This window comes from Pseudomonas capeferrum (assembly GCF_000731675.1).
In the GTDB taxonomy this organism is placed as follows: domain Bacteria; phylum Pseudomonadota; class Gammaproteobacteria; order Pseudomonadales; family Pseudomonadaceae; genus Aquipseudomonas; species Aquipseudomonas capeferrum.
This window is the reverse complement of sequence record NZ_JMIT01000006.1, coordinates 1-57148: the sequence shown is the minus strand read 5'-3', so window position 1 is coordinate 57148 and position 57148 is coordinate 1. Positions and strand designations below refer to the sequence as shown.

Genomic DNA, 57148 nt, shown 5'->3' with positions numbered 1-57148 from the left:
CTGTCTTCATCCAGCGGGCTGGTGGTGCGCAGGTCCAGCACTTCGCAGTCGATGCCCTGGCGGGCGAGGTTGTTGGCGGCCTCCAGGGCCACATGGACCATGCGCCCATAGGTCACCAGGGTCACATCGTCGCCGTCGCGCAGGAAGTTGGCTTCACCGAACGGCACCGTGTAGACCTCTTCCGGCACTTCGCCCTGCATGCTGTAGAGCAGTTTGTGCTCGCAGAAGATCACCGGGTCGTTGTCGCGTATCGCCTGAATCAGCAGGCCCTTGGCATCGTAGGGTGAAGAGGGGCAGACCACCTTCAGCCCGGGGATGTGCGTCCACAACGAGGTGAGCATCTGCGAGTGCTGGGCCGCCGCGCGCAGGCCGGCGCCGTACATGGTGCGCATCACCAGCGGGGTCACCGCCTTGCCACCGAACATGTAGCGAAACTTGGCGGCCTGGTTGAGGATCTGGTCCAGGCAGCAGCCGGCAAAATCCACGAACATCAGTTCGCACACCGGGCGCAGACCTTGAGTCGCGGCACCCACGGCGGCGCCGACATAGCCGATCTCGGACAGCGGCGCATCCAGTACCCGGCCTGGGAACTGGTGGTAGAGGCCTTTGGTCACGCCCAGCACGCCGCCCCAGGCATCCTCTTCGCCGGGGGCACCGGCACCGCCGGCGACGTCTTCACCGATGATGAACACGGTGCTGTCACGGCGCATTTCCTGGGCCAGGGCTTCGTTGATGGCCTGCTGGTAGCTGATCTTTCTTGCCATGGTGATTCTCCTCTTGTTCTTTTAATCCGCAGCTCAGGGGTAGCTGACGTAGACATCGCTGAGCAGGTCGGCGGGCTGTGGCTTGGGATCGGATTTGGCACGGCGCACGGCGTCTTCGATCAGGTCTTCGACACGGGCGTCGATGGCGTCCAGTTGCTCGGCACTGAGCAGGCCGGCGCGGGTGGTCTTGTTGCGGAACTGCATCAGGCAATCACGGGTTTCGCGCAGGTTCTTCACTTCATCCGGGGCGCGGTAGGTTTGCGCGTCACCCTCGAAGTGGCCGTAGTAGCGGCTGAGCTTGACCTCGATCAGCGAAGGCCCTTGCCCGCTACGCGCCCGTTCGATGGCGGCGCCGGCGGCCTCGTACACGGCGAAGAAATCGAAGCCGTCGATGGTCACACCCGGCATGCCGAACCCGGCGGCGCGGTCGGCAATGTGGTCGCAGGCCACCGACCAGTTCGAGGCCGTTGCCTCGGCGTAGCCGTTGTTTTCGGCGACGAAGATGCACGGCAGGTTCATGATCGCGGCCATGTTCATGGCTTCGAACACGGCGCCCTCGTTGGAGGCGCCGTCGCCGAAGAAGGCCACCGACACGTCATCGCGGCCCTTGAGCTTGGCGGCCAGAGCAGCACCGGCAACCAGCGGCGCACCGGCCCCGACGATGCCGTTGGCGCCGAGCATGCCCTTTTCCAGGTCGGCAATGTGCATGGAGCCGCCCTTGCCGCCGCATACGCCAGTTCTCTTGCCGTAGATCTCGGCCATCATGCCGTACACATCCACGCCCTTGGCGATGCAGTGGCCGTGCCCGCGGTGGGTCGAGGCAATGCAGTCGCTGTCGCGCAGGTGGGCCATGACCCCTGCAGCGGAGGCCTCCTCGCCAGCATAGAGGTGGACGAACCCGGGGATCTCGCCGGTGGCAAACTCCACGTGCAGACGCTCTTCGAATGCGCGAATGGTGCGCATCACTTCATAGGCATGCAGCAGTTGTTCGGTACTGAGTTGATTGGACATCTTGTTGTTCTCCAGGGTTGTCTCAACACGCGGTTGCAGGGTGTAGCCGGTGGCCGCGCGGGACGGCCAGCAGGTGATGGCAGGCGGCGTGGGCCAGTACGGCCTCGACGTCCACGGTCAGGGGGCCTTGGTGGTCCAGGGTGATGGTGGGGGTGTCGTGTTCGGCGAATTCGATCTCGCGTTCGCCGTCCAGGGCCAGCGTGCCGCTGGCCAGGCTCAGGCGATGGGCGACACCGGGCGTCAATGGGCCGCTGGCGGTGATGCCACAGCCTTGCAGCACACCGGGCGCCAGCGGTGCGAGCAGGGCCTGTTCAGCGCCAGGGTTCAGGCGTACCCAGGCGCCGTGAGCATCCAGGCGTGAAACCGGGCACCACAGGCCGCACAAGGCGGACAGGCCAATGGCGTGGGGTTCGGCGAAGCAGGCGAACACTTCGCTGAGGTCTTCGCTGCGGCTCAGGGCCCGGGCGCCGATGAAGCGCTGGAGCGACACGGCGACTTCCACCAGGGCCCATTCGGCCAACTGCTGCTCGGGCACCTTCACCAGCAGGCGCTTGTTGCGGCGCAAGCCGATGCTGGTAGGTACCCGGCCGCTGGCGAGCAGGCCGCCGGCCAGGCCGGCGCTGGTGGCTTCGCGCAATTCAGGGAAGGCATTGTTGGTGCCGGTGGACAACGTCAGCAGTGGCGTGTCGCCTGCCTCGGCAGCAACGGCTTTGTGGGTGCCATCGCCGCCGAGTACCGCGATCATCGTCACGCCTTGCTCGACCATGCGCCGGGTGGCCAGGCGGGTATCGGCAACGGTCTGGGTCAACGGCAGGTCGATGATCTCGAGGGTCGGCCAGTGCTGATCGCGAGCGCCCGGGCCTTGGCTGGCCTTGAGCACGGCGGCGGCGATGCCGGTCATGTCGGTGGGCAGCAGAACCTTGCCGATGCCGGTGGCACCGAAGGCGGCGAGCAGGCGCTGGATCGCCGAAGCCTTGTCGGTGCTCGAATAGAGCCCGGCACTGGCAGTCAGGCGGCGCAGGTCGCGGCCAGAGGCAGGGTTGGCAATGATCCCGACAGTTGGGGTGGGTTGCGGCATGGCGCACCTCATATTCTTGTTTGCCATGGGCAGAGCAAGGTGGGTGCCAGCTTTGCTCGGCAGGCCTGAAGTGGCCGCCTTAGAGCGGTTGCGGGATAGCACCAGGCATGTGCCGGGCGGCCCCTGCGAGACGCCGCGTGCCGCGCCGGGGCCGTGTTTGCCGAGACGCTGAGACGCAGCGTCTCAAGCCAACCGGTAATCACACAGTGCTTGTCGGGGCATGCCTGGAAGCGCTTAATGGCCGCACAACGACAAAAACAGCAACGAGAACCGGAGGGCCTGAATGCTTGCCGCGAACTCCCGAGCCCATGTCGACTGCGTCAGCCGGGTGCTGAAAAACGCCGATCGCCTGCCCCAGGCGCCGGTGCCGCCGCTGATCCTCGACTCCTGGCGCCGCTCCATGGACCTGTATCGCCTCGATCCAGGCTCGCAGCAGGGGCCACGTATCCTTTCCCAAAGCCTGCTCAACGAATGCCGCGAACGCGCCGAGCTGTTCTTGCGCATCGCCAGCGATGCGGTGGCGCGGCTGCATGAACGGGTGCGCGGCGCCGACTATTGCGTCCTGCTTACCGATGCCCAAGGGCAGACCATCGATTACCGGGTCGAGTCGGCCATCCGCAACGACTGCCGCAAGGCCGGGCTGTACCTCGGCACGTGCTGGTCGGAGGGCGAGGAGGGCACCTGTGGGGTGGCGGCGGTGCTGACCAGCAAGGCGCCGGTCACGGTGCACAAGCGCGATCACTTTCGCGCCGCCTTCATCGGCCTGACCTGCACCGCGGCGCCGGTGTTCGACCCGCTCGGCGAGCTGCTTGGCGTGGTGGATGTGTCCGCCTTGCAGTCCCCGGATGATCGCCGCAGCCAGCACCTGATCCGGCAGTTGGTCGAGCAGACTGCGCGCGAGATCGAAAACGCGTTTTTCATGCACAGCGCCCAGGGCCATTGGGTCATGCGTGCGCATGGCACACCGGGCTACGTCGAGAGCCAGCCGGATTACCTGTTGGCCTGGGATGCCGACGGCCGTCTGCGGGCGCTCAACAGCCTGGCCCGCCAGCGGCTGGTGGAGCGCCTGGGCCGCTTGCCCGAGCATATCGGCGAATTGTTCGACCCGGGCCAACTGCGCTGCATCAACGAGGCCTCGGCGCAACGCCTGCCTGGCTGGGGCGAGCTATATGGCCGGGTCAGCGCACCGCAACGGCGCCCGCAAACGCAGCGGTTGCGCCAGGCGCAGGATGCGCGCATCGAGCAGCACTTGCGCCTGGCTACGCGGGTCAAGGACTGCAACCTGGCGGTGCTGGTGCAGGGTGAGACAGGCGTCGGCAAAGAGGTTTTCGCCCGTCAGTTGCACCTGCAAAGCCTGCGGCGTGAAGGGCCCTTTGTCACGCTGAACTGCGCAGCCATCCCCGAGAGCCTGATCGAGAGCGAGCTTTTCGGTTATGTGGCCGGGGCATTCACCGGGGCTTCCAGCAAAGGCATGCAGGGGCTTTTGCAGCAGGCTGATGGCGGCACGTTGTTCCTCGACGAGATCGGCGACATGCCGCTGAATCTGCAGACCCGCCTTCTGCGTGTGCTGGCCGAGGGCGAGGTGGCGCCACTGGGAGCTGCGCGGCGTGAGCGGGTGGATATCCAGGTGATCTGCGCGACGCACCGGGATCTGGCGGCGATGGTGGCGGACGGGCGTTTTCGCGAGGACCTGTATTTCCGCCTGGCCAACGCCAGGTTCGAGTTACCGCCGCTGCGGGATCGGGAGGACCGGTTGGGGTTGGTTCATCAGTTGTTGGCCGAGGAAGCGGAGGCGTGCGGTGTCGAGGTGATGCTGGCGGATGATGCATTGCAGGCGCTGTTGCTGTATCGCTGGCCGGGCAACTTGCGCCAGCTTCGCCAGGTGTTGCGCTATGCCTGTGCGGTGAGTGAAGGCGGGTGGGTCAGGCTTGAGGATTTGCCGCAGGAGGTGCGTGGTGATGCGTTGCCCTCTGGCGACCGTAGCCTTTCCAGCCCGGCGCGGCAGCTGTTGCTCGATGCCTTGATCCGGCATCGCTGGAAGCCGGCAGATGCGGCGCGGGCGTTGGGGATTTCGCGGGCGACGTTGTATCGGCGGGTGCATGAGCATCGTATCGAGATGCCGCGGATGAAAGGGTGAGGATTGTTTGGGGGATTGTGCGGTGACGGCGCTCGATCTCATAGGCAACACACCCCTCAAGGCATGCACCTATCAGCATCACCAACTTCCTGCAGCCAATAAAAAACCCCGGCACAAGTCCGGGGTTTTCATCACATCACACTACACAATCACTCCTGGCTAGCCAGTTTGTGCTCGAGGTAATGAATGTTGACGCCGCCTTTGCAGAAACCTTCATCACGCACCAGGTCGCGGTGCAGTGGGATGTTGGTCTTGATGCCGTCGACGACGATCTCGTCCAGCGCATTGCGCATGCGCGCCATGGCTTCTTCGCGGTCCTTGCCGTAGGTGATCAGCTTGCCGATCAGCGAGTCGTAGTTCGGCGGAACCGAATAACCGCTGTACAGGTGCGAATCGACGCGAACGCCGTTGCCGCCCGGTGCGTGGAAGTGCTTGACCGTGCCTGGGCTCGGGATGAACTTCTTCGGGTCTTCGGCGTTGATCCGGCACTCCAGGGAGTGACCACGGATCACCACGTCTTCCTGGCGGAACGACAGCTTGTTGCCAGCGGCGATGCTCAGCATCTCCTTGACGATGTCGATGCCAGTGACCATTTCCGACACCGGATGCTCAACCTGTACGCGGGTGTTCATCTCGATGAAGTAGAAGTTGCCGTTCTCGTACAGGAACTCGAAAGTACCCGCACCGCGGTAGCCGATCTCGATGCACGCATCGACGCAACGCTTGAAGACTTCCTGACGGGCCTTCTCGTCGATGCCCGGTGCCGGCGCTTCTTCCAGTACCTTCTGGTGACGGCGCTGCAGCGAGCAGTCACGGTCGCCCAGGTGGATGGCGTTGCCCTGGCCGTCGGACAGTACCTGAACTTCCACGTGACGTGGGTTGGTCAGGAACTTCTCCAGGTAGACCATCGGGTTGCCAAACGCAGCACCGGCTTCGGTACGGGTCAGCTTGGCCGAGGAAATCAGGTCCTCTTCCTTGTGCACCACACGCATGCCGCGACCACCACCGCCACCGGCGGCCTTGATGATCACCGGGTAGCCGACGTCACGGGCGATTGCCAGGGCGACTTCTTCGTCTTCCGGCAGCGGGCCGTCAGAGCCCGGTACGGTCGGAACGCCCGACTTGATCATCGCGTCCTTGGCCGAAACCTTGTCGCCCATCAGGCGAATGGTGTCGGCTTTCGGGCCGATGAAGGCGAAACCGGATTTTTCTACCTGCTCGGCAAAGTCGGCGTTTTCAGCCAGGAAGCCGTAGCCCGGGTGGATCGCGGTGGCGCCAGTGACTTCGGCGGCAGCGATGATCGCCGGGATGTGCAGGTAGGAACCTTTGGAGGGCGCAGGACCGATGCAGACCGACTCGTCTGCAAGACCCAGGTGCATCAGTTCGCGGTCAGCCGTGGAGTGCACGGCGACGGTCTTGATGCCCAGCTCTTTGCAGGCACGCAGGATCCGCAGGGCAATTTCCCCGCGGTTGGCGATCAGGACTTTTTCGAGCTTCGCAGACATCGTTGGCTCTCCGCGGTTCAAACGATGGTGAACAGCGGCTGGTCAAACTCAACCGGCTGGCCGTCTTCTACCAGGATGGCGTCGATGACACCGCCGAACTCGGCTTCGATGTGGTTCATCATCTTCATGGCTTCGACGATGCACAGGGTGTCGCCCTTTTTCACCGACTGGCCAACTTCAGCGAAGTTCGGCGAGGTCGGCGATGGTTTGCGGTAGAAGGTACCAACCATCGGCGAACGCACCACGGTGCCTTTCAGGGCCGGGGCAGCGGCTTCGGCGACCGGGGCAGCAGCAGCGGCAGCGGCCGGGGCAGCTACAGGGGCGGCAGCCATCGGGGCCGGTGCGTAGAACTGTTGAGCTGCTGGGGTCTTGCTGTGACGGCTGATACGGACCGACTCTTCGCCTTCCTTGATCTCCAGTTCGTCGATGCCAGACTCTTCCAGCAGTTCGATCAGTTTCTTGACTTTACGGATATCCATTAATCATCAACTCCCAAGGTTCGGTCAGGGGGCGTAATTGAAAACGTGTCTAGAACGTTTCTCTCAAACCCCGGCCCACTTAGGCCAGGGTCTCTGTCATCAGGGCTGTGCGTTGGCAGCCAGTTGTTCCAGCGCGGACTCCAGGGCCATGCGATAACCGCTGGCGCCCAGGCCGCAAATCACCCCTACGGCCACATCGGAAAAGTAGGAGTGGTGGCGGAACGGTTCGCGTTTGTGCACGTTGGACAGGTGCACTTCGATGAATGGGATGCTCACCGCAAGCAATGCGTCACGTAATGCGACACTTGTGTGGGTGAAAGCAGCCGGATTGATCAGGATGAAGTCCACACCCTCGTTGCGTGCGGCGTGAATACGGTCGATCAGTTCGTATTCGGCATTGCTCTGCAGGTATTGCAGATGGTGGCCTGCGGCGCGGGCACGTTGCTCCAGGTCCTGGTTGATCTGGGCCAGGGTCACGGCGCCGTAGTGGCCCGGCTCGCGGGTACCGAGCAGGTTGAGGTTGGGGCCGTGAAGCACCAGTAGCGTAGCCATCTGCGGATTCCTTGGATTTGTAGGGCAATTCGACACAGCGCGGCGAGTGTGCCGCAAAGCGACGGCAAGTGTCCAGTTCCCGGCAATAGCCAGCACGATGTCCGAGATTCGCGCGAAGTATGTGACCGGATGATTAAATCCGGTCACTGTGCCGAGGATTTTCTGCGGCCCGCCGGAAGTTATAGACCGAGTTTGCCGCGCACGCGCGCCAGAACCTCGGCAAAATCGCCGGCGTTTATCTCGCCAATGACCCGATCGCTGGTCATTTCGCTGCCGTTCGCTGCAAAGAACAGCAGCGCGGGCGGGCCGAACAGTTGGTAGCGATCGAGCAGGGTGCGCTGCTCGGCGTTGCTTTCGGTGATGTCGAAGCGCAGCAGCTTGAACGCGCCCAGCTGCGCTTGGACCTGCGCGGCGTTGAGCACTTCGTGCTCGATCACCTTGCAGCTGATGCACCAGTCGGCGTACCAGTCGAGCAGCACCGGCTGGCCGGCGGCCTTGGCCTGGGCCAGGGCGGCGTCCAGCGCGGCGGGGGTAGTGATGGTCTGCCAGGCATCCGCGGGGGCGGTAGGGCCAGCACTGCCAGCAGCCACGCCGGGCGCAGGCAAGGGGCGCAGCGGGTCGCCCTGGCCATTGAGCGCCCCGTACCAGCAGGCCAGGGCGTACATCAGCAAGGCCAGGCCCAGCAGCTGTGCCAGGCGCTGGCGCGGGGTTTTGATAACGAACTCCACGGCGCCGAGGAACACCGCCACACCGCCGGCCAGGAAGCCGACCAGCAGCAAGGTCAGCGGCCCGGGCAGTACGCGGCTGAGCAGGCCGATGGCCAGGCCCAGCAGCAGCACACCGATGGCGTTTTTCACCGTGTTCAGCCACGGGCCGCTCTTCGGCAGCCAGGCCGCGCCGCCGGTGGCCACCAGCAGCAGCGGCGCACCCATGCCAAGGCCCAGGGCGAACAGCTTGAGCGCACCGCCCAAGGCATCACCACTGGCGCTGATATAGAGCAGGGCACCGGCCAGCGGTGCCGACACGCAGGGCGACACCAGCAGGCTGGAAAGTACGCCCAGCACCGCTGCGCCGAGCAACGAGCCACCCTTGGTGCGGCTGGCGACGTTGTCGAGGCGGTTGCTCAAGGCTTGCGGCAGCTTGAGCTCGAACAGGCCGAACATGGCCAGGGCGAACACCACGAAAAACAGCGCGAAGGGCACCAGCAACCAAGCCGACTGCAGGCGCGCCTGCAGGTTGAGGCCGGCACCGAACAGGCCCATCAGCGCGCCCAGTACCGCGAAGCTGACCGCCATCGGCAGGATGTACGCCACTGACAGCGCCAGCCCGCGCAGCCCACCGACCTGGCCGCGCAGGACCACGCCCGAGAGAATCGGCAGCATCGGCAGTACGCAGGGGGTGAAGGTCAGGCCGACGCCGGCGAGGAAGAACAGCAACAGCGATTTCCAGTTCCAGCCCTGTTCACCGGCCGCCGGCGCTACAGCGGCGGCACCGCCTTCGCCGTCGATGCTCAGGCGCTCGGTTTCCGGCGGGTAGCACAGGGCCTTGTCGGCGCAACCCTGGTAACCCACCAACAGGGTGAACGCGCGTGAGTCGGTGCGGGGTAGTTCGATGTCGAGCACACCGTGATACACCTCGACGTCACCGAAGAATTCGTCGTGCTTGGCTTCGCCCTTGGGGATGTTGGGCGTGCCCAGGGCCACGTCGGCCGGTTCCGTGCGGAACTGGAAACGGTGGCGGTAAAGGTAGTAGCCGTCGGTGGCGACGAAGCGCAGTTTGATGTGCTGGGCGTCGGCCTGGATCAGGCTGAGCTTGAAGGCTTCGTGAACGGGCAGGAAATCTGCGGCGTTGGACAGGGAAGCGGCGCCGAGGGTGGCGCTTGGGCGGTTGTCGAGCAGGCCCGTAGCGAAGGCAGGGCTGGCCAGCAGCAGGAACAGCAGGAGAAACAGGCGGCGCATGGCGGACTCGCGAGGTGGAACGTGCTGGGCATGATAACGGAGTTGGTCTGGATTTGGCGTGTGGCGTCTGGGCGAGCGACACATGGCCGCTGTTGCTTGTATCGCCTGTACCGGCCCCACAGGCAGACGATCAGACCCTGAACGCACGCACAGCCGTGCTCAGTTCGCTGCCCAGGTTCAGCAATTGCTCGCCTTGCTCGCGCCCCTCGCCAATGCGCTGCAAATTGTCCTCACCCAACGCATGAATCCGCTCGCTATGGTCGCGAATCTCGCTCACCGCGCCGCTCTGCTGAGCCGTGACATCGGCGATGCGCACTGCGGTATCGGCAATGGTGCCAATGGCGCGGACAATTTCGTCCAGCGCGCCGTCAGCGGCCTGGGCCTGGCTGGCAGTGGCCTCGGCATGTTCGAGTTGCGCCCGCATGCCCGCCACCGAGCCCTTGGCCGCCTGCTGCAAGCGGTCGATCAGCGCCTGGATCTCGCCCGTCGCACCGGTGGTGCGTTGTGCCAGGGAGCGCACTTCGTCAGCCACTACGGCAAAGCCGCGGCCCATTTCGCCGGCGCGCGCAGCTTCGATCGCGGCATTGAGGGCCAGCAGGTTGGTCTGCTCGGCAATCGAGCGAATCACCGTCAACACACCACCAATGGTGGCAGACTCTTCGGCCAACTGTTCGATCACGCGGGCATTGCCCTGCACCTCGTCGACCAGCTCACGCAAGCCGGACAAGCTCTGGCCGATCACCGCCTGGCCGCGTTCCACCGCACGCCCCGCATCATGGCTGGCGTCGGCGGCGGCGCTGGCATCGCCGGCCACTTGCTGGATGGTGGCCTCCAGTTCAGCGAGCGCGTCGCGGATTTGCCCCGTATCGCCGGCCTGGCGCTCGGCCCCGTCGTGCAGGGCGGCACTCATGCCGGCCAAGGCGTGGCTGCTGCCGGCCACCTGCTCGGCGTTGTGGCGCAGGGTGCCGACCAGGGCCACGAGGTACTGGCGCAGGCGGTTGAGCGATTCCTGGATGTCGTGCAGCTCGCGGTTGGTCTTGCCCAGGGCGATGGGTTCGGCGAAATCGCCCTCGGCCCAGTGCGACAGGGCCGGAGCCAGGCTGGTCAGGGTTCGCGCCAAGCGCCGCTGCAGGGTGTCGATGAGCAGGGCGATCAGCAGGATCAGGCCGATCATCAGGCCTTGGCTGATACGCACTTCGGCGGCGATCCGGGCATGCTCGCCGCGGACCTGCGGCTCCAGCCCGGCGATGGCCTGTTGCACCGCTTCCAGGCGCTGGCCCGCGCTGGCGGCCAGGGCGGCGCGGCGCTCGATCTGCTCGCGGGTGCGTTGCAGTTCGGCCGGGTAGCGATTGAGCAGGCTTAGCAGTTCGCGCTTGAGGCCGACGGCGATGTCTTCCCGCTGCTCGCTGGCTTGGGTCTGCAGGCCCATCATGGCGGCGAAATCGTCGGCATTGGACTCGGCCGCTCGGGTCGCGCCAAGCAACGGCAGGCTGTCGATGGCCTGGGCCTGGGCGCGGATCAGTTGCAGTTCGCGCTCCACTTCATCGGCCAGTTCAGGGCGGCCACTGCTGACCAGTTTGTCGCGGGCCAGCGACAGGCGCCCGAGGTGCACGGTGGCGTCGAGTAGCGGCAGCAGGTAGCGGTCGGCCTCGGCACTGCTGCTGTCCCGGGCGTAGCCGGCCAACTGTTCGAAGTTGGCCCCCAGTTCGCGCTCGGCCTGCAACAGCAGCGCTTGCGGGTCACCGGCCAGCTTGCCGGCCGCCAGCAGTTCGTCGGCGGTAAAGGCCTGCAGGCTGTCGAGGCTGGGGCGCAGTGTGCCGGCCAACGCCTCGGGCCATTCGGCCAAAGCCGCCTGCAACTGCTGGTTGGCCTCCATGGCGGCGGCGTGGCGCAAGGCGTCACCGCTGCCCAGGTAGGCCTGGATGTTGCGCGCTGCCTGGTTCTGGAACTGCTGGGACAGGCCCAGGTAGCGCTCCATCATCTGATAGGGGCGCTCCAGGGCACGCTGCGACCACCACAGGGTCGCGCCCAGGGCGATGCAGACGGTCACCAGCAACAGGGTGTTGAAATTGGTCAGCCACTTCAGGCGCATAGCCGCGAACTTCCTGCGGGGAGTGGGAGAAGTAAGCGCCTGAAGTTATTGCGGTTTTGTTACGCAGTGATGACGGCTGGGGCTCGCTGAGAGAAATAGATGGCATTTGGCCTTTATCGGCCCCTGCAAAGGCCTAGGGTTCGACCCGCACCACGCAGTTACGCCCCGCATGCTTGGCTCGGTACAACGCCTCGTCAGCCGCACTGGCCATGGTCAGCGCATCCAGCTCATCGTCCAGTTGCACCACGCCTGCGCTGAACGTGCAGTTCAGGTCACGCGGCTGCGCCGGATAAAGAATTTCGGCAAACCGCCGCCGGATCTCGTCCAGCACCTTGTGCGCGGCATCCAGTGCGGTATTGGGCATGACGATGGCGAACTCTTCGCCACCATACCGGCCAATGAAATCGGTCTTGCGCAGCCGTTGCTTGAGGAACAGTGCCAAGCTCTTGATCACCCGGTCGCCCATCGGGTGCCCGTGGCGGTCGTTGATCTGCTTGAAACGGTCGATATCGAGCATGGCGAAGCTCAGCGGCTGCTGCTCGCGCCGGGCGCGGTAGCAGCAGTCTTCGAGCAATTGCAGGATATGGGTGTGGTTGTACAGCCCGGTGAGGCTGTCGCGGACCATGCGTGACTTGAGGTGGCGGGCACGGGCGGCGCGGTTGCGCACGGTGGTGATCAGGTGACGCGAGCGAAACGGCTTGGTCAGGAAGTCATCGCCGCCCTCGCTCATGGCATCGAGCTGCTTGTCCAGGTCGTCCTCGGCCGACAGGTAGATGATCGGCACACTGACGTAGCGGTCATTGTGGCGGATCACCTTGGCCAGCTCCGGGCCGGTGCAGGCCGGCATGTACAGGTCGAGGATGATCAGGTCGGGCTGGAAGTCGGCCAGTTCCGCCATGGTGCGGATCGGGTCGGTCAGGCTGCGGGTGATCATGCCCGCGCTGGCGAGCACGCGCTCGGTGTGCAAGGCCTGGGTGCGCGAATCGTCGATGATCAATACCCGCAACGGGTCGTGCGGGGTCGCGCTGGTCAGCAGTTCGACCTTTTCCAGCAGGCTGGAGGCTTCCAGCGTGCCGGTGAGGAACTCCTTGCCGCCGGCGCGCACCGCCGCCAGGCGGGTAGGGGTATCGGTTTCGTGATGGCTGAAGAACAGCAGCGGAATGGGCTGCGGCAATCCCTGCTGAGCCTGGGCCTGAGCTTGGGCTGCCAGGAGCAGGCCCTGGCCGCTACCGGTGAAGTCCACATCCATGACGATGGCCGAAGGCGGGCATTCACTGAGCGATGCGTGGAAGGCATCGGCACTGAACAGGGGCTGCACGCCAAGGCCGAAGAACTCCAGCTGTTGGGCCAGGCGCTGGGCACGCTCGTGGTCCTGCAAAAGGATGTACACCGGCTTGCGCAGGGGCAGCGGCACCTGGTTGAGCGGGTCATCCTTGCGCAGGCCGGTACGCGACAGGTGCTGGGCGGGGCACTGCTGGCTCGGATCGACTGCTTGGCTCATGTCCTGGCTACTTTTGGGTGGGTGGTATGCAGGTTCGATGATGGCTCTATGCTAGCAGCTCTTTACCTTTGAGTGAGTGCCCTCCATCAACAAAGGGTTTAGAACGAATATTCAGTTACCGACCCACTGGTCGCTTATGCGTACGGCAGTGTCTGCTTTATAGTGCAGCGACGCGGGCTTGCCGTGGCACCCTGGCGCACGCCTGTGGTCAAAGCCCCTGAACCGTCGAGACTGATTAAGGACAATGCCATGCTGGACTGGAAAAACCGCGAGGCCAAAGCCGAACCCCGCGAGCGTGTTGATGGCCGTGGCGCCGCCGCCCGTAGCTACCTGGGCGGGCTCTGGAGCCGTGCTCTGGGTACCCTGATCGGCCTGTACCTGCTGGTCTGCATCGGCCTGGGCTGGTACTGGAGCCAGGAGCCGGAGCTGTTCCCGGTGCAGCAGAACGCCCAGACCGCGGCCGAGCGCAATGGCCAGCAGATGGTGGTCGGCTACACCACCATCGAAACCCTCAAGACCGTCGCCGGTACCCTGCTGAACAAGCCGGGCGGTTACATCTCCAACGACCGCTTCCCGCCGGGGCTGTGGATGGACAACATGCCGAGCTGGGAATACGGCGTGCTGGTTCAGGTCCGCGACCTGTCCCGTGCCCTGCGCAAGGACTTCGCCCGTTCGCAGTCGCAGTCAACCGAAGACGCCGACCTGGCCAAGGCCGAGCCGCGCTTCAACTTCGACAACAAGAGCTGGATCCTGCCGTCGAGCGAGTCGGAATTCGAAGAAGGCATCAAGTCGCTTAACCGCTACCAGACCCGCCTCGCCGCTGGCGATAAAGGCGCGATCTTCTACACCCGTGCCGATAACCTGAACAACTGGCTGGGCGATGTGGCCACCCGCCTGGGTTCGCTGTCGCAGCGCCTTTCTGCCAGCGTTGGCCGGGTCAAGCTCAACACCACCCTGAAGACCGAGTCGGTGCAACCTGGCCAGGCGCCGCAGGTTGACGAGGAGGTGGTCGAAACCCCATGGCTGCAGATCGACAACGTGTTCTATGAGGCCCGTGGTCAAGCCTGGGCGCTGTCGCACCTGCTGCGTGCCATCGAGGTCGACTTCGCCGACGTGCTGGCGAAGAAGAACGCCACCGTCAGCGTGCGCCAGATCATCCGTGAGCTGGAAGCCTCGCAGGAAGCGCTGTGGAGCCCGATGGTGCTGAATGGCAGCGGCTTTGGCATGTGGGCCAACCACTCGCTGGTCATGGCCAACTACATCTCCCGCGCCAACGCTGCGGTCATCGACCTGCGTCAGCTGCTGTCGCAGGGCTGATAGTGGTCATCAGCACCAAGGAAGCCGCCCACCGGGCGGCTTCCGACCGTGAGCTGGTCGCCTGGGTCGACGAGGCCGATCAGGTACTGGGTGCCCTGCCCAGGGCTGAACTGCGTGAGCGCGGCCTGATCGGCCGCTGCACGTTCATCTTGCTGTTCAATGGTGCCGGTGAGTTGTGCGTGCACCGGCGTACTTTGAGCAAGGCGCTGTACCCTGGGTATTGGGATGTGGCAGCAGGCGGCATGGTGACGGCGGGCGAGGGGTATGCCGAATCGGCAGCCCGGGAGTTGGCCGAAGAGCTGGGTGTCGATGGCGTCGCGTTGCGCTTTCATGAGCGCTTCTACTTCGACCAGCCTGATAACCGCTTGTGGTGTGCGGTGTATTCGGCGGTGTCCGATGCGCCTTTGCGCTTGCAGCCGGAGGAGGTGAGCGAGGCGCGGTTCATCAGCCTGGAGCAGGCCCAGGCAGAAAGCCTGGGCATGCCGTATTGCCCGGACTCGTTGGCGGCGTTGCAGCGGTATAGAGCCAGTCTGTAGGTGCGGGTTTAGCCGCAAGAGGCCGTCCCAGACACCTGCGTTTCATGGCAAGGGCTACGCCCTTGTTCGCGGGTAAACCCGCTCCTACACAAGCCCCCGATTTATCGTTACACTGCGCGCCCTTTTCGGGCTGCCGCAGGATCTTGCGGCAGTAGCGCCGCCCCTGCCAGAGTGGGGCTTCGCGGTCGGCTCCCGCCGACCAGTTTTTGTCCTCAGCACAGAGGAACAAAAGTGGCCAAGAAAGCTTCTTCCTTCGCCGCCCTTGGCGGTCTCGTTTACTCCACCGATGCCGGTCGGCACTGCCCCGACTGTGGCCAGCCGGTGGATGCCTGCACCTGCAAGCAGCAAGTCGTCCCCGAGGGGGATGGTACTGCCCGTGTGCGCCGTGAAAGCAAAGGCCGCGGTGGCAAGACCGTGACCACTGTCACCGGCGTGCCGCTGCCCCTCGATCAGCTCAAGGAGCTGGCCACCACGCTCAAGCGCCGCTGCGGTACCGGTGGCGCCTTGAAGGACGGGGTTATCGAGATTCAGGGCGACCATGTCGAGCTGTTGATCGGCGAGCTGACCAAACAGGGTTTCAAAGCTAAAAAGTCCGGCGGCTGAGGCCAGCGCGCGATTTTTTGCCCAGTGCTTTCTAAACTCGTTCCTGTTGGCAGGGTCTACCCCTGAACCGGACGAACCGTCATTTTCAGCTTTTACACTGCGCCGGCCCTTTTGTTGGGGCAGTGTCTTCGACTTATCTATAGGGGACTTGAATGTCCGTACGACGCACACGCAAAGACGATGGTAGCCAATGGACCGTGGCCGACAGCCGCAGTGTTTACGGCATCCGCCATTGGGGCGCTGGTTATTTCGCCATCAATGAAGCCGGGCGCGTCGAAGTGCGCCCCAATGGCCCCCAGAGCGCGCCGATCGACCTGTTCGAGCAGGTCGACGAGCTGCGCCAGAGCGGCCTGTCGTTGCCGTTGCTGGTGCGCTTCCCCGATATCCTGCAAGACCGCGTACGCCAGCTGACCGGTGCGTTCGACGCCAACATCGCGCGCCTGGAGTACCAGAGCCAGTACACCGCGCTGTACCCGATCAAGGTCAACCAGCAGGAAGCGGTGGTAGAAAACATCATCGCCACCCAGAATGTCTCGATCGGCCTTGAGGCCGGCTCCAAGCCTGAGCTGCTGGCGGTGCTGGCGCTGGCGCCGAAGGGCGGCACCATCGTCTGCAACGGTTACAAGGACCGCGAGTTCATTCGCTTGGCGCTGATGGGCCAGAAGCTGGGCCACAACGTGTTCATCGTCATCGAGAAGGAGTCCGAGGTCGCCCTGGTGATCGAGGAGGCCGCCGAGCTGAAGGTGAAGCCGCAGGTGGGCTTGCGTGTGCGCTTGTCTTCGCTGGCTTCGAGCAAGTGGGCGGACACCGGTGGCGAGAAGTCCAAGTTCGGGTTGTCTGCCGCCCAGCTGATTTCGGTGGTGCAACGCTTCCGCGATGCCGGCCTGGACCAGGGCATCCGCCTGCTGCACTTCCACATGGGCTCGCAGATCGCCAACCTGGCCGACTACCAGCACGGCTTCAAGGAAGCCATCCGTTACTACGGCGAGCTGCGTGCGTTGGGCCTGCCGGTCGATCACATCGACGTCGGCGGTGGCCTGGGTGTGGACTACGACGGCACCCACTCGCGCAATGCCAGTTCCATCAACTACGACATGGATGACTACGCCGGCGTGGTGGTGGGCATGCTCAAGGAGTTCTGCGACGCGCAGGGCCTGCCGCACCCGCACATCTTCTCCGAGAGCGGCCGTTCGCTGACCGCGCACCACGCCATGCTGGTGATCCAGGTGACCGACGTCGAGAAACACAACGACGACGTGCCGACCATCGAGAACAAAGAGGCCCTGCCGCAGACCGTGCAGTGGCTGGCCGACCTGCTCGGCCCGACCGACATCGAGATGGTCACCGAGACTTACTGGCGCGCCACCCACTACATGGGTGACGTGGCGGCGCAGTATGCCGATGGCAAGATCAGCCTCGCCGAGAAGGCCCTGGCCGAGCAGTGCTACTTCGCCGTGTGCCGTCGCCTGCACAACTCGCTGAAGGCACGCCAGCGTTCGCACCGTCAGGTGCTGGACGAGCTCAACGACAAGCTGGCCGACAAGTACATCTGCAACTTCTCGGTGTTCCAGAGCCTGCCGGACACCTGGGCCATCGGCCAGGTGTTGCCGATCATCCCGCTGCATCGTCTGAATGAGGAGCCGCTGCGTCGTGCGGTGCTGCAAGACCTGACCTGTGACTCCGACGGCAAGATCAACCAGTACGTCGACGAGCAGAGCATCGAGACCAGCATGCCGGTGCATGCGCTCAATGAGGGTGAGGACTACCTGCTGGGCGTGTTCCTGGTCGGCGCCTACCAGGAGATCCTGGGCGACATGCACAACTTGTTCGGTGACACCGACTCGGTGAACATCTACCAGAACGCCGATGGCAGCGTGTACCACGCCGGTATCGAGACCCACGACACCATCGAAGACATGCTGCGTTACGTGCACTTGTCGCCGGAGGAGTTGATGACTCACTACCGCGACAAGGTGGCCAGCGCGAAGATCAGCGCGCGTGAGCGGACCCAGTACCTTGATGCCTTGCGCCTTGGGTTGACCCGCTCTTCGTACTTGTCTTCGTGATCGTTGGGGCCGCTTAGCGGCCCTTTCCGACCGGGCCGGCGCCCCGGCAAGGCCGCTCCTGCACGGGATCGCGGTGCTTTTGTAGGAGCGGCCTTGCGTCGCGAAATGAGGGCGAAGCCCTCACCGAGGTCACACCCGGTCTTTACCTGCTGACATCGGCTGGGTGCAGAACGTCGGCATATCTGGCAACGGGGTTACCATGATCGGGCACTACGCAAAGAAGACGATGTAAAAGCCGCAGCGCGTTACATCGTCGCCAATCCCATGCGTGCCGGTCTGGTGCAGCGTGCTGGCGAGTATTCACATTGGGATTGTGTGTGGCTGTAGGTCAGCAGGTGAGGGCTGCGCCCTCATTTCGCGACGCAAGGCCGCTCCTACAGGCATCCGGCACTACCGAATCCACAACCCCTTTTGCTGCAACCGCCACCCAACCCACCCCAGCGTCACCGCCCGCAGCGCCATGAAGCCAAGAAACGCCAGCCACAACCCATGGTTGCCAAACCCGCTCATGCCCCACGCCACCGGCAGCGCAATCACCACCGAAACCAGCATCGCATTGCGCATTTCCCTGGCCCGCGTGGCGCCGATGAACAGCCCGTCCAGCAAGTAACTCCACACCGCCACCACCGGCAGCACCGCCAGGTACGGCAGGTACGGGTAAGCCGCTGCCCGCACGCTGTCGATATCGGTCTGCAGGTCGATGAACAGATGCCCCCCCAGCAGGAACAACACGGCAAACCCGACGCTGGTGATCAGCGACCACCCACACGCCACGACCAACGCGCGGCGTAGGCTGGTGTGGTCGCGCGCACCAATGGCGTGCCCGCACAAGGCCTCGACAGCATGGGCCAGGCCATCGAGGGCGTAGGCGGTCAGCAGCAGGCCATTGAGCAATAACGCGTTGGCGGCCACCGTCGCTTCACCCAGGCGTGCGCCTTGCACGGTGATCAACAGAAACACCAGCTGCAAGGCCAGGCTGCGCAGGAAGATATCGCGGTTGACGGCCAGCAGTGGCCGCCATGCCTGCCAGCGCTTCAACGCCGCCCAGGCGATGTGCCCAGGGTAGGCGCGCAGGGCCGGGCGGGTTAGGGCCAGCCCCAGCAGCGCGGCGCTCCATTCGGCGATCACCGACGCCCGCGCCGAACCCAGCACCCCCCAGTCCAGGCCGAGTACGAACCACAGGTTGAGCACGATGTTCAGCAGGTTGGTCGTCAGCAGAATGGCCAGCGGCGCCCTGGCATTCTGGGTGCCCAGGAACCAGCCGACCAGCGCGTAGCTGGCCAATGCAGCAGGCAGCCCGAGCAGGCGAGTGTGGAAGAAATCTTCGGTGGATTGCTGCAACGCCGCGCTGGGCTGCATCGCATGAAGTGCAAGCTGGCTGAAGGGCAGCGCCAGCAGGCCGATGATCACGGCAAAGCCCAAGGCCAGCAGCAGCCCTTGCACCAGCACCTGGCGCAACGCTGCGCCGTCGCCGCGGCCGGCAGCCTGGGCCGCAAAACCGGTAGAGCCCATGCGCAGAAAGCCCATCAGGCCGACCATGAAGGTGAACAGGGTGGCGCCCACCGCCACTGCGCCCAGCTGATGGGCATGGGGCAGGTGGCCAATGACGGTGCTGTCGACCAGCGCCACCAGCGGTACCGAGATATTGGAGAGGATCATCGGTGCGGCCAGGCCCCAGACCTTGCGGTGGGTAGGGCGGTCGCGCCAGTCGGTGGTCAGGGAGCTCATCGGTGTCCTAAGGTCATGGGGGCAGCGTTTGCAGGCCACAGTGTACCGGCCAGGCAACCAATGCGCGCGAACGCGGTCTCACCTGGCGCTCGACTTCGGGTGATGCGCCCGGCGTTGCGCTATAGTTGCTGCCCTCACGTACACGCTGCCAAAGAGTTCCCACACCATGTTCAACAAAGGATTGTTGCTGGCCTGCGCGCTGGCGTTGCTCAGTGCTTGTGACTCATCTGCGCCGGACAAACCGGCGCCGGCTGAGAAACCGGCAGCCACCACGCCCGCCGAGGTGCAACCGGCCAAGCGCGAAGACCCCGCCGTGCTCGCCAAGCGCTACGAGGGCCGCGCGCTGACGGTGCTGGATGTCTCGGAAGTGCAGCTCGATGGCGCCAGCGCGTTGTCGATCAGCTTCTCGGCGCCGCTGGATGCCAAACAGGACTTTGCCGCCAAGCTGCACCTGGTCGACACTGTCAAAGGCAAGGTCGATGGTGCCTGGGAACTCTCCGACAACCAGATGGAGCTGCGCCTGCGCCACCTCGAGCCGCAGCGCAAGCTGGTGCTGACCGTCGACAAAGGCCTGCTGGCGGTCAACGGCCAGCAGCTCGACAGCGAGTCGGTGACCCGCCTGGAAACCCGCGACATGCAGCCGACCATCGGCTTTGCCAGCCGCGGCTCGCTGCTGCCCACGCGCCTGGCCGAAGGCCTGCCGGTGATCGCCCTCAACGTCGACAAGGTCGATGTCGAATTCTTCCGCGTGAAGCCCGAGATGCTGTCGACCTTCCTGGTCAACTGGGGGCGCAACAGCAGCCTGTATTCCTACCAGTCCAAAGAAACCCTGGCCATGGCCGAGCTGGTCTACAGTGGCCGTTTCGACCTCAACCCGGCGCGCAACACCCGCGAGACCGTGTTGCTGCCGATCGCCGGGATCAAGCCGCTGCAGGCGCCGGGTGTGTACCTGGCGGTGATGCGTGCTTCTGGCACTTACGATTATTCGCAGCCGGCCACCCTGTTCAGCCTCAGCGACATCGGCGTCTCTGCGCACCGCTTCCGCGACCGCCTCGACGTGTTCGCCCAGGCCCTGGAAGGGGGCAAGGCGATGCAGGACGTCAACCTTGAGATACACGATGAGAAGGGCAAGCTGTTGGCCCAGGCCAAGACCGATGGCGAAGGCCACGCCCAGCTGCCGATCACGCCCAAGGCCGATACCTTGATTGCCACCCAGGGCGTGCACACCACCTTGCTGCGCCTGAACACCGCAGCGTTGGACCTGGCCGAATTCGACATCACCGGCCCTCAGGCCAACCCTTTGCAACTGTTCATCTTCGGCCCCCGCGACCTGTATCGCCCCGGCGAGACCGTGCTGCTCAACGGCCTGCTGCGCGATCAGGATGGCAAGCCGGTCAAGGCCCAGCCCGTCAGCGTGGAAGTACGCCGCCCCGATGAGCAGGTCAGCCGCAAGTTTGTCTGGGAGGCCGATGGCAATGGCCTGTACCAGTACCAGTTGCAATTGGCCAGCGAAGCACCGACCGGTCGCTGGCAATTGCTGCTCGATTTGGGGGGCGGGCGCAAGCAGGTCTACGAGTTTCTTGTCGAAGACTTCCTCCCCGAGCGCCTGGCGCTGGAGCTCAAAGGCAGCAGCACGCCGCTTGCGCCTGATCAGGATGCGCACATCCAGGTCGATGGCCGCTACCTCTACGGCGCACCTGCCGCAGGTAATCGCCTGAGTGGCCAGGCCTACGTGCGCCCGTTGCGCGAAGCAGTGCCGGCGCTGCCGGGTTACCAGTTCGGCTCGGTCACCGAAACCGAGCTGAACCAGGACCTGGAGCTGGACGAGGTCACCCTCGACCAGGCCGGCAAGGCAGTGGTCGATATCGAAAGCCGCTGGGCCGAAGCCCGCTCGCCGCTGCAACTGACCGTGCAGGCGAGCCTGCAGGAGTCCGGTGGCAGGCCGATCACCCGTCGTCTGGAACAGCCGATCTGGCCGGCCGAGCGCTTGCCTGGCCTGCGTGGGCTGTTCGAGGGTGAGGAGACCGACAGTGACGGCCCGGTGGAATTCGAGTTCCTGGTCGCCGACCGTGACGGCAAGAAGCTTGCGGCCAACGACCTCAAGGTGCGGCTGATCCGCGAACGCCGTGACTACTACTGGAACTACTCGCAGAGCGACGGCTGGAGCTACAACTTCAACGAGAAATTCCTCACCCAGAGCGAGCAGACCGTCAGCGTCAAGGCCGGCTCGACCGCCAAATTGTCGTTCCAGGTCGAGTGGGGCCCTTACCGGGTCGAAGTCGAAGACCCGGAAACCGGCCTGGTCTCCAGCGAGCGCTTCTGGGCCGGCTACCGCGCCCAGGACAACGCCGAAGGCGGCGCGGTGCGCCCCGACCAGGTCAAGCTGGCCGTGGACAAACCCTCCTACGCCGATGGTGCCTCGGCCAAGGTCACGGTAACGCCGCCGGCAGCCGGCAGCGGCTACCTGATGATCGAGTCCAGCGATGGCCCGCTGTGGTGGCAGGAAATCGACGTGCCGGCCGAGGGCAAGACCTTCGACGTGCAACTGGACAAACAATGGGCACGCCACGACTTGTACATCAGCGCCCTGGTAATTCGCCCCGGCGAGCGCAAGGCCAATGCCACGCCTAAACGCGCCGTGGGCGTGCTGCACCTGCCGCTGGACCGGGCCGAGCGCAAGCTCGCGGTCAGCCTGCAGGCACCGGAAAAAATGCGCCCCAAGCAGCCGCTGACGGTGAAGTTCAAGGTGGCCAAGGCCGATGGCAGTGCACCCGCTGCGGGGCAACAGGTGCATGTGCTGTTGTCTGCGGTTGACGTGGGCATCCTCAACATCACCGACTTCAAGACCCCCGACCCGTTCGCCAGCCTGTTCGGTCGCAAGGCCTATGGCGCTGACCAACTGGACATCTACGGCCAGTTGATCGAAGCCGGCCAGGGCAGTCTGGCCAGCCTGGCATTCGGCGGTGACGCCGCCATGGCCAAGGGTGGCAAACGCCCCAACACCACGGTGACCATCGTCGCGCAGCAGAGCCTGCCGGTGACCCTGGACGACAAGGGCGAAGGCCAGGCCACGGTGGACATCCCCGACTTCAACGGCGAGCTGCGGCTGATGGCCCAGGCCTGGACCGAGGATCACTTCGGCATGGCCGAGGGCAAGACCGTGGTCGCCGCGCCGTTGATCGCCGAACTCTCGGCGCCGCGCTTCCTCGCCGGCGGCGACCGCACCAGCCTGGCGCTGGACCTGGCCAACCTGTCCGGCCAAGCCCAGCAACTGAATGTCGAAATCAGCACCGAAGGCCAGTTGAGCCTGGCCACCAGCGCTGTGCAAAGCGTTGCCCTGGCTGAAGGCCAGCGGTCCACGCTGATGATCCCGGTGCAGGCCCAGGGTGGTCTGGGCCAGGGTAAGGTGAAGGTGCGCGTCAATGGCCTGCAATTGCCGAACGAGCCGGCCACGGCCTTCGAGCGTGAGTGGACCTTGGGCGTGCGCCCGGCCTACCCGGCAATGCTCAAGCACTATCGGGTGGCGCTGAAGGACCAGCCATGGGCGTTGCCCGAGGCTGACCTGGCGGCCTTCGAACCGGCGGGCCTTGAAGCCAGCCTGGTGGTGTCGAGCCGGCCGCCGCTGAACCTGGCCGAACAGATCCGCGCCCTCGAAGCCTACCCGTATGGTTGCCTTGAGCAGACTACCAGCGGGCTGTACCCGTCGCTGTACGCCGATGCCGAGAGCCTCAAGCGCCTGGGCATCAAGGGCGAGCCGGCCGATGTGCGCAAACGCAAGATCGAGATGGGCATCGAGCACCTGCTGGGCATGCAGCGTTACAACGGCAGCTTTGGCCTGTGGAGCTCGGACAGCGAGGAGGAGTACTGGTTGACCGCCTATGTCACCGACTTCCTGCTGCGTGCCCGTGACCAGGGCTACGGCGTGCCGGCCGAAGCGCTGAAGAAAGCCAACGAACGCCTGCTGCGCTACCTGCAGGAACGCAACCTGATCGAGGTCGACTACAGCGAGAGCGCCGACCATACCCGCTTCGCCGTGCAGGCCTATGCTGCGCTGGTATTGTCGCGCAACCAGCAGGCACCGCTGGGCGCCTTGCGCGGGCTGTTCGAACGCCGCGCCGACGCCCGCTCGGGTCTACCGCTGGTGCAACTGGCCGTGGCGCTGGACAAGATGGGCGACAAGCCACGCGCCGAGCAGGCCTTGCAAGCCGGGTTGGGCATCAGCCGCAGCAAGGGCTGGATGGCTGACTACGGCAGCACCCTGCGTGACCAAGCGTTGATCCTGGCGCTGTTGCAGGAAAGCAACCTGGCCAGCAACCAGGTCGACCAACGCTTGTTCGCGCTGTCTGACGAGCTGGCGGCCAACCGCTGGCTGTCGACTCAGGAACGCAACGCGCTGTTCCTTGCCGGCCGTGGTTTGCTCGGCAAGCCGGAGGGCAAGTGGCAGGCGCGGCTGGACAGCGCAGGCGAAATCCGCGAGCTCGACAACGCAGCGTCGGGCCTGAAGCTCGAAGGCCCGTTGTTGGCTTCGCCGTTGACGGTGCAAAACGAAGGCAGCGAAACGCTTTACCAGCAGCTGACCCTCTCTGGCTACCCACGCCAGGCGCCATCGGCTGGCGGCAATGGCATGGAGATTCGTCGCGAGTACCTGGGCATGAACGGCCAACCACTGGACCTGCACAACCTGCGCAGTGGCGACCTGGTGTTGGTGCACCTGGCGCTCAAGGCCAAAGAGCGTGTGCCGGATGCGTTGGTGGTCGATTTGCTGCCGGCGGGGCTGGAGCTGGAAAACCAGAACCTGGCACAGAGCGCCGCCAGCCTGGACAACGCCAGCAGCGCGGTAAAGGAGTGGCGTGAGTCGATGCAGAATGCCAGCGTGGTGCATCAGGAGTACCGTGATGACCGTTATGTGGCCGCGCTCAAACTCGATGGCTATAGCACCACGCACCTGCTGTACTTGGCACGGGCGGTAACGCCGGGCACCTATCGCGTGCCGCCGCCGCAGGTCGAGTCGATGTACCGGCCGAACCTGCAGGCCGTGGGCGAGGGGCAGGGCGAGATGACCGTCAACGCCCGCTAAGCCGCAGCTGCCCCGCGTGCTTGGGTTGTTGTAGGAGCGGCCTTGCGTCGCGAAAGGGCCGCAGCGCGGCCCCAGCGATATCAAGGTTAACGCCGAAATCCTGGGGCCGCTCTGCGGCCCTTTCGCGACGCAAGGCCGCTCCTACACACACACCCAAAAAACACATCAAAGCGAGGGGCGGCAGGGCCTCAGTGAATCACCCAGCTCATCACCCACAACCCCAGCACCAGCCAGATGATCCCGAGGATGATCGACGCCCGCATGAAGGCACGGATGGCCGAGTACAGCAGCATCAGGCCGACTACCAGGGCAAGGATGCTGACCAGCGAGGTGTCCATGCCCAGCGTGCGCGCCAGGCCATCGATGAAATTGCCCCCGGCATTGGCCAGCAGGTTGAACAGCCCGCTCAATGCGTCGACGATAACTCGGATCAACGAACCCAGTGCCTGGCCCAGCCACTCGAAAAAACCTTCTACATGCATAGTTGCTTCCTGATCGACACGTCGGCGAGTTTGCCGTTTCCAAGCCTTTGGCCATCAGTTGGCCAAGTCGGTTCCCGATGCCAAGCTTAGCGTGGCCGCGCACGCGAGCGGGCAGAATTGCCCGTGCCGGTGTCATCACTCTGGTGCTGGCTGTCGGCCTGCTGTGGCTGGCTGACCGTATCTGGCCGCTGCCCATGCCAGGCGACGACCTGGCGCGGGTAGTGCTGGCCGAAGACGGCACGCCATTGTGGCGCTTTGCCGACGCCGAGGGCGTGTGGCGCTATCCGGTCAGCCCGGATGAGGTCTCGCCGCTGTACCTGCAGGCACTGCTGACCTACGAGGACCGCTGGTTCTATCGCCACCCCGGGGTCAACCCGCTGGCCCTGGCCCGCGCGGCCTGGCTGAACCTGCGCGGTGGGCGCGTGGTGTCGGGCGGCAGTACGTTGTCGATGCAGGTGGCGCGCCTGCTCGACCCGCATGACCGCACCTTGGCCGGCAAGCTGCGCCAGTTATGGCGTACGGCGCAGCTGGAGTGGCACCTGTCGAAGCGCGAAATCCTGCAGATCTACCTCGACCGCGCGCCCTTTGGCGGCACCCTGCAGGGGGTGGCGGCTGCCAGTTGGGCATATTTGGGCAAGTCGCCCAAGCACCTGACACCTGCCGAGGCGGCGCTGCTTGCGGTGCTGCCCCAGGCACCCAGCCGCCTGCGCCCGGACCGCCATCCCGAACGTGCCCAGCGTGCGCGCGACAAGGTGCTTCAACGGCTGGCCGAGTACCAGGTCTGGCCCGCCCAGCAGCTCAAGGAGGCCGCCGAAGAGCCCTTACTGCTGGCGCCGCGGCAAGAGCCGGCCCTGGCGCCGTTGCTGGCGCGGCGGCTGAACACCGCCGGTAGCCCGCCACTGATTCGCACCACACTCGACGCGGCCCTGCAAAGGCGCCTCGAAGACCTGCTGCTAGGCTGGCGTGCACGCCTGCCGGAGCGCACGTCGGCGGCGATTCTGGTGGTGGATGCACAGACCATGGCGGTGCGCGCTTACCTGGGGTCGATCGACCTGGCCGATGAGCGACGCTACGGCCATGTCGACATGGTGCGCGCCTTGCGCTCGCCCGGCTCGACGCTCAAACCGTTCCTTTACGGCATGGCGCTGGACGACGGGCTTATCCACTCCGAATCGCTGCTGCAGGATGTGCCCAGGCGCTACGGCGATTATCGGCCTGGCAACTTCTCCATGGGTTTCAGCGGGCCGGTGTCGGCCAGTTCGGCCTTGGCCCTGTCGCTCAACCTGCCGGCGGTGCAGTTGCTGGAAGCCTATGGCCCGAAACGCTTCGCGGCGCAGATGCGTGTGGCCGGCGTGCCGCTGATGCTGCCGCCCCTGGCCGAGCCCAACCTGTCGCTGATCCTCGGCGGTGCGGGCAGCCGCCTGGAAGACCTGGTCGGCGGCTATGCGGCCTTCGCCCGAGCCGGCAACAGTGCGCGCATCCGCCTGCAGCCCCAGGAGCCGTTGCTGGAGCGGCGCCTGCTGTCGCCAGGGGCGGCGTGGATTATCCGGCGTATTCTCAGTGGCCAGGCGCGTCCGGACCGTGACCCGCACGCCGAGCTGGTGCAGCGCCCGCAATTGGCCTGGAAGACCGGTACCAGCTATGGCTTCCGTGATGCCTGGTCGATCGGCGTCGGGCCGCGCTACCTGATCGGTGTCTGGATCGGCCGCCCTGACGGCACGCCAGTACCTGGGCAGTTCGGCCTGGCCTCGGCGGCGCCGTTGATGCTTCAGGTGCATGACCTGCTGAGCAACCGCGACGCCCAGCGCGGTATCCGCGTGCCGGTCGAGCAGGTGCCCGATACCATCGGCGTGGCAGCCATCTGCTGGCCGCTGGGCCAGCCGATGAATCGGCAAGACCCCAACTGCCGTCGCCAGCGTTTTGCCTGGACACTCGACGGCACCACGCCGCCGACCTTGCAGGCAGCCGACCAACCGCTGGGGATGGGCTTGCGCGAGCGCGTCTGGGTCAATGCGCAAGGGCAGCGCGTCGATGGCAGCTGCCTGGGGGCCAAGGTACGTGACATCGCCCTCTGGCCTGCGCCGCTGGAGCCGTGGCTTCCCCGCGTCGAACGGCGTGCGGCGCGCTTGCCGGCAGTCGACCCGACCTGCCCACCGCAGGCACCGGCGACTGCGCCACCTCTTTCAATCGTCGGTGTACGCCCGGGTGACAACCTGCGCCGCCCGGCAACCAGCAGCGAGCCGTTGCAGTTGCACGTTTCTGCCCTTGGCGGGGGTGGACGGCGCTGGTGGTTCCTCAATGGCCAGCCGTTGGGCGAGACCCTGGGCCAGGACAGCCTGCTGGTGCGCTTCGAACGCGCTGGGCAGATCGAGCTCAGCGCGCTGGATGAAAGTGGCGAGACCGCGCGGGTGGCGTTTCAGGTCAGCGAGTAGCCGTTCGACGATTGCCGGGCCAGCACCTACGCTTTGCAAGTGACGGGTGTGACCGGCTGGCGCCGCGGTACCCGAGGGATCATGGAGCGTCCTATGCGTCCTCTGGTCGTGCCCCTGTTATTGCTGCCTTGGGCCCTGCTGGCCCAGGCAGAGGCGTTGCCGGTGTTTCTCGACAGCCATGAAAACGAGCGTCGGCTGCCTGCCGCCAACCTGCCAATAGACACCTACCGCCCCGACACTTCGCCGCTGCGGCTGGCGCTGTCAGATGCCAATATTGCTGGTTGGGCACCTGCGGACACCCGGCTGGTGTTGCACAAGGTGCGTTTCGAGGGCGGCACGGTGTTCCCCCTGAGCGAGCTGCGCGACCACTACCAGCCGCTGATAGGGCACGAGATCACGCTGGGCGAGTTGCAACAGTTCACCGAGCGCCTCACCCAACGCTATCGGCAGGACGGTTACCTGCTCTCGTATGCCTACCTGCCACCGCAGGATGTCGCAGACGGCCGCATCCAGGTGGTGCTAGTGGAGGGCTATATCCAAGGCTACCGGCTGCAAGGCGACATCGGTTCGGCCCGCCGTTACCTGGAGCAGTTGCTTCAGCGTTTGCAAGCCGAACGGCCGCTCACACGTGAAACGCTGGAGCGCTACATCGGCATTGCCGAACGCATCCCGGGCGTTGCGCTAGGCGCCGAACTGACCGCGGCGCATTCGCCTGAGGGTGCCGCTCACCTGACGGTGCACGCGCAGCGTAGGCCGTTTGCCGCTGGCATTACCGTAAACGATGGCAGCCGTGAGGACACCCAAGCGCTGTTCACCGTGGCCAGCAATGCCCAGACCCGCTATGCCGAACAGTTCCAGGCAAGCCTGCTGCTGCCTCCCGGGGATGATCAGGCCCATTACCAGCGTTTGGCTTACAGCCAGTACCTGGACGCCGAAGGCAGCCAGTTGCTGGTATCTGCTTCGCGCTATCGCAGCACACCGGGCACCCGTATCCGCCTGGATGACGGCAGCGATCTCACCCAGAAGCGGGAAAGCGAGCGTTATTCGGTAGGCCTTGGTCAACCACTGATCGTCAGGCCGGATGAGTGGCTGACGGTGACGGGGCGCTTCTACGCGGTCAGCGAGCATCTCGAAGATCGGCCTGCGGGGCGTTTGCAGGTGCGCGAATACGACAACTACGTACGGGCGCTGTCCTTCGAGGGCAACTGGCGCAAGGCCGAGGCTCGCCGCTTGCGAATCGTCAGTGCCGGGGTCTATCAAGGCCTGGATTACCTCGGCGCGCGCAGCGACGCCGACTATGACCTCGACTTCTTGCGGTTGCGCCTTTCGGGATTGCAGAGCGACACGCTGTTCGACGCTTGGCAGGGGGGGATTTCGGGCGCCCTGTACTGGAGCGACGACACACTGCCCGACAGCGAACGGGCGGTGTTTGGCGGGCAGGGTTTCGCCCGTGGTTACCCCCGTGACCAAGCAGCGGGGGACAAGGGCTGGGGTGTGGCGTACGAGCTCAACTACCGCGTTCGGCACAGCGACGGCTGGCTGAAGGTGGTACAGCCTTATGCGGTGCTCGATGCAGCGCGTGCCTGGTACAACGCCGGCAAGGTCGAGGATGCCCGGATGGCGTCTGCTGCGCTGGGGCTGCGGCTGGGGGATGGGCGTTATTTCGATGTTGCTGTGGAAGTAGCGAAACCTCTGGCGGATGCTGCCTTGGACAGCCTGAGCCGAACGCCACGCGTGACGCTCAGCTTCACCTATCAGATGCAATGAACCCCGCTCGATACGCTCCTGCGCAACACCGGCGTTCGTGATCAATGCGCGGTAAAGCGCTGATGCACCGGGGAAGAACTCGGCGTCAGCGCCAGCGCCAGTTGCGTGCGGTTGTGCATGTGGGTCAGGCGCAGCACCTGGGACACATAGAGCTTCACGGTGTTTTCAGTGATGCCCAGTTCGCAGGCGATCTGGTAGTTGGTCTTGCCTTTGCTGACCAACCGCGCCACTTCCAGTTGGCGCGGCGACAGCTTCTCGAACACCGCAGGCAGCTCGCTTTCGCCTTCCTCGACATCATTGGCACGCCGATGCACACCCTGGCCGCGGGCCTTTTCAAGGTCGTGGTAGAGCTCGTCAACGGACGATGCCAGGTCCTGCAGGCGCTGGTTCAGGCCGCCCAGTTCCTTGAGGTTGCGCTGGCGCTCGAGCAATGCCTGCTCCTGGCGGCGAACGCCTTCGAGCAGTTCGTCGAGGTTCATGGGCTTTTGGTAGTAGTCGGCAAAACCTGCGCGCAAGGCGCGGATCACATCCTGCTTCTCCGCACGTCCTGTCAGCATGATCGCTTCGAACATGCGCTTGCTGCCGGCAATTTGCTTCAGTGCGCGGACCAGTTCGATGCCATCGCGCTGCGGCATGTGCAGGTCGCACACCACCAGGCCAATGCTTTGATCGGCCAGGTAGCGCTCGATGGCCTGGTCGGTGGAATTGGCAGGGACGCAAGGGTGACCTTGGCTTTCGAGAAATTCACACAGTTGCTCGACGATCAATGGCTGGTCATCGACCACCAGCACCTTCACTTCACTCGACGGCTTGTTCACGATCAACTCCCTGTTCGTAATCGGCCCTGCTCCCGGGCCAGACGCTCTGGCAGCTTAAAAGTAGTCGTACTTTGCGAGTCTGTACAAGGCCCGTACAAGTTATCGGACCACAAATATGATTATTGGATCCATACCGCTGTCAGAAGAAACCCCGCCAGTACGTAGGGCACGAAGGCTTGTTTGTCGCCCATCTGCTCCGTCAGGGCCTGCAAGCGCTTCTTTACCTTGGGGTTGAGCAGGGTCCACAAGCGGCGACGGGTGAGCAGCCACAGCAGCACCGTGACCCCGGCCCCGATGAAGGTGCCGAGTACATATTGCGGGCTGGTGGCGAGGGCCAGGGCGCCCATCAGCTTGACGTCGTCGGCCCCGAAGCGCCCGAGCATGTAGCCGGGCAGGGTCAGCAGCATGACGATGGCCAGCGCCCAACCGGCATCGCTGGCCTCGGCGCCGATCCAGCTGTGGCCGGTAGCGAACAGCCACGCCAGGGCGCAGGCCGCGACGCCGAGGGTCAGCAGGTTGGATATCTGGCGTTGACGCACATCCTGTTCGGAGCACAAGGCAAGCCACATCAAGAGAACAATGCTTTGCATTGGCAGGTCGCCTTCCCTAATTGTTGAACACTTCTACCCGGTCAGTCAGGTTTCCTTAACTGAAGATAGACGGGAACGTGCGGGGGAGTGCAGTTGGCAACGGAAAAAGGCGTGGTCGAAATGGATTATGTCGCGGTTGGCGCAGCGCTTTTGTGAGAGCGGCCCTATCGCAATGCAAGGCCGCTCCCACTAACTGCTACTTCTTGCTGCCCGGCGGGTAATTGGCCAATACCTTGGCCACGGTATTGTGAATGGCGCTATTGCGTTCTTCCGGGCTTGGCGGGTAATTGTTCATGATCTGTTCGGCACTGCCGCGCCACACCAGCTTGCCGTCACGCCCATCGAACATGTCGACCTGAATGGTGGCGACCTTGTAGTCGACACTGCGAGTTTCGTTGTACATCGGGCCGCCCCAGTAGCCGCCCCAGTAGCCACCCCACCCACCGCCATAGTTGGTGGTGATCTGTTGCTGGCGCTGCTCGACGATCAGGTACGTGCGTACGTTAAGGTCAGGCCGTGCCGTGCCCTGCACCGGGCGCAGGCCCCGCTGGTCGAGCTGGTCGGCAACGGCCTGGCGAATGCGCTGCTCGGTCAGGTCGCTCTTGATTCGAGGGTCGTCCGGGCGGTACTGCAAGCCGGGTTCTTGCCACGCCCAACTGCGATAGGCGGCAAAATCGCGGCTGGCGTCGAAATCATGCTGGACGTTATTGCTGGAGCAGGCCGCAAGTAATAGCGCAAATGACAGTAGAACGAGACGGCGCAACATGATGGTTCTCCGGTAGACGTTAACTGGGAGGATAGCCGCTGAGCGCCTTGTGCACAGAATCACGCAAGGCACTTTCGCGATCACGCGGCGAGTCCTTGTCGCTATTGCTTTCAGCACTGGCGCTCCAGACCGGCTGGCCGTTGCGCGCGTCGAACAGATCGATGCGCACCACCATCACCTCGACCTCGTAGGTGCGCACGATCGGTGCGCTGGCATAGGCACCGTAGCCATTGCGATAGCCGCCATAACCGACACCGCCATAAGGGTAGGCGCCGTAGTAGGGGTCGTAGGTGTCATAGTCGCGCACTTGGCGCAGGCGTTTTTCCAGGCGCATGTCGGCGCTGACCAGCAAATCGCCGGTGCTGCCCCACGCCGGGCGCAGGCCATGCTGGTCGAGCGCGCCGCTGATGGCATCGGCCAGTTGCGCCGGGTCGGCATTGGCCGTGCCGCTGGGCAACTGGCCGTCACGCCAGCTCCAGCTGCGATAGTGCCCATAGTCACGGGCGGGTGCCGGGTAGGCACTTGCGTCGAAAGTGGTGGCTGCCGCAGCGGGCGCGGGCGGTATCGGGCGGCCGCTGGCGACATACGGGTTGCTGCCCTGGCAGCCAGCCAGGGCGAGGGGCAGCAGGGCCAGGCACAACAGACGGTACGGCATGTATTCCTCCCGGCGGGCGGGGTCAGCGGGGGCGGCAGATCCAGTGCAGGTAGCGACCGAGCCCGGCAAAGCTTGGGTGCCTGCGGTGGGCCAGCTCCATTTCCAGAAGGTCGAGCAGTTCGGCCTTGGCCTGGAACTCCTTGGGCATATAGTCGTGGAACACCCTGACACCACTCTGGCTTTCGACCTGCCACATAGGCTCAAGTTGCGCCTTGAGCTCACGTGGATCAAGTGGTTTCTGTGGGGTCAGGCTCTGCTTTTCACCTTCCAGGCGGTTGCTGCGCAACTTGCGGAAATGGCCCTTGAGCAGGTTGCGATAGACCAGCGCGTCGCGGTTGTAGAAGGCCAGCGAAAGCCACCCGGTGGGGGCGGTCAGCTGATGCAGCACGGGCAGGATGCTTTCGGGTTCGGCCAGCCATTCGAGCACAGCGTGGCACAGCACCAGGTCGTAGGGTTCGGTGAGTTGGCCGAGCAGGTCCTGCCACGGCGCCTGGATGAAGGTGGCCGTCTGGCCCGCTTCGGCAAAGCGCGCACGGGCACCGTCGAGCATGGGCGCGGCGGGCTCGGCCAGGGTCAGCTGGTGGCCGCGCTCAGCCAGCCACAGGGCCATGTGGCCCAGGCCTGCGCCGATATCGAGAATGCGCAGCGGGCGGTCGGGCAATGTTTCGGCCAGGTCGGCTTGCAGCACGGCCAGGCGAATTGCACCTTTGGCACCGCCGTAGATCTTTTCCGCGAAGCGCGTGGCCAGTTCATCGAAGTGACGGTCGTTCATCGCGCGAAGCGCCTCTCGCTGTCGGCCAGTTTGGCCCGTACCACCTGGTCCATGTCCAGGCCCAGCTCGCTGCACAGCAGCAACAGGTAGAGGACCACATCGCCCACCTCCTGGCCGGCGTGAGCGAGTTTGTCGGCGGGCAACTGGCGGGATTGGTCTTCGCTCAGCCACTGGAAGATTTCCACCAGCTCGGCCATTTCGACGCTGGCGGCCATGGCCAGGTTCTTCGGGCTGTGGAAGCCGCGCCAGTCGTTGTTGTCGCGGATCTTGTGCAGGCGTTCGGTGAGTTCTTGCAGGTTCATCGGGGCTCTCCTAATGCCGCATAGCTTCGGCGCAGGTCCGATGCAAAGCAAGAGGATTCGGGGGCGGCTGCGCAGCCGCCACACGGCCTAGAGCTGGTCCCAACGGCCGAGCATGTGCAGCAACTCGCCATGCCCATCCAGCCGCAGTTCCCCTGCGGGCCCGGCCTCACTGGCACTGAGCACCACCTCCGATGGCAACCGCACCGGCTTCAGGAAATCCACCTCGAAGCCATAGCCACTGTTCGGCAGGTGCCCGCGCAACGCCGCAAGCGCCATGGCCTGGCTCCACATACCATGGGCAATGGCCTTGGGAAACCCGAACAGTCGCGCACTGGCGGCGCTCAGGTGGATGGGGTTGTAGTCCCCGCACACCTTGGCGTATCGGCGGCCGATATCGCTGTCTGCATACCAGCGGCTCGCCTCTGCCAGTGGGCCCGGTTCGCGTTCTGCCAGCTCACTCGCCTGGCCTTCCTGGTGCAGCCCGCGTACCAGCATGCGGCTGGTTTCGCGCCAGAGCAGGCCCAGGCCATCTTCGGCTTCGGTGATCAGGTCGAAGGTGCCGCCCTTGGCATGAGGTTGCAGGTTGTCGGCGTACACCGCAAACCGTAACCCATCGATGCCACCCAGGGGGCGCAGCACCTCGATGCGGTTATACAGATGCACCAGCCCGAGCAGTGGGAAGGGGAAGTCGTGGCCGGTCAGCAGCTGCAACTGGAGGGGGAAGGCCATGACATGTGGATAAGTGCCCGGCAAGCGGCCATCGTCGGTGAAGTGGCAGAGCCGGCGGTAGGCCGCAAGGTTGTCGGGCTGGGCCCGAATGACGCAGCGCAGGCCTGTGTCCGGCAGGCTGTCGCCGCTGATTTTGCGTTTGCTGGCCGCGCGCAGGTAGAGGCTGGCGCGTGAGTCCGGGGCGTGTAGGTCGTGCCAATGTCTGCTCATGGTCAGGCTCCCATCAGTGCCTGGCCACAGACCCGCAGGACCTGGCCATTGACCGCACCGGAACCCGGCTGGCTGAGCCAGGCGATGGCCTCGGCAACATCCTGTGGCCGCCCGCCCTGGCCCAGGGAGCTCAAGCGGCGCCCGGCCTCGCGCAGCCCCATGGGCATGGCGGCGGTCATGTGCGTTTCGATGAAGCCGGGGGCCACGGCATTGATGCTGGCACCGCGCTCGGCGAGCTTTGGCGCCCAGGCTTCGGCGAAGCCGATCAGCCCGGCCTTGCTCGCCGCGTAGTTGGCCTGCCCACGGTTACCGGCGATGCCGCTGACCGAGGCCAGCAGGGTGATGCGCGCGTTGTCACCGAGCGCGCCAGCGTCGTACAACGCCTGGGTGAGCACCTGCGGCGCCTTGAGGTTTACCGCCAGCACGGCGTCCCAGTATTCCGGGGTCATGTTGGCCAATGTCTTGTCACGGGTGATGCCTGCGTTGTGCACCACGATGTCGATACCCCCAGGCAGTGCTTCGAGCAGTTGCGCTGCTGCGTCGTTGGCGCAGATGTCCAGGCCCAGCGCCTGGCCGCCTAGCCGCGCGGCGAGGGCTTCGAGGTCTTGCCGCGCTTGCGGCACATCCAGCAGCACCACTTCAGCGCCGTCGCGCGCCAGGGTTTCGGCGATGGCCGCGCCGATACCGCGTGCCGCACCGGTCACCAGGGCGCGACGGCCGCCAAGCGGGCGGGTCCAATCCTCGACCTGGCTGGCGCAGGTTTCAAGGCGCAGGACCTGGCCAGAAATGAACGCGCTCTTGGGCGAGAGGAAAAAACGCAGTGCACCTTCCAGTTGGTCTTCGGCACCTTCAGCGAGATACAGCAGCTGCGCGGTCGCACCGTTGCGCAGCTCTTTGGCCAGCGAGCGGCTGAAACCTTCGAGTGCACGTTGCGCGACACTGGCCAGTGGGTCGTCGAGGCTCTCCGGGGTGCGGCCGAGAATCACCACGTGGGCGCAAGGCGCCAGGCTGCGCAGCAATGGCTGGAAGAATTCGCGCAACTGCTTCAATTCGTCGCTGTCGGACAGATGAGTGGCATCGAACACCACGGCCTTTAGCTTCGGCCCCAGGCCCGCCACCCAGGCCTGTGCCTGCAAGCCTTCGGCATTGAAACTGTAGAGTTCGTCGGTGAGGCGCGGGGCGATGGCCTCGACCCGGCTTGTCAGTGGCCCGCCACCGATTACCAGGGCGCCCTCCACCGGGCGCAGGCGGCCGGCCTGCCAGCGCTCCAGCGGGGCCGGGTGTGGCAGGCCAAGGGCATCCACAAGGCGGCGGCCGAGGTTGGAGTTGGCAAAGCCGAGGTAGCGATCGCTCATGAGTGGGTCTCCCTGAAGGCAAGCTTGAAAGTGTGGACCAACTTTGTGGCAAGGTCGTTCGAATGCGGTAAAAACACCTAGGCTGTACGGTTTAAATTGTTTCAGGAGGAACATGCGCATGCGTTCACCTCGCCGGGTCGCGATCCTGGGCGGCAACCGAATCCCGTTCGCCCGCTCCAATGGCGCCTACGCCACCGCCAGCAACCAGGCGATGCTGACCGTCGCCCTCGAGGGCCTGATCGAGCGCTACCGCTTGCATGGGCTTCAGCTGGGCGAAGTGGTGGCAGGCGCGGTGCTCAAGCATTCGCGTGACATGAACCTGACCCGCGAATGCGTGCTCGGTTCACGCTTGTCGCCGCGCACACCGGCCTACGACATCCAGCAGGCCTGCGGCACGGGGCTGGAGGCTGCACTGCTGGTGGCCAACAAGATTGCCCTGGGGCAGATCGACAGCGGCATTGCGGGCGGCGTGGATACCACCTCCGATGCGCCCATTGCCGTCAACGAAGGGTTGCGCCACATCCTGCTGGAGGCCAACCGCGGCAAAAGCCTGGCTGAACGGCTCAAACCTTTTCTCAAATTGCGCCCTGGCCACCTGAAACCTGAGTTACCCCGCAATGGCGAGCCGCGCACAGGCCTGTCGATGGGCGAGCATTGCGAGCGAATGGCACAGGCCTGGCGGATTGAGCGCAGTGCACAGGACGAACTGACCTTGCTCAGCCATCAACGGTTGGCAGCTTCTTATGCCGAAGGTTGGCAGGATGACCTGCTCACGCCATTTCTGGCGTTGGGCCGTGACAACAACCTGCGCCCGGACCTGACCCTGGAACAACTGGCCAAGCTCAGGCCAGCCTTCGACCGCAGCGGCCTGGGCACGCTGACGGCAGGCAATTCCACGCCGTTGACCGACGGTGCTTCGCTGGTGCTGCTGGGCAGCGAAGCATGGGCGCAGGAACAGGGGCTCTCGGTGCTGGCCTATCTGGTGGACGGCGAAACCGCTGCGGTGGATTTCGTCAACGGCCGCGAAGGCCTGTTGATGGCGCCGGTGTATGCGGTGCCGCGCTTGTTGGCGCGCAATGGCCTGACCCTGCAAGACTTTGACTACTACGAAATCCACGAAGCGTTCGCTGCCCAGGTGTTGTGTACGCTCAAGGCCTGGGAGGACGCAGACTATTGCCGTGAGCGGCTGGGGCTGGACGCAGCGCTTGGCGCGATCGATCGCAGCAAGCTCAACGTCAAGGGCAGTTCGTTGGCGGCGGGGCATCCGTTCGCGGCGACGGGTGGGCGGGTGCTGGCCAACCTGGCCAAGCTGCTGGCGACGGCGGGCAAGGGGCGCGGGTTGATCTCGATCTGTGCGGCGGGCGGGCAGGGGGTGACGGTTATCGTAGAGCGGTGATCTTGCGGGATGGCGCCACAGTCATCCCCCCAGCTGTTAGGCTTGTCCGATCAGAACTACAAGAAACCGCCATGCCGATCATCGGACACCCACGGCCCATCCCCGCATTAGACCATCTGCCCAGGCCGCTGTATGCCCGCGCCGAAAGCCTCGGTGCCGGCTCCTGGACCACCCGCCATCAGCACGATTGGGTGCAGTTCTCCTACGCCATCAGCGGCGTGCTGGGTGTATACACCCGCGAAGGCAGCTATTTCGCGCCCCCCCAGTGGGGCGTGTGGGTGCCTGCCGATGCCGAACACGAGGTGGTGACATCGATGCAGGCCGAAATGCGCAGCCTGTACGTTCGCCGCGATGCCTGCCCGTGGGCACCGGAGCACTGCCGGGTGCTGGAGGTGACGCCGTTGGCGCGGGAGCTGATCAAGCAGTTCTGCCTGCTCCCGGCAGACTACCCGGAAGGTGACAGCGCTGAGGCGCGATTGGTCGCGGTGCTGCTCGACCAGTTGCGCACGTTGCCAGAGGTGGGCTTCTCGTTGCCGCTGCCACGCCATCCAGGGTTGCTGGCGCTGTGCAATGGCCTGATCGCCGCGCCAGACCAGCCACAGACCCTGCAGCAATGGGCGCAGCAATTGGCATGTTCGGAAAAGACGCTGATGCGGCTGTTTCAGCGGGAGACCGGGTTGAGTTTTCGCAATTGGCGGCAGCGTATGCGGCTGTTGTCATCGCTGGCGTTGCTGGAGGCGGGGGATAACGTGACGGAGGCGGCGTTGGGCTGCGGTTATGACTCGACCTCGGCTTACATCGCAGCGTTCAAGCAATTGTTCGGGGCGACGCCGGGGGAGCTGAAGTTTTAACCTCCAGCGCCCTGTACCGGCCTAGGTGAACCCCAGAGGCCGGTAACAGAGGCCGGTTGGCCGATCAGGTGCGGAAGCGTCGCACCAGTGCATCCAGTTCGTTGGACAGCCCTGCCAGGCTTTGTGAGTCCTGCCGCGCAGCCTGGGCAAGTTCGGCCACCAATTGCGCATCGCCGTGGATCTGGCTGATGTGCCGGTTGATGTCCTCGGCTACCTGGTGCTGCTCTTCGGCGGCCGTGGCGATCTGCGTGTTCATGTCGCGAATCACATCCACCGACTCACGGATCTGGCCAAAGCTGTCGCGGGCCAGGCCAATGCGGCTGACCGACTGCTGCGACACTTCCAGGCTGGCGTGCATCTGCTCGGCGACTTCGGCAGTGCGGCTGGCCAGGTTGCCCAGCAGGCCGTCGATCTCGGCGGTGGAGTCGGCAGTACGCTTGGCCAGCGCCCGCACTTCGTCGGCAACCACGGCGAAGCCGCGGCCCTGTTCACCGGCGCGGGCGGCCTCGATCGCGGCGTTGAGCGCCAGCAGGTTGGTTTGCTCGGCAATCGAGCGGATGGTGCCGAGGATCGACTGGATGGCGTTGCTGTCGCGCTCCAGCTGCTGGATCGACTGGGCCGACTGCTCGATTTCCTGGCTCAGGCGATCGACGCTGTGCACCGCCGCATCGATTTGCTGCTGGCCCTCACGGGCCTGCTGCTGGCCGCTGTCGGCTGACTGCGCCGCCTGGCTGCAGGAGCGGGCGACTTCGTTGGCGGTGGCGACCATTTCGTGGAAAGCGGTGGAAACCATGTCCACGGCTTCACGCTGGCGCCCGGCAGCCTCGGCCATGTCGTTGGACACCTGGGTCGAGCTGGTGGAGGTGCTGAGGATCTTGCTGGCTGCAGCACCGATGTGCTGGATCAGGCTGCGAATCGCGCCGAGGAACTGGTTGAACCAGTTGGCAAGCTGGGCGGTTTCGTCACGGCCGCGCACTTCCAGGTTGCGGGTCAGGTCGCCTTCGCCCTGGGCAATGTCTTCCAGGCCGCTGGTAACGCTGTTGATCGGGCGCACGATCAGCTTGGCGAAGGCCGCACCCACCACGGCGAACAGTGCTGCCAGCACCAGGGCGATGGTGCCGATCAGCCAAGTCAGGCGGGTGGTGGTCTGCATCACCTCGCTCTGCTCGATCAGGCCGATGAAGGTCCAGCCCAGTTGTTCGTCGGGGTAGATGTTGGCCATGTAGCGCACGCCGTTCAGCTCGACCTCGACCAGGCCTTTACCTGCCTTGGCCAGGGCGGCATAGCCGTCGCCGAAGCTGCCCAGTTGCTTGAAGTTGTGGCTGGCATCGCGCGGGTCGACCATCACGTTGCCGTTGTTTTCCACCAGCATCAGGTAGCCGCTTTCGCCCAGCTTGATCTGCTGGACGATCTGCGTCAGGCCCTTGAGCGAAACGTCGATGTTGACCACGCCGCCCGGGTTGCCAAGCTGGTTGGCCACGGCGCGCACGGTGCTCACCAGCACGGCGTCGTCGGCAGCCCAGTAGTAGGCGCCGGTACGCAGGGTCTTGCCTGGGTTGGCCATGGCCAGCTGGTACCAGGGGCGAGGGCGCGGGTCGTAGTTGACGAACTTCTGCCCCGCCGGCCAGCCGACATAGCCGCCGTCACTCACACCGTAGGAAAGGTAGGCGTAACCCGGGTGCGAATCGGCCAGGCGGGTGAAGAATTCGAGCACTTGCTTGTCCTGATCGCCCAGTTCATATGACGGGTTGGCGCTCATGAACTTGTTCAGGTTGTTGCCTGTGGCCGCGATCATCGGTTGCGAGGCCAGGTATTCGACGTTCTGGTTGATGCCCTGGAAGAAGATGTTCATCGCGTTGCTGACCTGGCGAATTTCCCGGCTGCTGCTGTCGAGGAATCCATCGCGGGCTTCGCCGCGCAGGTTGAGGACCACCAAGGTGGCCACGAGAACGATGGGCAAGCCGGCGATGACCGCGAATGCCCAGGTCAGTTTCTGTTTGATGCTCATCGACGCTCCCGGAATTTTTATATTGTCGACACACGAGGCAGGTAGTTACTGCATCGGCAGCGCCCGGGATTAGATGAAGGCAAATGCCCGTATTTATTAGGGAATGTCGCAGCAGGCGATGATTCGGTCGTGTTTAGGCGAATATGGCATACCAAAGCCTCGCCGCGCGGCTCAGCGGCAACATTCGCTCACCTTGCCGTTGGCCAGATCCTTGAGGATCGGACAGTCCGGCCGCTCATCCCCCTGGCAGTGGGAAACCAGATCGCCGAGGGTATCGCGCAGGCTCACCAGCTCTTCGATGCGCCGGTTCAGCTCGTCGATATGCTGCATGGCCAGCGCCTTGACGTCGGCACTGGCGCGCTGGCGGTCTTGCCAGAGCGTCAGCAATTTGCCGACCTCTTCCAGGGAAAACCCCAGATCGCGCGAGCGCTTGATGAACGCCAGGCTGTGCAGGTCTTCTGGCTGGTACAGGCGGTAGCCGCTGTCGCTGCGGGTGGCCGGTTTGAGCAGGCCGATGGACTCGTAATAGCGGATCATCTTGGTGCTGAGCCCGCTGCGGCGGGCTGCCTGGCCGATGTTCATGGAGCCTCCTGGGCGCTGCTGGTGGGTTTCCAGGTCTTCAGCCATAGCGCATTGCTGACCACACTGACGCTGGACAGGGCCATGGCGGCGCCGGCCAGCACCGGGTTGAGGTAACCCAGCGCGGCCAAGGGGATACCGACCAGGTTGTAGATGAACGCCCAGAACAGGTTCTGGCGGATCTTCGCGTAGGTCTTGCGGCTGATCTCCAGGGCGGCCGGTACCAGGCGGGGGTCACCGCGCATCAGGGTGATGCCGGCGGCCTGCATGGCCACATCTGTGCCACCGCCCATGGCGATGCCGATGTCGGCCGCGGCAAGGGCCGGGGCATCGTTGATGCCGTCGCCTACCATCGCCACCACGCCGTCCTGTTTGAGCGCCGTCACCGTGGCGGCCTTGTCGGCTGGCAGCACTTCGGCGTGCACGTCGTCGATGCCGAGGGCGTCGGCAACCACCTTGGCGCTGCCGCGGTTGTCGCCGGTCAGCAGGTGGCTGCTGATGTGTTGTGCGTGCAGGGTATCGATAGCCTGCGCAGCACCCGGCTTGAGGCTGTCGCCGAAGGCGAACAGGCCCAGCACCCGGGGTTGTGCGCCGCGCTCGACAAGCCACGACAGTGTACGGCCTTCGGCTTCCCAGGCGTGGGCCTTGGCGGCCAGGCCACCGGGTTGCAACATGCTTTCATCAAGCAGGCGGCGATTGCCCAGGGCCAGATCACGGCCTTCCACTTGCCCGGCGATACCCCGCCCGGTCAGCGACTGGCTGTCGACCACCGCAGGCACCTCCAACTGCTGTTCGGCGCACGCATCCAGCACGGCCTTGGCCAACGGGTGCTCACTGCCGCGCTGAAGGGCGCCGGCCAAGCGGTGCAGCTCGGCGGTGCTGCCGACCAGCGCCTGGCTGTGGACCACCCGGGGGCTGCCGGAGGTGAGGGTACCGGTCTTGTCGAAGACCACCCGGTTGACCGCATGGGCACGCTCCAGGGCCTCGGCGTCCTTGATCAGGATGCCGTGGCGGGCGGCCACGCCGGTGCCGGCCATGATCGCCGCCGGCGTGGCCAGGCCGAGCGCACAGGGGCAGGCGATCACCAGCACGGCGACCGCATTGATCAGCGCGGTTTCCAGCGGGGCGCCGGCCAGCCACCAGCCAACCAGGGTGACCAGCGCGATCACCAGCACGGCCGGGACAAAGACCTGGCTGACCCGGTCCACCAGCTTCTGAATGGGCGCCTTGGCCGCCTGGGCATCTTCGACCAGGCGGATGATGCGGGCCAGCACGGTTTCGGTACCCAGTGCCTGGGTGCGCACCAGCAGCCGACCTTCGCCATTGATGGCGCCACCGGTAACGGGGTCGCCAGGTTGTTTGGGCACCGGCAGGCTCTCGCCGCTGATCAGGGCCTCGTCGGCGTGGCTGCTGCCTTCCTCGACTTGGCCATCGACCGGGAACCGTTCACCGGGTTTGACCGCTACCAGGTCACCGAGCCGCAACTGGGCGATCGCCACATCTTCCTCACGGCCATCTATCACGCGCACCGCGCGTTCGGGGCGCAGGGCTTCAAGGGCGCGGATGGCGCTGGCGGTCTGGCGCTTGGCGCGGCTTTCGAGGTATTTGCCCAGCAAGACCAGGGCAATGACCACGGCCGAGGCTTCGAAGTACAGGTGTGGCGCCATGCCGGCCGGGGCTTGTGCCCATTGGTACAGGCTCAGGCCGTAGCCGGCACTGGTGCCCAGGGCCACCAGCAGGTCCATGTTGCCGGCACCGGCACGCACGGCCTTCCAGGCCGCCACATAGAAGCGCGCACCGAGAATGAACTGCACGGGCGTTGCCAGCACAAACTGCGCCCAGGCGGGCAGCATCCAGTGCAGGCCGAAGGGCTGCACCAGCATCGGCAACACCAGCGGCAGGGCCAGCAGCAGGGCAGCAGCGACGGCCAGGCGTTCGTTGCGCAGGCGGCGCTGGGCATCGCCCTGCTCATTCTTGCCCGCATGCGGCAGGCTGGCGCTATAGCCGGCCTTTTCCACGGTGTTGATCAAAAGGCTGTCGTCGAGGGCCGCGAGCACCTCGAGGTGCGCGCGTTCGCTGGCCAGGTTGACGCTGACCTGCTCGACCCCGGGCAGTTTGCCGAGCGCGCGTTCGACACGGCCGACGCAGCTGGCGCAGGTCATGCCGCCGATCTGCAGCTCGACGGTGCGGGTGGGGACGCCGTAGCCGGCTTCACGCACGGCGTCGAGCAAGGCCGGCAGGCTGCTGGCCGGAGCCTGGACCCGGGCCTGTTCGGTGGCAAGGTTGACGCTGACCTGTTCAGCGCCGTCGACCTTTCGCAGGGCGCGCTCGACCCGGCCGGCACAGCTGGCGCAGGTCATGCCGGAAATCGGCAGGTCGAACGTGGTGGATGCGGGCATGGCTGTCCTCCTTGGATTGGCCTCCAGCATCAACCTTGCCACGTAGGCAAGGTCAATAGCCGAGGCCGGCGCGCTTCAATTCCAGCCCATTGTGGCCCATGGCAATCCGGTAATTGTTGATCTGGCCCGCCTGCAGGTTCAAACGCGTGCTGCGCTGGTCTTCGATACCCGCAGCGCAACCGGGCGCTTGCCCTGGCAGTAGGCGCAGGCGCACATCCACTGGGCCGGGTGGCAGGTTGAAGGAGGTGGACTGCTCCTGGAACACGCGCCCGGAAAGCTGGTCGTTGAGGTAGACGCCAATTTCGCAACTGGTGGCCACTTCCAGGCGCTCCCGGGAGATGATCAATACGCTGTAGTCCGAGTTGCCCTCGGCGCTGGCCGGTGGCACCGCAGCCAGCGCGCTCAAAAGCCCGACGACGCCCAATGCTGCCCTGAACATGAAAAATCTCCTGCTTGCCTGATCGTCAAAGGCGCAGCTTGGCCGACGTGAGCGCGGATTTCCAGCCCAGGCGCTTGCAAGGGCTTGACCTTGACCCGATGGCAAGCTTGAAACTGCGTCAAAACCTGAAGGAGGTAACCCATGCAAGTGTTCAATGTACAAGGCATGACCTGTGGCCATTGTGTCAAAGCGGTGACCCGGGCAGTGCAGGCGCAAGATGCCGCGGCTCAGGTCGAGGTCGACCTGGCGGGCAAGCAGGTGCGGGTGCAGAGTGCGATGGCGGTGGAGCAGATCCTCACGGCGATCCGTGACGAGGGTTATCAAGCCGAAGTGGCCTGATGCCCAGGGGCGCTTGGTGCCCCTTTTGTTGCAAATGTTTTCATGCTGATGGAGCCCTTAGCAGGTAGACTTACGCACTTGCTTAGCCTGCTATGGATTCCTGATGAACCTGCGAATGGTGCTGATCCTGGGCGCATTGAGTGCGTTCGGGCCTTTGGCGATCGACTTTTACCTGCCCGCCTTCCCGGCCATGGCGCAGGCTTTCGCCACCGATGAAAAACACGTCCAGACCACCTTGGCCGCCTACTTCCTTGGCCTGTCCATCGGCCAGTTGGCGTATGGCCCGGTGGCCGACCGCTTCGGGCGGCGCAAGCCTCTGCTGTTTGGCGTGACACTGTTTACCCTGGCCTCGCTGGCGTGCGCCTATGCCCCCAACCTCGATACCCTGGTGTTGGCGCGGTTCGTCCAGGCGCTGGGCGGCTGCGCCGGGATGGTGCTGTCGCGGGCGATCGTCAGTGACAAGTGCGACCCGGTGGCGTCGGCCAAAGTGTTTTCGCAACTGATGCTGGTGATGGGCCTGGCGCCGATCCTCGCGCCGATGCTGGGCGGGGTGTTGGTGAACCTGGCGGGCTGGCAGTCGATCTTCCTGGTGCTGAGCCTGTTCAGTGCCGCCTGCCTGCTGGCGGTCAGCCTGGGCCTGCCGGAGAGCCTGCCGGCGGACATGCCGCGCCAACCGCTGTCGGGGGCGTTGCGCCAGTACCTGCGCCTGCTCAATGACCGGGTGTTCCTCGGCCATGCCTTGACCGGTGGTATTGCCATTGCCGGTATGTTTGCCTACATCGCCGGCTCGCCTTTCGTCTTCATCAAGCTGTATGGCGTGCCTGCCGAGCATTACGGCTGGTTGTTCGGCACCAATGCGGCGGGTTTTATCCTCGTGGCGCAGGTCAATGCACGCTTGCTGGCCAAGCGTGGCCCGGCTTTCTTGCTGGTGCGCGCAGTGTGGATGTACCTGGCCGCAGGTTTGCTGTTGCTTGGCGTTGCCGCGCTGCGGCCGAGCCAATTGTGGCCGCTGCTGGTGCCGTTGTTCGTGTGCATCGCAAGCCTGGGCTGCATCATCCCCAATGCCTCGGCCTGCGCCATGAGTGGGCAGGGCGCACGGGCAGGCAGCGCCTCGGCATTGATGGGCTGCCTGCAGTTCAGCGTCGCCGCGGGCGCAGCGGCATTGGTCGGGTTGTTGCACGATGGCAGTGCGGTGCCGATGACACTGGTGATCAGCCTGTGCGGGGCACTGGTGGTCAGTGTCGCGCTGCTGACCCGGCGCTTGCAGGCCAGGCGGCCTGCGTAAGCGGGTGGGGCGCCTGCAGGCGGGTTTCCAAGGTGGCGACGAAGGCACGTGCTTCGGCCTCGCTGCGGAAACTGACCACGTGTTGGTCGAGCTGAACCTGCCAGGGGCAGATCGGGTTGCGGCTCGACGCACTGACGACAATTTTCATCGCGGCATACCTCCAATGGGGTTGAGAGCGGATGAAGTGTAGCGCTGTGCCCTGTGCATGCCATGACCGGTATCTGCGTTCTGACTGACGGTCAGTGGCGCTGTTATTTCCCACATTACTTCATGCTGCCCGGGTGTAATGCCTGGAAGCATGTAGAAGCTTCGCTTTTGTTTGCGCTATTTATGGTAGCCCGCTGTCGGTCGCATCCGAATGTACTCCGGGCGATTATTCCTCATGCGCTGTCTGTGCCCCGCAAAGTTCTGGGGCATTGTTCATCTGCGCGGTTTCGGCGCGTTCCACGAACCTGCACATCATCTCGCATGGGTAGGCATACCCAATGGACTTCAGACAGGCGGGCCGCATCCGCTGGCTGCCTGAGTGGGGTTTTCTGCGGCTTATACTGGCCCCCAGAGCCAGTGTCAGCGAGAGGGGTTTCCCTGTCGGTGCTGGCAATTATCAGGCAGGCGATCCGCGTTGCCAGGGTTGGCCATTGCATCCACATGTGAACGTGCAGGGAGTTACAGGGATATGAACGCAGTCAGCAGTATCAGCCAGATCGCCAGCCTGATGGCCGACCCCAAGCGCAGTGCCATGCTCTGGGCGTTGATCGACGGCACGCCGCGCCTGGCGAACGAACTCGCGATGATGACCGGGTTGACGTCATCCTCCGCTTGCGCCCACCTTTCGTTGCTGTCTTCGGCCGGTTTGCTCAGGCACGAAGCGCGCGGGCGTAAACGCTACTTCCGCTTGGCGACCCCGCAGGTGGGGGCTGCGGTGGAGGCATTGGCCAGCGTGCAGTTGTGCAGCGCCAAAGCGCACCCGCCCGAGGCGACTGCCACGCAACTGCCCATGTCGCTACGCAGGGCGCGGCGTTGCGGGGACCATCTGGGTGGGGAGCTTGCCGGCGAGTTGTACCACCGCCTGGTGGCGGCCGGCTGGCTGGAGGGCACCGACCGTCAACTGGTGGTCAGTGAGCGAGGGCGGGCCGAGCTGGCGCTGGTGGGCGTTTACATCGACGCCCTGGCGCCACACCAGCAACGGGGTTGCGTGATCTGCCGCTGCACCGACTGGAACAACCAGGGCCCTCACCTGGGGGGCGTGCTCGGGCAGGCCCTGTTCAGGCTGTTTCTTCAGTCTGGCTGGATGCGCGAGTCCGAGGATACGCGGGCATTGCATATCTCGGCGCTGGGCATCCAGCACATCAATCGCATTGCCCGCGTCACGACGTTGCAGGTCGGCTGACCGCAACGCCACCCGCCAATCAGACCAGCCGCGCGTCCAGGCTGTTTTGCGCCAGGCGGCGGGCCTGGTCTTCGGTCATGCCCAGGTGGGTGTGCAGGGCATGGAAGTTTTCGGTGACGTAGCCGCCGAAGTAGGCTGGGTCGTCCGAGTTGACCGTGACCTTCACCCCGCGTTCGAGCATGTCCAGGATGTTGTGCTGGCGCATGTGGTCGAACACGCAGAGCTTGGTGTTCGACAGGGGGCAGACGGTCAGGGGGATCTGCTCGTCGATGATGCGTTGCATCAGGCGCTCGTCTTCGATGGCGCGCACGCCATGGTCGATGCGTTTGATCTTCAACAGGTCCAGGGCTTCCCAGATGTATTCGGGCGGGCCTTCTTCACCGGCGTGGGCAACGGCGACGAAGCCTTCGCTGCGGGCGCGGTCGAACACACGCTGGAACTTGCTAGGCGGGTGGCCCATTTCAGAGCTGTCCAGGCCTACGGCGATGAACGCATCGCGGAAGGGCAGGGCCTGGTCGAGTGTCTTGTGCGCTTCTTCTTCGCTGAGGTGGCGCAGGAAGCTCAAGAGCAGGCCACTGCTGATGCCCAATTGTTCACGGCCATCCTTGAGCGCCTGGTTGATGCCGTTGAGCACCACTTCAAAAGGGATGCCGCGGTCGGTATGGGTTTGCGGGTCGAAGAACGGTTCGGTGTGGATGACGTTCTGCGCCTTGCAGCGTTGCAGGTAGGCCCAGGTCAGGTCGTAGAAGTCCTGCTCGGTACGCAATACATCCGCGCCCTGGTAATAAAGGTCGAGGAATTCCTGCAGGTTGTTGAAGGCATAGGCGCCACGCAGTGCCTCTACATCGGCCCAGGGCAGGGCGATCTTGTTGCGCTCGGCCAGGGCAAACAGCAGCTCGGGCTCCAGCGAGCCTTCCAGGTGCAGGTGCAGTTCGGCCTTGGGCAGGGCGTTCAACCAGTCATACATAGGTGGTTATCTCGATCAGGTACGGTTGTCGCCATTCTACAGGGCCTGGCCAGGCAATGCGCCCGGCCAGGCCCTGTGTTGGCTCAACCGGCGATCAGTTGCGCGGCGGCCTGGCGGTGGTTGGCGATCAGGCCCTGGATATCCAGGCCTTCGATCTGGCCGTCGACCACCCGCCACTGGCCACCGACCATGACCCGGTCGGCCCGGTCGGCTCCGCACAGCAGCAGCGCCGACAGCGGGTCATGGCTGCCCGAGAAGCGCAGCTCGTCGAGTTTGAACATCGCCAGGTCGGCTTGCTTGCCAACGGCCAGCTCACCAATGTCCTGGCGCCCGAGCAGGCGTGCCGAACCCCGTGTCGCCCAACCCAGGGCACGCTCCGGGGTGATCTGCTCGGCGCCATAGCGCAGGCGCTGCAGGTACAGGGCCTGACGGGCTTCGAGGATCATGTTGGAGGCATCGTTGGAGGCCGACCCGTCGACGCCCAGGCCCAGCGGGGCGCCGGCGGCTTCAAGGTCCACGGTCGGGCAGATGCCCGAGGCCAGGCGCATGTTCGAGCTCGGGCAGTGGCAGATGCCGGTGCCGGCCGCGCCCAGGCGGGCGATTTCGTCGGCATTGAAGTGAATGCCGTGAGCCAGCCAGGTGCGTGGGCCGAGCCAGCCGACGCTGTCCAGGTAGTCCACTGTGCGCAGGCCGAAGCGTTGCAGGCAGAAGTCTTCCTCATCGAGGGTTTCCGCCAGGTGGGTGTGCAGGCGCACGTCCAGTTCTTCGGCGAGCGTGGCACTGGCCCGCATGATTTCAGGCGTGACCGAGAAGGGCGAGCAGGGCGCCAGGGCAATCTGGATCTGCGCACCGTCACCGCGTTCATGGTAGCTGTGGATAAGCCGCTGGCTGTCGGCCAGAATCACCTCGCCCTGTTGCACCGTTTGCTGCGGGGGCAGGCCGCCGTCGTCTTCGCCCAGGCTCATCGAGCCGCGGGTCAGCATCGCGCGCATGCCCAGCTGGCGCACCACGTCGACTTGCACGTCGATGGCATTGTCCAGGCCTTGGGGGAACAGGTAATGGTGATCGGCGGCGGTCGTGCAACCCGACAGCAGCAGTTCGGCCAGTGCTACCTGGCTGGCCAGCGCCAGTTTCGCGGGGGTCAGGCGTGCCCACACCGGGTACAGCGTCTTCAACCAAGGGAACAGCGGCTGGTTGACCACAGGTGCCCAGGCCCGGGTGAGGGTCTGGTAGAAGTGGTGGTGGGTGTTGATCAGGCCCGGGGTGACCACATGCTCGCGGGCATCGAACACTTGGTCGCAGGGTTGGCTGGGGCTTTCGCCGAGGGCCAGAAGCTGTGTGATACGGCCGTCTTCGATGACCAGCCCGCCACGGGCGTCGGTGTCGTTGGCGGTGAAGATGGCAAGCGGGGATTTCAACCAGATGCGGGTCGCAGGCATGGTGCCGGCTCCTCTGAAAGTGGGTTCAGGTTAGCCAGCTCAGTGTTGCCCTGTCTGCTGATCCAGGTCCGCCGCGGGGGCGAGGCATCGAGTCTACTGCCTCGCCACGCAGCTTTCAATTCACCAGGTCAGGGGCTCACCTTTGTAGTTGATGAAGCGCAGGCCGCCCTTGCCGCTTTGCGCCTTGATCTGCTCGAGCATGCCGCGGGTGCTGGTGAGTACGTCGATCTCGGCGTTCTCGCCGCCCATGTCGGTCTTCACCCAGCCAGGGTGCATGGCCAGTACGCAAAGGCCGGGGCGCTGCTGTTCGACAACGAAGCTGTTGATCATCGAGTTCAGCGCCGCCTTGCTGGCTTTGTACAGGCAGACTTCACCGCCGTCCGGCACGGTCACGCTGCCCAGGATCGAGCTCATGAAGGCCAGCACGCCGCTGCCCTCGCGAACCTGGCCGACCAGGCGCCGGGCGACGCGGATGGGCGCCACTGCGTTGGTCATGAACAGGTCGCCGATGTCCTGGTTGCGGACGGTTTCCAGGTCTTGTGGCAGCGGGCCCATGACGCCGGCGTTGACGAACAGCAGGTCGAACACTTCGCCTTGCAGGCGTTGCTTCAGCCCGTCGAGCTGCGCGGTATCATTCATCTCCAGCTGCTCGATGCGCACACCGGGGACACTGGCCAAGGCGCCGGCCTTTTGCGGGTCGCGCACCGTGGCGATGACGTTCCAGCCGTCCTCTTGCAGGCGTTGCACCAAGCCCAGGCCAAGCCCACGGGAGGCGCCGATGATGAGTGCGGTTTTTGCGGTGGCCATGTGGACGCGCTCCTTGATCGATTGCAAAAGAAAGGTATTGAGGATACTGCAGACTGGCAGTTGCCGCCTTGCCCGCCTTTGGTTAATTAATGATCAGTTGCGCCAGGCCTTGTGTGGCTGGGCGTTTGGCCTATTGGCTAACGGGTTATCCACAGGCTGTTCCACAGTTATTGTGTGCAAGCTACACGGGTTGCCGGGGCTGCCTTGTGAATCGGGTTTGGGGATAACTCTCAGGGTTTCAGTCATTTGCAGCTGTCATCAAATAGTGATCAAAATATGATCAAAGCTCTGCAGGCCTTGAAAAACCTAGCCTGCAAGAGAGTGCCCCAAGCTTATCCACAGGCAGGCCCACAGTTCATGTGCGTAATGTTCAGCGTGCTTCGAGCAGTATGCGCCCACGGCTCAGGTCGGCCAGCTGCTGTTGCAGCGCGGCCAGCTGGGCTTCACCCACCGCAATGTGCAGGTCTACACCATTGGCGGTGAACTGTTCATCCAGCACCAGGCCGTCAGCCTCTGCCAGGCGCAGTTTCAGCAACGCCAGCTCGCTGAAGCTGCAACTGCAGGTGAATTCGCTGCGTTGCACCAACAACCGCTTGGGAGCCTGTTGCAGGCATTTGTTGGCGCCGCCGCCATAGGCCCTGGCCAGGCCTCCGGTGCCCAGCTGGATGCCGCCGTACCAGCGGATCACCAGCACCACCACCTGATCGCAGTCTTGCGCTTCGATAGCCGCCAGGATCGGGCGACCGGCGGTGCCACCCGGCTCGCCATCGTCATTGCTGCGATACTGGCCGCCCAGCTTCCAGGCCCAGCAGTTGTGGGTAGCGGCCAGGTCGCTGTGGCGTTCGATGAAGCTCATCGCCTCGGCAGCACTGGTAATCGGGCCGGCGAGGGTGATGAAACGGCTTTTGCGGATTTCTTCACGAAACTCGCAGAGGTCGAGCAGGGTAGAAGGCATAAATGGCTGTCAGGCACTCGGCTTGATGCCGCACCCCTTGAGAATGATGTGGATAAGGTTGTTGCTGGCGTCTTCCATGTCTTGCTTGGTCAGGCGGCTGCGGCCGGTGACCTGGCAGATCTGCGTGGCGAAGTCGGCGTAGTGCTGGGTGCTGCCCCAGAGCAGGAAGATCAGGTGCACCGGGTCGACCGGGTCCATCTTGCCCGCTTCGATCCAGGCCTGGAACACCGCTGCCCGGCCGCGGAACCACTCGCGGTAGTCGGCGCTGAAGTACTCGTTCAGGCAACTGCCGCCGCTGATCACTTCCATGGCGAAGATCCGCGAGGCCTGCGGGTTGCGCCGCGAAAACTCCATCTTGGTGCGGATGTAATGGCTCAGCGCTTGGCCCGGGTCGTCCTCGACGCTCAAGGCGTTGAAGGTGCTGTCCCACAACTCGATGATGTTGCTCAGCACGGCAATGTACAGGCCCAGCTTGTTGGTGAAGTAATAATGCAGGTTGGCCTTGGGCAAACCGGCCTTCAGGGCAATGGTGTTCATGCTGGTGCCCTTGAAGCCATGGCGGGCGAATTCGTCTTCGGCGGCCTGGATGATGGCCTGTTCGTTCTTCTGGCGGATGCGGCCGGCGGGCTTGCCCGAGGCGGAGAGGCGATGCGCTGGGACTTCAAGGGTCATGGACGATTCCGTACGGGTCAGTGGCAGCGGCTGTCGGACAAGATTACCTGCCTACGCCGAAGTGACAAGCGTTTGCGTCAGAGACTGGCATCAGCGTGTCGCAGCCAGGCTATCCAGGAAGCTCTCCAGCACCAGGTTCGGCCGCCGCCCTTTGCGTGTCACCCAACTCAGGCTCAGGTCATAGAAGCGCTGGCGGGGCTTGAGGGCCCGCAGCCGGCCTTGCTGCACCCAGAAGCTGGCGTAGTGGTCTGGCAGGTAGCCGATGTAGCGCCCGGTGAGGATGAGAAACGCCATGCCTTCGCGGTCCGACGCGCTGGCCGTGCAGTGCAGCGCCTGGTAGTGAGCCTGGACATCGGCTGGCAGGCGGAAGGTTGGGGTGATGGCCTCCTGGCTGTTGAGCCTGTCGTCGTCTATCTGGTGATCGTCGGCATAGAACAGCGGGTGGCCGACCGCGCAATACAGCAGCGAGCGCTCGCTATACAGCGGTTGGTATTCAAGGCCTGACAGGGCGATGGTCTGTGGCACCACGCCAACATGCAGACTGCCGTCGAGCACGCCGTGCTCGACCTGGCTGGGGGCGATCATGCGGATGTTGATGCGCACGTCAGGGCCGCGGTCCTTGAGCTCGGCAAGCGCATGGGTGATGCGCATATGCGGCAGGGTCACCAGGTTATCGGTCAGGCCGATGTTCAGCTCGCCGCGCAGGTGCTGGTGCAGCCCGTTGACCTCGGTACGGAAGCTCTCCAGGGCACTGAGCAACTGCAAGGCCGAATGGTAGACCTCGCGGCCTTCCTCGGTCAGCGAAAAACCGGCACGGCCGCGCTGGCACAGGCGCAGGCCCAGGCGCTGCTCCAGGTCGTTCATTTGCTGGCTGATGGCCGAGCGGCCGATCCCGAGTACGTTCTCGGCTGCCGAGAAGCCGCCGCACTCGACGACGCTGCGGTAGATCTTCAACAGGCGAATGTCAAAATCGCTGACTTGAGCGAGTGGGTCGGGGCGTCGGCTCATTAGTTTAGTGTTGCCCTATCTGAAGATTAGAAATGCAGGCTTTTTCAGACTTTATCGCCGTGCCAATTTAGCTGCAACAACATCCATCGTTGCCTAATCGTCTTCCGAGGAACCGCCGATGAACATGCCCGAAACCGCCCCCACCGGTATCGCCAGCCAGCTCAAGCTGGATGCGCACTGGATGCCCTACACCGCCAACCGCAATTTCCATCGCGACCCACGCCTGATCGTGGCGGCGCAAGGCAACTACCTTGTAGATGACAAGGGGCGCAAGATTTTCGACGCCTTGTCTGGCTTGTGGACCTGCGGTGCCGGGCATACCCGCAAGGAAATCACCGAGGCGGTAACCCGTCAGCTTGGCACCCTGGATTACTCCCCAGCTTTCCAGTTCGGCCACCCGCTGTCGTTCCAGCTGGCTGAAAAGATCACCGAGCTGACTCCGGGTGATCTGAACCACGTCTTCTATACCAACTCCGGTTCCGAGTGCGCCGATACAGCGTTGAAGATGGTGCGTGCCTACTGGCGCCTGAAAGGTCAGGCGAGCAAGACCAAGATCATCGGCCGTGCCCGCGGCTACCACGGCGTGAACATCGCCGGTACCAGCCTGGGTGGCGTGAACGGCAACCGCAAGATGTTCGGCCAGCTGCTGGACGTCGACCATTTGCCGCACACCGTGCTGCCGGTAAACGCCTTCTCCAAGGGCATGCCGGAAGAGGGTGGCATCGCCCTGGCCGACGAGATGCTCAAACTGATCGAGCTGCACGATGCCTCGAACATCGCGGCGGTGATTGTCGAGCCGCTGGCGGGGTCGGCAGGTGTTCTGCCGCCACCGAAGGGCTACCTCAAGCGCCTGCGCGAGATCTGCACCCAGCACAACATCCTGCTGATCTTCGACGAAGTGATCACCGGTTTCGGCCGCATGGGCGCGATGACCGGTGCTGAAGCTTTCGGCGTAACGCCAGACCTGATGTGCATCGCCAAGCAGGTGACCAACGGCGCCATCCCGATGGGTGCGGTAATTGCCAGCACCGAGATCTATCAGACCTTCATGAACCAGCCCACCCCGGAATACGCGGTGGAGTTCCCCCACGGCTATACCTACTCGGCCCACCCTGTAGCCTGCGCCGCCGGCCTCGCCGCGCTGGACCTGCTGCAGAAGGAAAGCCTGGTGCAGGCCGCTGCCGAACTGTCGCCGCACTTCGAGAAGCTGCTGCACGGTCTCAAAGGCACGAAGAACGTCGTCGACATCCGCAACTACGGCCTGGCCGGCGCGATCCAGATCGCTGCCCGCGATGGCGATGCGATCGTGCGCCCTTATGAAGTGGCGATGAAGCTGTGGAAGGCGGGCTTCTATGTTCGCTTTGGTGGCGACACCCTGCAGTTCGGCCCAACCTTCAACACCCAGCCGCAGGAACTGGACCGCCTGTTCGACGCAGTGGGCGAGACCCTGAACCTGATCGATTGATCTTCGCGAAAATGTCGACAGGCGCGTGAGGTGATCACGCGCTTGTAACACCCCTCTTTATCTGGAGTTATGCATGAGCATTGTTCAGCACCTGATCAACGGCGAGCTGGTTACCAAGGGTGAGCGCACCGCCGATGTCTTCAATCCGTCGACCGGTCAGGCCGTGCGCAAGGTCGAACTGGCCAGCCGTGCGACCGTGCAGGAGGCCATCGACTCGGCCAAAGCGGCGTTCCCGGCCTGGCGCAACACACCGCCGGCCAAACGTGCCCAGGTGATGTTCCGTTTCAAGCAACTGCTGGAGCAGAACGAAGCACGCATCTCGCAGATGATCAGCGAAGAGCACGGCAAGACTGTGGAAGACGCTGCGGGCGAGCTGAAGCGCGGTATCGAGAACGTCGAGTTTGCATGTGCGGCGCCGGAAGTGCTCAAAGGCGAGTACAGCCGCAACGTGGGCCCGAACATTGACGCCTGGTCCGACTTCCAGCCGCTGGGTGTGGTTGCCGGTATCACGCCGTTCAACTTCCCGGCCATGGTTCCGCTGTGGATGTACCCGCTGGCCATTGCCTGCGGTAACGCGTTCATCCTCAAGCCTTCCGAGCGTGACCCGAGTTCGACCCTGTTCATCGCGCAACTGCTGCTGGAGGCTGGCCTGCCGAAGGGCATCCTCAACGTGGTGCACGGTGACAAGGAAGCGGTGGATGCACTGATCGAGGCCCCAGAGGTAAAAGCCCTGAGCTTCGTAGGTTCGACGCCAATTGCCGAGTACATCTATGCCGAAGGCACCAAGCGCGGCAAACGCGTCCAGGCGCTGGGTGGTGCGAAGAACCACGCCGTGCTGATGCCTGATGCTGACCTGGACAACGCCGTCAGCGCCCTGATGGGGGCTGCCTACGGTTCGTGCGGTGAGCGTTGCATGGCTATTTCCGTGGCGGTGTGCGTGGGTGACCAGGTTGCAGATGCCCTGATCGCCAAGCTGGAGCCCCAGATCAAAGCCTTGAAGATCGGTGCGGGTACGTCTTGTGGCCTGGACATGGGCCCGCTGGTAACGGCTGCTGCCCGTGACAAGGTGGTTGGCTATATCGACGACGGTGTGGCTGCTGGCGCCAAGCTGGTGGTAGACGGCCGTGGCTTCCGTGTGGCGGGTAATGAGGATGGTTACTTCGTGGGTGGCACCTTGTTCGACAAGGTGACCCCGGAGATGCGCATTTATAAAGAAGAGATCTTCGGCCCTGTGCTGTGCGTGGTGCGGGTGAACAGCCTGGAGCAGGCCATGCAACTGATCAACGATCACGAGTATGGCAACGGCACTTGCATCTTCACCCGTGATGGTGAGGCGGCGCGCCTGTTCTGTGACGAGATCGAAGTGGGCATGGTTGGTGTGAACGTGCCGCTGCCGGTACCGGTGGCTTATCACAGCTTTGGTGGCTGGAAGCGTTCGCTGTTTGGTGACCTGCATGCTTATGGGCCGGATGGTGTGCGCTTCTATACCCGCCGCAAGGCGATCACCCAGCGCTGGCCGCAGCGGGCTAGCCATGAGGCGTCGCAGTTTGCGTTCCCTAGCCTTTAAGGCGTGACGTGAAGCGGGGAGGCCGGAAGGCCTCCCCGTTTTCTATATCGAGACAGGCACCAAGGCGCCGCGCGCCTATCCCTCAGGAATAACTGGCCCGAAACAAATGTAGGAGCGGCCTTGCGTCGCGCGGGCGGCGCTCGATCTCATAGGCGCCGAAAGGGTAATGGCGGGCACCTGTCAGCCTTGATGCGGCCCTTTTCCCTTTATATGTCACTTTCTTGAAATTAAGGGTTGACGCGATTTCGAATCCCCTTATAATGCGCCCCACTTCCAGCGTAGTCGGAACGAAAAACTCCTTGAGATTCAATGAGTTAAATAGTCAAGACGAAGTTTGAAGGGCTTCGATCGAAAGATCGTCAGCGGTTAAGATGGTGGTTGACAGCGCTTCTAAACGCTGTATGATTCGCCTCCCGCTACGAGAGATCGCGGCGAGTCAAGTGTTTGAAGCTAAACGAGTTTCTCGCAAAAAACTTCAAAATAAACGCTTGACAGCAAATGAGGAAAGCGTAAAATGCGCGCCTCGGTTGAGACGAAAGGCTCTTAACCAACCGCTCTTTAACAAATTGAATCAAGCAATTCGTGTGGGTGCTTGTGAGTATGGACTGATAGTCACAAAGATTATCAGCATCACAAGTGACCATGCGAGAAATCACATAGTCATTTGAGATTGCTGAGCCAAGTTTAGGGTTTCTTAAAAACCCAAGCAGTATTGAACTGAAGAGTTTGATCATGGCTCAGATTGAACGCTGGCGGCAGGCCTAACACATGCAAGTCGAGCGGATGAGAAGAGCTTGCTCTTCGATTCAGCGGCGGACGGGTGAGTAATGCCTAGGAATCTGCCTGATAGTGGGGGACAACGTTTCGAAAGGAACGCTAATACCGCATACGTCCTACGGGAGAAAGCAGGGGACCTTCGGGCCTTGCGCTATCAGATGAGCCTAGGTCGGATTAGCTAGTTGGTGGGGTAATGGCTCACCAAGGCGACGATCCGTAACTGGTCTGAGAGGATGATCAGTCACACTGGAACTGAGACACGGTCCAGACTCCTACGGGAGGCAGCAGTGGGGAATATTGGACAATGGGCGAAAGCCTGATCCAGCCATGCCGCGTGTGTGAAGAAGGTCTTCGGATTGTAAAGCACTTTAAGTTGGGAGGAAGGGCAGTAAGCGAATACCTTGCTGTTTTGACGTTACCGACAGAATAAGCACCGGCTAACTCTGTGCCAGCAGCCGCGGTAATACAGAGGGTGCAAGCGTTAATCGGAATTACTGGGCGTAAAGCGCGCGTAGGTGGTTTGTTAAGTTGAATGTGAAAGCCCCGGGCTCAACCTGGGAACTGCATCCAAAACTGGCAAGCTAGAGTACGGTAGAGGGTGGTGGAATTTCCTGTGTAGCGGTGAAATGCGTAGATATAGGAAGGAACACCAGTGGCGAAGGCGACCACCTGGACTGATACTGACACTGAGGTGCGAAAGCGTGGGGAGCAAACAGGATTAGATACCCTGGTAGTCCACGCCGTAAACGATGTCAACTAGCCGTTGGAATCCTTGAGATTTTAGTGGCGCAGCTAACGCATTAAGTTGACCGCCTGGGGAGTACGGCCGCAAGGTTAAAACTCAAATGAATTGACGGGGGCCCGCACAAGCGGTGGAGCATGTGGTTTAATTCGAAGCAACGCGAAGAACCTTACCAGGCCTTGACATGCAGAGAACTTTCCAGAGATGGATTGGTGCCTTCGGGAACTCTGACACAGGTGCTGCATGGCTGTCGTCAGCTCGTGTCGTGAGATGTTGGGTTAAGTCCCGTAACGAGCGCAACCCTTGTCCTTAGTTACCAGCACGTTATGGTGGGCACTCTAAGGAGACTGCCGGTGACAAACCGGAGGAAGGTGGGGATGACGTCAAGTCATCATGGCCCTTACGGCCTGGGCTACACACGTGCTACAATGGTCGGTACAGAGGGTTGCCAAGCCGCGAGGTGGAGCTAATCTCACAAAACCGATCGTAGTCCGGATCGCAGTCTGCAACTCGACTGCGTGAAGTCGGAATCGCTAGTAATCGCGAATCAGAATGTCGCGGTGAATACGTTCCCGGGCCTTGTACACACCGCCCGTCACACCATGGGAGTGGGTTGCACCAGAAGTAGCTAGTCTAACCTTCGGGAGGACGGTTACCACGGTGTGATTCATGACTGGGGTGAAGTCGTAACAAGGTAGCCGTAGGGGAACCTGCGGCTGGATCACCTCCTTAATCGACGACATCAGCCTGCTGATGAGCTCCCACACGAATTGCTTGATTC

45 protein-coding genes, 1 rRNA gene and 2 pseudogenes (1 of these 48 cut by a window edge) are annotated in these 57148 nt (G+C 63.9%); 17 read left to right on the top strand and 31 right to left on the bottom strand.

Annotated features, from left to right (window positions below):
• The 3 genes in view from PC358_RS25890 to PC358_RS25880 are tightly spaced (at most 33 nt apart) and all read right to left on the bottom strand, a layout consistent with a single transcriptional unit that may run on beyond the window.
• Positions 1 to 764 carry the 5' portion of an alpha-ketoacid dehydrogenase subunit beta gene (locus tag PC358_RS25890; protein WP_016497851.1) on the bottom strand. Its footprint begins 259 nt before the window's first position, so the window shows 764 of its 1023 coding nt (coding positions 1-764); its start codon is at positions 762 to 764; its stop codon lies off the left edge, out of view.
• A 33-nt stretch (positions 765 to 797) separates the two neighbouring features.
• Positions 798 to 1775 carry a thiamine pyrophosphate-dependent dehydrogenase E1 component subunit alpha gene (locus PC358_RS25885; RefSeq protein WP_033703401.1) on the bottom strand — a complete coding sequence of 326 codons (978 nt, stop codon included), beginning with the start codon at positions 1773 to 1775 and terminating at the stop codon, positions 798 to 800.
• Positions 1776 to 1797: 22 nt separating this feature from the next.
• Entirely contained in the window at positions 1798 to 2853 is a 1056-nt protein-coding gene (locus PC358_RS25880) for an ATP-NAD kinase family protein (RefSeq protein WP_033703400.1), read from the bottom strand.
• Between the two features lie 283 nt (positions 2854 to 3136).
• Here PC358_RS25880 and PC358_RS25875 point away from each other — a divergent pair, with 283 nt between their 5' ends.
• A complete protein-coding gene (locus PC358_RS25875; RefSeq protein WP_033703399.1) occupies positions 3137 to 4990 on the top strand; it encodes a sigma-54-dependent Fis family transcriptional regulator in 1854 nt (617 codons plus the stop codon).
• Between the two features lie 149 nt (positions 4991 to 5139).
• On the opposite strand, the gene accC is transcribed toward PC358_RS25875, so the two are convergent.
• The 6 genes from accC to PC358_RS25845 form a co-directional block, all read right to left on the bottom strand.
• Positions 5140 to 6495, bottom strand: coding sequence for an acetyl-CoA carboxylase biotin carboxylase subunit (accC, locus tag PC358_RS25870; RefSeq protein ID WP_033703398.1), 1356 nt, complete (start codon positions 6493 to 6495; stop codon positions 5140 to 5142).
• A gap of 17 nt (positions 6496 to 6512) precedes the next feature.
• Positions 6513 to 6974: an acetyl-CoA carboxylase biotin carboxyl carrier protein gene (gene accB, locus PC358_RS25865; RefSeq protein ID WP_033703397.1), complete on the bottom strand. Its 462-nt coding sequence runs from the start codon at positions 6972 to 6974 to the stop codon at positions 6513 to 6515.
• Positions 6975 to 7073: 99 nt separating this feature from the next.
• A complete protein-coding gene (aroQ, locus tag PC358_RS25860) occupies positions 7074 to 7526 on the bottom strand; it encodes a type II 3-dehydroquinate dehydratase (RefSeq protein ID WP_033703396.1) in 453 nt (150 codons plus the stop codon).
• Positions 7527 to 7705: 179 nt separating this feature from the next.
• Complete coding sequence (locus tag PC358_RS25855) at positions 7706 to 9484, bottom strand: protein-disulfide reductase DsbD (protein ID WP_033703395.1); 1779 nt, start codon at positions 9482 to 9484, stop codon at positions 7706 to 7708.
• 130 nt (positions 9485 to 9614) lie between these two features.
• Complete coding sequence (locus tag PC358_RS28535) at positions 9615 to 10394, bottom strand: methyl-accepting chemotaxis protein (RefSeq protein ID WP_420847914.1); 780 nt, start codon at positions 10392 to 10394, stop codon at positions 9615 to 9617.
• Between the two features lie 1315 nt (positions 10395 to 11709).
• Positions 11710 to 13077 carry a diguanylate cyclase gene (locus PC358_RS25845; RefSeq protein WP_033703393.1) on the bottom strand — a complete coding sequence of 456 codons (1368 nt, stop codon included), beginning with the start codon at positions 13075 to 13077 and terminating at the stop codon, positions 11710 to 11712.
• Between the two features lie 249 nt (positions 13078 to 13326).
• Between PC358_RS25845 and PC358_RS25840 the strand changes: the two genes are divergently transcribed.
• The 5 genes and pseudogenes from PC358_RS25840 to PC358_RS28215 all read left to right on the top strand — a co-directional run.
• A complete protein-coding gene (locus tag PC358_RS25840) occupies positions 13327 to 14394 on the top strand; it encodes a DUF2333 family protein (RefSeq protein ID WP_033703391.1) in 1068 nt (355 codons plus the stop codon).
• Positions 14395 to 14396: 2 nt separating this feature from the next.
• Positions 14397 to 14930, top strand: a complete 534-nt coding sequence (locus tag PC358_RS25835) for an NUDIX hydrolase (protein ID WP_033703390.1) — start codon at positions 14397 to 14399, stop codon at positions 14928 to 14930.
• 231 nt (positions 14931 to 15161) lie between these two features.
• Positions 15162 to 15533: a translation initiation factor Sui1 gene (locus tag PC358_RS25830; protein ID WP_033703388.1), complete on the top strand. Its 372-nt coding sequence runs from the start codon at positions 15162 to 15164 to the stop codon at positions 15531 to 15533.
• A gap of 152 nt (positions 15534 to 15685) precedes the next feature.
• Entirely contained in the window at positions 15686 to 17599 is a 1914-nt protein-coding gene (speA, locus tag PC358_RS25825) for an arginine decarboxylase (RefSeq protein WP_033703387.1), read from the top strand.
• A gap of 153 nt (positions 17600 to 17752) precedes the next feature.
• Positions 17753 to 17926: pseudogene (locus tag PC358_RS28215) on the top strand (transposase); the annotation flags it as partial.
• Between the two features lie 63 nt (positions 17927 to 17989).
• On the opposite strand, the gene PC358_RS25820 reads toward PC358_RS28215, so the two are convergent.
• A complete protein-coding gene (locus PC358_RS25820) occupies positions 17990 to 19327 on the bottom strand; it encodes an MATE family efflux transporter (RefSeq protein WP_033703386.1) in 1338 nt (445 codons plus the stop codon).
• A 166-nt stretch (positions 19328 to 19493) separates the two neighbouring features.
• On the opposite strand from PC358_RS25820, the gene PC358_RS25815 reads away from it, so the two are divergent.
• Positions 19494 to 24404 carry an alpha-2-macroglobulin family protein gene (locus tag PC358_RS25815; protein ID WP_033703385.1) on the top strand — a complete coding sequence of 1637 codons (4911 nt, stop codon included), beginning with the start codon at positions 19494 to 19496 and terminating at the stop codon, positions 24402 to 24404.
• Between the two features lie 188 nt (positions 24405 to 24592).
• Here the strand turns inward: PC358_RS25815 and PC358_RS25810 are convergent, their stop codons facing one another.
• The gene (locus tag PC358_RS25810; protein WP_033703383.1) at positions 24593 to 24886 is read right to left on the bottom strand and encodes a hypothetical protein; all 294 of its coding nucleotides are present in this window, start codon (positions 24884 to 24886) and stop codon (positions 24593 to 24595) included.
• Positions 24887 to 24963: 77 nt separating this feature from the next.
• Between PC358_RS25810 and pbpC the strand changes: the two genes are divergently transcribed.
• Together pbpC and PC358_RS25800 are read left to right on the top strand one after the other, a co-directional pair.
• Positions 24964 to 27318: a peptidoglycan glycosyltransferase PbpC gene (pbpC, locus tag PC358_RS25805; protein ID WP_033703382.1), complete on the top strand. Its 2355-nt coding sequence runs from the start codon at positions 24964 to 24966 to the stop codon at positions 27316 to 27318.
• A gap of 93 nt (positions 27319 to 27411) precedes the next feature.
• The gene (locus tag PC358_RS25800) at positions 27412 to 29085 is read left to right on the top strand and encodes a ShlB/FhaC/HecB family hemolysin secretion/activation protein (protein ID WP_033703380.1); all 1674 of its coding nucleotides are present in this window, start codon (positions 27412 to 27414) and stop codon (positions 29083 to 29085) included.
• Between the two features lie 41 nt (positions 29086 to 29126).
• On the opposite strand, the gene PC358_RS25795 is transcribed toward PC358_RS25800, so the two are convergent.
• The 8 genes from PC358_RS25795 to PC358_RS25760 form a co-directional block, all read right to left on the bottom strand.
• Entirely contained in the window at positions 29127 to 29903 is a 777-nt protein-coding gene (locus PC358_RS25795) for a response regulator transcription factor (protein WP_033703379.1), read from the bottom strand.
• 119 nt (positions 29904 to 30022) lie between these two features.
• Positions 30023 to 30493, bottom strand: coding sequence for a prepilin peptidase (locus PC358_RS25790; RefSeq protein WP_033703378.1), 471 nt, complete (start codon positions 30491 to 30493; stop codon positions 30023 to 30025).
• Between the two features lie 196 nt (positions 30494 to 30689).
• Positions 30690 to 31259 carry a DUF4136 domain-containing protein gene (locus PC358_RS25785; RefSeq protein ID WP_033703377.1) on the bottom strand — a complete coding sequence of 190 codons (570 nt, stop codon included), beginning with the start codon at positions 31257 to 31259 and terminating at the stop codon, positions 30690 to 30692.
• A gap of 19 nt (positions 31260 to 31278) precedes the next feature.
• Positions 31279 to 31914, bottom strand: a complete 636-nt coding sequence (locus PC358_RS25780; protein WP_033703376.1) for a DUF4136 domain-containing protein — start codon at positions 31912 to 31914, stop codon at positions 31279 to 31281.
• A 22-nt stretch (positions 31915 to 31936) separates the two neighbouring features.
• Positions 31937 to 32686: a methyltransferase gene (locus tag PC358_RS25775; protein ID WP_033703375.1), complete on the bottom strand. Its 750-nt coding sequence runs from the start codon at positions 32684 to 32686 to the stop codon at positions 31937 to 31939.
• Positions 32683 to 32988 (bottom strand): MazG-like family protein, encoded by a 306-nt coding sequence (locus tag PC358_RS25770; protein ID WP_033703374.1) that lies wholly within the window; start codon positions 32986 to 32988, stop codon positions 32683 to 32685. Before PC358_RS25770 ends, PC358_RS25775 begins: the two co-directional genes overlap by 4 nt.
• Positions 32989 to 33075: 87 nt before the next feature.
• Complete coding sequence (locus tag PC358_RS25765; RefSeq protein ID WP_033703373.1) at positions 33076 to 33927, bottom strand: MaoC family dehydratase; 852 nt, start codon at positions 33925 to 33927, stop codon at positions 33076 to 33078.
• 2 nt (positions 33928 to 33929) lie between these two features.
• Positions 33930 to 35282 carry a 3-oxoacyl-ACP reductase gene (locus PC358_RS25760; protein ID WP_033703372.1) on the bottom strand — a complete coding sequence of 451 codons (1353 nt, stop codon included), beginning with the start codon at positions 35280 to 35282 and terminating at the stop codon, positions 33930 to 33932.
• 118 nt (positions 35283 to 35400) lie between these two features.
• Here PC358_RS25760 and PC358_RS25755 point away from each other — a divergent pair, with 118 nt between their 5' ends.
• Positions 35401 to 36678 (top strand): acetyl-CoA C-acetyltransferase, encoded by a 1278-nt coding sequence (locus PC358_RS25755; protein ID WP_033703507.1) that lies wholly within the window; start codon positions 35401 to 35403, stop codon positions 36676 to 36678.
• A gap of 71 nt (positions 36679 to 36749) precedes the next feature.
• Positions 36750 to 37529 carry an AraC family transcriptional regulator gene (locus PC358_RS25750; protein WP_033703371.1) on the top strand — a complete coding sequence of 260 codons (780 nt, stop codon included), beginning with the start codon at positions 36750 to 36752 and terminating at the stop codon, positions 37527 to 37529.
• A gap of 64 nt (positions 37530 to 37593) precedes the next feature.
• Here the strand turns inward: PC358_RS25750 and PC358_RS28530 are convergent, their stop codons facing one another.
• The 5 genes and pseudogenes from PC358_RS28530 to PC358_RS25730 form a co-directional block, all read right to left on the bottom strand.
• The gene (locus PC358_RS28530; RefSeq protein ID WP_371856447.1) at positions 37594 to 38322 is read right to left on the bottom strand and encodes a methyl-accepting chemotaxis protein; all 729 of its coding nucleotides are present in this window, start codon (positions 38320 to 38322) and stop codon (positions 37594 to 37596) included.
• Between the two features lie 129 nt (positions 38323 to 38451).
• Positions 38452 to 39381 (bottom strand): annotated as a pseudogene (locus tag PC358_RS28525) (HAMP domain-containing protein); the annotation flags it as partial.
• Between the two features lie 327 nt (positions 39382 to 39708).
• Positions 39709 to 40119 (bottom strand): Cu(I)-responsive transcriptional regulator, encoded by a 411-nt coding sequence (gene cueR / locus PC358_RS25740; protein WP_033703368.1) that lies wholly within the window; start codon positions 40117 to 40119, stop codon positions 39709 to 39711.
• Entirely contained in the window at positions 40116 to 42515 is a 2400-nt protein-coding gene (locus tag PC358_RS25735; RefSeq protein WP_033703367.1) for a heavy metal translocating P-type ATPase, read from the bottom strand. The genes cueR and PC358_RS25735 overlap by 4 nt, the downstream gene beginning before the upstream one ends.
• A 52-nt stretch (positions 42516 to 42567) precedes the next feature.
• A complete protein-coding gene (locus PC358_RS25730) occupies positions 42568 to 42954 on the bottom strand; it encodes a hypothetical protein (RefSeq protein ID WP_033703366.1) in 387 nt (128 codons plus the stop codon).
• 141 nt (positions 42955 to 43095) lie between these two features.
• Here PC358_RS25730 and PC358_RS25725 point away from each other — a divergent pair, with 141 nt between their 5' ends.
• On the top strand, positions 43096 to 43293 hold the full coding sequence (locus PC358_RS25725) for a heavy-metal-associated domain-containing protein (RefSeq protein WP_033703365.1): 198 nt from the start codon (positions 43096 to 43098) through the stop codon (positions 43291 to 43293).
• Between the two features lie 103 nt (positions 43294 to 43396).
• Positions 43397 to 44578 carry a multidrug effflux MFS transporter gene (locus tag PC358_RS25720; RefSeq protein ID WP_033703364.1) on the top strand — a complete coding sequence of 394 codons (1182 nt, stop codon included), beginning with the start codon at positions 43397 to 43399 and terminating at the stop codon, positions 44576 to 44578.
• Here PC358_RS25720 and PC358_RS25715 read toward each other — a convergent pair.
• On the bottom strand, positions 44529 to 44726 hold the full coding sequence (locus PC358_RS25715) for a hypothetical protein (RefSeq protein WP_033703362.1): 198 nt from the start codon (positions 44724 to 44726) through the stop codon (positions 44529 to 44531). The two genes, PC358_RS25720 and PC358_RS25715, sit on opposite strands and share 50 nt — an antisense overlap.
• A gap of 528 nt (positions 44727 to 45254) precedes the next feature.
• Between PC358_RS25715 and PC358_RS25710 the strand changes: the two genes are divergently transcribed.
• Positions 45255 to 45968, top strand: a complete 714-nt coding sequence (locus PC358_RS25710; RefSeq protein ID WP_033703360.1) for an ArsR/SmtB family transcription factor — start codon at positions 45255 to 45257, stop codon at positions 45966 to 45968.
• A gap of 19 nt (positions 45969 to 45987) precedes the next feature.
• Here PC358_RS25710 and PC358_RS25705 read toward each other — a convergent pair whose 3' ends face one another.
• The 6 genes from PC358_RS25705 to PC358_RS25680 form a co-directional block, all read right to left on the bottom strand.
• Complete coding sequence (locus PC358_RS25705; RefSeq protein ID WP_033703359.1) at positions 45988 to 46935, bottom strand: adenosine deaminase; 948 nt, start codon at positions 46933 to 46935, stop codon at positions 45988 to 45990.
• Between the two features lie 83 nt (positions 46936 to 47018).
• Positions 47019 to 48374 carry an 8-oxoguanine deaminase gene (locus tag PC358_RS25700; protein WP_033703358.1) on the bottom strand — a complete coding sequence of 452 codons (1356 nt, stop codon included), beginning with the start codon at positions 48372 to 48374 and terminating at the stop codon, positions 47019 to 47021.
• A 120-nt stretch (positions 48375 to 48494) separates the two neighbouring features.
• Positions 48495 to 49181, bottom strand: a complete 687-nt coding sequence (locus tag PC358_RS25695; protein WP_033703357.1) for an SDR family oxidoreductase — start codon at positions 49179 to 49181, stop codon at positions 48495 to 48497.
• 370 nt (positions 49182 to 49551) lie between these two features.
• Positions 49552 to 50136: an IMPACT family protein gene (locus PC358_RS25690; RefSeq protein ID WP_033703355.1), complete on the bottom strand. Its 585-nt coding sequence runs from the start codon at positions 50134 to 50136 to the stop codon at positions 49552 to 49554.
• A 9-nt stretch (positions 50137 to 50145) separates the two neighbouring features.
• Complete coding sequence (locus PC358_RS25685) at positions 50146 to 50808, bottom strand: TetR/AcrR family transcriptional regulator (RefSeq protein ID WP_033703354.1); 663 nt, start codon at positions 50806 to 50808, stop codon at positions 50146 to 50148.
• Positions 50809 to 50898: 90 nt separating this feature from the next.
• Positions 50899 to 51816 (bottom strand): LysR family transcriptional regulator, encoded by a 918-nt coding sequence (locus tag PC358_RS25680; RefSeq protein WP_033703353.1) that lies wholly within the window; start codon positions 51814 to 51816, stop codon positions 50899 to 50901.
• A gap of 118 nt (positions 51817 to 51934) precedes the next feature.
• On the opposite strand from PC358_RS25680, the gene aptA reads away from it, so the two are divergent.
• From aptA to PC358_RS25665, 3 genes are all read left to right on the top strand, one after another.
• Positions 51935 to 53281 carry an omega-aminotransferase AptA gene (gene aptA, locus PC358_RS25675; protein WP_033703352.1) on the top strand — a complete coding sequence of 449 codons (1347 nt, stop codon included), beginning with the start codon at positions 51935 to 51937 and terminating at the stop codon, positions 53279 to 53281.
• Between the two features lie 73 nt (positions 53282 to 53354).
• Positions 53355 to 54848, top strand: a complete 1494-nt coding sequence (locus tag PC358_RS25670; RefSeq protein ID WP_033703351.1) for a CoA-acylating methylmalonate-semialdehyde dehydrogenase — start codon at positions 53355 to 53357, stop codon at positions 54846 to 54848.
• A gap of 714 nt (positions 54849 to 55562) precedes the next feature.
• A 16S ribosomal RNA gene (locus tag PC358_RS25665) occupies positions 55563 to 57099 on the top strand.
• Positions 57100 to 57148: the final 49 nt, after the last annotated feature.

Excerpts from the sequence above, each read along its gene's own strand:
- PC358_RS25885 (WP_033703401.1), bottom strand. The coding sequence starts at position 1,775 with ATGTCCAATCAACTCAGTACCGAACAACTGCTGCATGCCTATGAAGTG.
- PC358_RS25880 (WP_033703400.1), bottom strand. The coding sequence starts at position 2,853 with ATGCCGCAACCCACCCCAACTGTCGGGATCATTGCCAACCCTGCCTCT.
- PC358_RS25875 (WP_033703399.1), top strand. The coding sequence starts at position 3,137 with ATGCTTGCCGCGAACTCCCGAGCCCATGTCGACTGCGTCAGCCGGGTG.
- accC (WP_033703398.1), bottom strand. The coding sequence starts at position 6,495 with ATGTCTGCGAAGCTCGAAAAAGTCCTGATCGCCAACCGCGGGGAAATT.
- accB (WP_033703397.1), bottom strand. The coding sequence starts at position 6,974 with ATGGATATCCGTAAAGTCAAGAAACTGATCGAACTGCTGGAAGAGTCT.
- aroQ (WP_033703396.1), bottom strand. The coding sequence starts at position 7,526 with ATGGCTACGCTACTGGTGCTTCACGGCCCCAACCTCAACCTGCTCGGT.
- PC358_RS25855 (WP_033703395.1), bottom strand. The coding sequence starts at position 9,484 with ATGCGCCGCCTGTTTCTCCTGCTGTTCCTGCTGCTGGCCAGCCCTGCC.
- PC358_RS28535 (WP_420847914.1), bottom strand. The coding sequence starts at position 10,394 with ATGAGTGCCGCCCTGCACGACGGGGCCGAGCGCCAGGCCGGCGATACG.
- PC358_RS25845 (WP_033703393.1), bottom strand. The coding sequence starts at position 13,077 with ATGAGCCAAGCAGTCGATCCGAGCCAGCAGTGCCCCGCCCAGCACCTG.
- PC358_RS25840 (WP_033703391.1), top strand. The coding sequence starts at position 13,327 with ATGCTGGACTGGAAAAACCGCGAGGCCAAAGCCGAACCCCGCGAGCGT.
- speA (WP_033703387.1), top strand. The coding sequence starts at position 15,686 with ATGTCCGTACGACGCACACGCAAAGACGATGGTAGCCAATGGACCGTG.
- PC358_RS25820 (WP_033703386.1), bottom strand. The coding sequence starts at position 19,327 with ATGAGCTCCCTGACCACCGACTGGCGCGACCGCCCTACCCACCGCAAG.
- PC358_RS25815 (WP_033703385.1), top strand. The coding sequence starts at position 19,494 with ATGTTCAACAAAGGATTGTTGCTGGCCTGCGCGCTGGCGTTGCTCAGT.
- PC358_RS25810 (WP_033703383.1), bottom strand. The coding sequence starts at position 24,886 with ATGCATGTAGAAGGTTTTTTCGAGTGGCTGGGCCAGGCACTGGGTTCG.
- pbpC (WP_033703382.1), top strand. The coding sequence starts at position 24,964 with ATGCCAAGCTTAGCGTGGCCGCGCACGCGAGCGGGCAGAATTGCCCGT.
- PC358_RS25800 (WP_033703380.1), top strand. The coding sequence starts at position 27,412 with ATGCGTCCTCTGGTCGTGCCCCTGTTATTGCTGCCTTGGGCCCTGCTG.
- PC358_RS25790 (WP_033703378.1), bottom strand. The coding sequence starts at position 30,493 with ATGCAAAGCATTGTTCTCTTGATGTGGCTTGCCTTGTGCTCCGAACAG.
- PC358_RS25785 (WP_033703377.1), bottom strand. The coding sequence starts at position 31,259 with ATGTTGCGCCGTCTCGTTCTACTGTCATTTGCGCTATTACTTGCGGCC.
- PC358_RS25780 (WP_033703376.1), bottom strand. The coding sequence starts at position 31,914 with ATGCCGTACCGTCTGTTGTGCCTGGCCCTGCTGCCCCTCGCCCTGGCT.
- PC358_RS25775 (WP_033703375.1), bottom strand. The coding sequence starts at position 32,686 with ATGAACGACCGTCACTTCGATGAACTGGCCACGCGCTTCGCGGAAAAG.
- PC358_RS25770 (WP_033703374.1), bottom strand. The coding sequence starts at position 32,988 with ATGAACCTGCAAGAACTCACCGAACGCCTGCACAAGATCCGCGACAAC.
- PC358_RS25765 (WP_033703373.1), bottom strand. The coding sequence starts at position 33,927 with ATGAGCAGACATTGGCACGACCTACACGCCCCGGACTCACGCGCCAGC.
- PC358_RS25760 (WP_033703372.1), bottom strand. The coding sequence starts at position 35,282 with ATGAGCGATCGCTACCTCGGCTTTGCCAACTCCAACCTCGGCCGCCGC.
- PC358_RS25755 (WP_033703507.1), top strand. The coding sequence starts at position 35,401 with ATGCGTTCACCTCGCCGGGTCGCGATCCTGGGCGGCAACCGAATCCCG.
- PC358_RS25750 (WP_033703371.1), top strand. The coding sequence starts at position 36,750 with ATGCCGATCATCGGACACCCACGGCCCATCCCCGCATTAGACCATCTG.
- PC358_RS28530 (WP_371856447.1), bottom strand. The coding sequence starts at position 38,322 with ATGGTTTCCACCGCTTTCCACGAAATGGTCGCCACCGCCAACGAAGTC.
- cueR (WP_033703368.1), bottom strand. The coding sequence starts at position 40,119 with ATGAACATCGGCCAGGCAGCCCGCCGCAGCGGGCTCAGCACCAAGATG.
- PC358_RS25735 (WP_033703367.1), bottom strand. The coding sequence starts at position 42,515 with ATGCCCGCATCCACCACGTTCGACCTGCCGATTTCCGGCATGACCTGC.
- PC358_RS25730 (WP_033703366.1), bottom strand. The coding sequence starts at position 42,954 with ATGTTCAGGGCAGCATTGGGCGTCGTCGGGCTTTTGAGCGCGCTGGCT.
- PC358_RS25725 (WP_033703365.1), top strand. The coding sequence starts at position 43,096 with ATGCAAGTGTTCAATGTACAAGGCATGACCTGTGGCCATTGTGTCAAA.
- PC358_RS25720 (WP_033703364.1), top strand. The coding sequence starts at position 43,397 with ATGAACCTGCGAATGGTGCTGATCCTGGGCGCATTGAGTGCGTTCGGG.
- PC358_RS25715 (WP_033703362.1), bottom strand. The coding sequence starts at position 44,726 with ATGAAAATTGTCGTCAGTGCGTCGAGCCGCAACCCGATCTGCCCCTGG.
- PC358_RS25710 (WP_033703360.1), top strand. The coding sequence starts at position 45,255 with ATGAACGCAGTCAGCAGTATCAGCCAGATCGCCAGCCTGATGGCCGAC.
- PC358_RS25705 (WP_033703359.1), bottom strand. The coding sequence starts at position 46,935 with ATGTATGACTGGTTGAACGCCCTGCCCAAGGCCGAACTGCACCTGCAC.
- PC358_RS25700 (WP_033703358.1), bottom strand. The coding sequence starts at position 48,374 with ATGCCTGCGACCCGCATCTGGTTGAAATCCCCGCTTGCCATCTTCACC.
- PC358_RS25695 (WP_033703357.1), bottom strand. The coding sequence starts at position 49,181 with ATGGCCACCGCAAAAACCGCACTCATCATCGGCGCCTCCCGTGGGCTT.
- PC358_RS25690 (WP_033703355.1), bottom strand. The coding sequence starts at position 50,136 with ATGCCTTCTACCCTGCTCGACCTCTGCGAGTTTCGTGAAGAAATCCGC.
- PC358_RS25685 (WP_033703354.1), bottom strand. The coding sequence starts at position 50,808 with ATGACCCTTGAAGTCCCAGCGCATCGCCTCTCCGCCTCGGGCAAGCCC.
- PC358_RS25680 (WP_033703353.1), bottom strand. The coding sequence starts at position 51,816 with ATGAGCCGACGCCCCGACCCACTCGCTCAAGTCAGCGATTTTGACATT.
- aptA (WP_033703352.1), top strand. The coding sequence starts at position 51,935 with ATGAACATGCCCGAAACCGCCCCCACCGGTATCGCCAGCCAGCTCAAG.
- PC358_RS25670 (WP_033703351.1), top strand. The coding sequence starts at position 53,355 with ATGAGCATTGTTCAGCACCTGATCAACGGCGAGCTGGTTACCAAGGGT.